This is a genomic window from Halopseudomonas oceani (genome assembly GCF_963677335.1).
In the GTDB taxonomy this organism is placed as follows: domain Bacteria; phylum Pseudomonadota; class Gammaproteobacteria; order Pseudomonadales; family Pseudomonadaceae; genus Halopseudomonas; species Halopseudomonas oceani.
Genome location: NZ_OY781932.1, coordinates 2,207,223 through 2,262,295, shown reverse-complemented (window position 1 = coordinate 2,262,295; position 55,073 = coordinate 2,207,223). Strand labels below are relative to the sequence as shown.

Below are 55,073 nucleotides of genomic sequence, written 5' to 3'. Positions count from 1 at the left end.
ACAGAGCGAGCCACTGGCCGCCGTTGCGGGCGTCTCCCAGCGTCTGGCCAACGCCGCCGATGGCATCCGCTTTGACAGCCGCCGCCCACTGTCTGCCCGCCCGGCCTACGCCGGCAACACCGGCAGCCAATACGAGATTCACATTCACACCACCCCAGGCATGAGCCCGCAAGCCATCGCCCACGCCGTCGCCGCCGAGCTGGACCGCCGCGAGCGCGCCGCCAGCGCCCGCCGCCGCAGCAGCCTGTATGACCAGGAGTAACCACCCATGATGATGGCCCTCGGACTCTACGTGTTCAGCCTCTCAACCACCGCCTACCAACAGCTGCAGCGGCAAACCGCCTGGCGCCACCCCAGTAACCCGCGCGTGGGCGCACTGCCAGCCCGCCAGTTCGTCGGCAAAGGCGACGACACCATCACCCTCAGCGGGCTCATCCTGCCGGAGATCAGCGGCCAACGGCTGTCACTCGATGCCCTGCGCCTGATGGCAGACAGCGGCAAAGCCTGGCCCCTGGTCGAAGGCACCGGCCGCATCTACGGCCTGTGGATCATCGAAAACCTGCAAGAAACCAACACCCTATTTTTCAAAGACGGCGCGCCCCGGCGCATCGAGTTCAGCATCACCCTGCAGCGCGTGGACGACAGCCAGATCGAGCTGCTCGGCAGCCTGCTCAGCACCATCGGGAACATCCTGCGATGATCCCCCTGACCCACCATGCGGCCCCCGCGTACCGCATCACCGTCAACGGGCAAAACATCACCAGCAAGGTCAGCCCCCGCCTGATCAGCATCACCCTCACCGATAACCGCGGCCTCGAGGCAGACCAGCTAGACATCACCCTGTCAGACCACGACGGCCAACTGGCCATCCCGCCCAAGGGCGCGCAGGTTGAGCTGTGGCTCGGCTGGTCAGACACCGGGCTGGTGTACAAAGGCAGCTACCGGGTAGACGAAACCGAGCACAGCGGCACGCCGGACACCCTCAGCATCCGCGCCCGCAGCGCGGATCTACGCAGCGCACTCAGCCGCAAGCGCGAACGCAGCTGGCACAGCGTCACCCTGGGCGACGTGCTGCACACCATCGCAGAGGCCTACAGCCTCAAACCGGTAATAGACGTAGTGCTCGCCGCCCTGCCGCTTGCCCACCAGGACCAAACCAACGAATCAGACGCCAACCTGCTCACCCGTCTCGCGCAAGAGCACGACGTCATCGCCACCATCAAAGCCGGCCACCTGCTGGTCACCCCTGTGGGCGCCGCCAAAACCGCCAGCGGCCTTGCCCTGCCCCACGTTCACCACACAAGGGCAAGCGGAGACAGTCACCGCTTTCTGCAAGCAGACCGCGACGCCTACACCGGCGTGCGCGCCCATTACTACCAGCCCAACAGCGCAGAGCGGCTGGAAGCGCTGATCGGCACAGACGACAACATCAAAACCCTGCGCCACGTCTACGCAGACCAGGCCAGCGCCCTGCAAGCCGTGCGCAGCGAATGGCGCAGGCTGCAGCGCGGCGTCGCCACGCTGAGCTACACCCTCGCCCTCGGCCGGGCCGACCTGATACCAGAAATGACCTTCAGTCTCAGCGGCATCAAGCCAGAGATCAGCGCCGTGGTATGGCTCTGCAGCCGCGTAGTGCACAACCTGACAGACAGCGGCTACACCGTCGCCCTGGAGCTGGAAAACCAGCTGGCCGAAGACGACGACCTCGCCGCCCTGGTCGAAACGGAATACACCGGGGTAATCGCCTGGTACCGCGACGAAAGCGGCACCCAGCAGAAGGTCACAGAGGGGGATCTAACCAGCCCGCTGCGCCTGACTCACTTGTATGCGAGCCAAGCCAGCGCAGAGCGGGCGGTGAAGCGGGAGTTTGAGAGGGTCGTGCAGAAAGGCTGACAATCTCAAGCTAGAATGCTGACGGGCGACCAATGAGTATCCAAGTAACAACATTCAAAAAACGCTACTATCGCTGCTTTTTCGGTCCGTCGTCATAGTCATAAGGTTGAGCACCGAGTAAGGATTTTTGCTCTTCGTTCCAGGGAAGACTCAGAGCATGACCTGTGGTGCCAGTTTTCCTCTCAGTGTCTTCCACTTTCCTGAGCAAATGCTCGAGCTCAGCGATGCGATCCTCGGCAGCCATGAGCGCGTGCAGATGGGTTTTTGCTTCTTCCGATGTCACACTCAACCGTTCAGTAAGTGACTCGACATTTGTTTGCAACGCCGCGGTCGTCCGTGTGCTCTCAGCGAGCCTTGAAGCCAATTCTTCGTGTTTCTGCTGAAACGCCAACGTGACGTCTTCATGCTCCTTGGAAAGCCTGGTCAACCGATCATTTTTTTGCATGTACTGATCAATTTCTTGGTCTTTGTCACTGAGCCAGCCCGCGTACTGGTTCCTCAAATCCTGGAATTCACCAGCAGATCGGGGAGTCTGCTCATCAAGTGAAATAGCCCACCCCTTGATCTTGTTCTTCTGCCATTTCCAGTACAAACCGACCGCTCCGCTAAACCAAGGAGACAGGATCACAAACACCAGCGCTAAAATGGCCGGCCAAATCAACCCTTGCATGTACCCGCTGTCAAAGAACGAATCATGAGCGTAGGTCTTATCTAGATAGCCAATTTTGGCGCTCAATGGCTCATTGGATAGGACGGTTAAGATTGTTTTGAAATTTAATATGCTCCAGGAGATCAGGAACGCGGGAGTGAAGGGGTTTGACAGCCGATAGCTGAGGTGCTCTTTAAATGACTCGATCCAGTCCATGGGTAACTCCTAGTAATGTGCCCACAAAATGCCCCTGATCGGCAGTTTGTGCAATACCGCACAGTTTCAGGTGTAACCCTTCCCCCTAGCGACTAACAAATACGCCACAGTCAGTCCGAATCGGAAACCGGAGATCAAGGTGCCAATAATCGACTGCTGCGGTGATGGCATGTACTACGCCGCAGGTGAATACCACGTGCTGGAATCGCTAGCAGCCGTTGCTGAACCGCCCGGGCCGAGCTACCGCGATTCCACCGCTGCCGGTGAACAAGTCCAAGTTCATCCGTTCCGTTTGGAAACCCCGCACGGAGTCATGCGCTGGGTGGTGGAGGTAGTCGAGTACGAAGAGCCAAAGTGCTCAGCCATCAAGGGCTTCAGCCTGATCAGCGCGCCGGCCGGTATTGCGCTCATCGCACCACTAGCGTTTACCCTGCTGGACGGTCATGCCTGAAGAAGCGCAAAAGAAAACCGGGGCCAAAGGCCCCGGTCTGACTGGTCACCGCTTGATGAAAATGAAAATCTGGATCAGCAAAATCGCTAGCTCAAGATATTTCACGCGCACCTCCTACAACCTGAGAGAGGTTAATCCAAACGGGGGTGCGATATTTGACATGCACTAGTGCAAATCACATACTGCGGTTGCTTGTCTACGAAAGTAGAAACCCCGTGCCTCGGCACTTTGAATAAGGGACGCTGTGGCGGCGTCCCTTTTTCTTTTCTTACGTAAATCGATGCCGTCCTTTTCTGGCATTACGTAATTCGGTGCGTTAATGAAAGGCTATAGCCAGATGCTGCAAACATCAACATCAAAAAGACACGGTTTTTTGTGTTTTTCGGGTTGACTTTCTGCACGTTCAACTTTTTTTAGAACATTTAGCATACTCAAGCTCAGCCGCTTACTTTCGGTAACTGCGCCCCTCTATCTAACCTTCCCGCCGCATAGCCAGCACCTCCATAAACCGCAGAATATCCGCCTGCGCCTGCTCATCAAGCGCCCTGAACAGTGACAGCAAAAGCTGTTCTCGTTGGCTCAGGGTAGGCTCGCTTCCTTTCGCGCCTGGCTCAGTGTTGTGGGTGTAGTCCTTCATGCTGCAACTCCTAACGTCACGAGCGCGCTAGCCACCCTGGCTGCGCGCACAGGAGTCACCTATTGTCTGCATGTTGAGCGGTCAGTAGGGCTGGCAAATTAGCGGTTTTCGATGCTTTGAGCCCAATTGCGTAAAAATTTCGGATTGCTCAGCAATTGCCAAGCCAGCGGGCACAGATATACTGTATGCATGAACAGTAAATCACGTGAGACGCACCCCATGGCCACCGCAATCATCCTTGGCCCCGCCGCCGAGTCTTACACCGAGCTCCCCTTCTACTCCTGCCGCGTGCCTGCGGGCTTTCCCAGCCCAGCGCAAGACCACATGGAACAAGCCCTCTCGCTGGATGCCCTGCTAGAGATAGACGCCCCCCACACCTACCTGGTGCGTGCCCAAGGGCACAGCATGGAAGGTGCGGGCATCTTTGATGGCGACGTGCTGGTCGTCAGCCGAGCGCGGGACGCACGTAAAGGCGACATCGTGATCGCCGCCATCAACGGCGACACCTTCGTCAAACGCTACACTCGGCAGGGCGACCAAGTGGTGCTGTGCTCAGAAAACCCCAAATACCCGCCCCGCTACATCCTGGAGGGCGACGAGCTGCTTATCTGGGGCGTGGTCACCGGCAGCATCCGTAGGCACAGCCATGCCTGATAAAGCCTTTGCCCTGATCGACTGCAACAGCTTTTACGCCAGCTGCGAGCGCGTCTTCCGGCCCGACTTGGCGCGAACGCCCATCGTCGTGCTGAGCAATAACGACGGCTGCGTCATCGCCCGCAGCGCGGATGCAAAGCCCTTTGTAAAAATGGGTGAGCCCTACTTCAAGATTCAGCACACGCTCAAAAAGCACGGCGTGCTGGCGTTCAGCAGCAACTACGCATTGTATGGCGATATGTCCCAACGGGTGATGACCACCATCGAAGGCATGGTGCCCGCGCTGGAGGTCTACAGCATCGACGAAGCCTTCGCAGACCTCACCGGCCTGCCCGAGCCACTGGAAAACATCGGCCGCGAGATCCGCGCCCGCGTACTCAAGCACACCGGCATACCCACCGGCGTGGGCATTGCCGCCACCAAAACCCTGGCCAAGCTGGCCAACCACGCAGCAAAGCGCTGGCAACGGCAAACCGGTGGCGTGGTCGATCTGCGTGACCCACAGCGGCGCGAGAAGCTGCTGCGCGTGCTACCGGTGAGTGAGGTATGGGGTATTGGCCGGCGCATGACCGAGCACCTTACCGCCAGCGGCATCAAAACAGCGTGGGATCTCGCCCAGGCAAACCCCGCAACCCTGCGCCGACAATACAGCGTAGTCATCGAGAAAACCGCCCGCGAGCTACGCGGCATAGCCTGCCTGGCGCTGGAAGAAGCAGCCCCACCCAAACAAGAGATCTGCAGCAGCCGCTCATTTGGCCAGCGCATTCACAACATCGAGCAGCTGCGGGAAGCCGTGGCCAGCTACACCACCCGCGCCTGCGAGAAGCTGCGCGCCCAGGGCTCTCACTGCAAAAAGGTGCGAGTAAGCATCCGCACCGGCATGTTCAACCCAGATGAACCCAAGTTCTCCAAGGGCATTGTGTGCGAGCTGCCCTACCCGACTGACGACACCCGCCTGGTGATTCACACCGCCCTGGCCGGGCTGGAGCAGATCTATCGCACAGGGTATGCGTATGCGAAAGCCGAGATCCTGCTGATGGATTTACGGCAGCCGGGGGAGTTCACGGAGGATCTGTTTGCAGAGGTGCAGCCAGCAGCGGCTGCGCGCGTGATGGGGGTGCTGGATCAAATCAATGGGCGTTGGGGGAAAGGGACGTTGCGACCGGCGAGTGTGCCGGAAGCTGCGGGCTGGGGCATGCGGCAGGAGCTCAGGAGCCCCTCTTATACAACCGCTTACCAGTCACTCAAACAGGCCAACTGTAACTAGTCTGATGCCCTGCCACGCAGGTGCTTTAGTGGCCTAAGAATCAACCCGCACTCATGCTGGATGACAGGAGGCGCAGGAAACGTATAATCTGCGTCCATTATTAGAAGGGAGGTTTCATGCCTACTGCTGTGTCGCTTTTTTCAGGCTGTGGGGGCTCGGACGCAGGAGTTACAGCGGCTGGCTTTGATGTCGTGATGGCCAACGATATCCTGCCGTATGCTCGTGATGTCTACTTAGCCAATTTCCCTGATACGGATTATCGCCTTGGAGACATTTGCGAAATAAACGACTTCCCACAAGCGGACCTCCTCGTGGGCTGCTATCCATGCCAAGGTTTCAGCCAGGGGGGCGCACGTGAAGCCAACCGCAAAATCAACACTCTATACCTTGAGTTCGCCAGAGCGCTCAATTCTATTCAGCCCAAGGCCTTTATCGCTGAGAATGTATCGGGTCTGAGAAGAAGCACTTATCGACACTTGCTGGAAGATCAGCTCAAACGGTTCTCCGAAGCGGGCGAAGAAGGCTACGCAGTATACTGGGCTCAGTTAAATGCCCACGAATATGGCGTCGCGCAAGAACGGAAGCGCGTAGTCATTGTGGGCATCCGCAAGGATCTAGATACGGGTTTTGAGTTCCCCGCCGCCACTCATGGCCCAAATGCAGACCGTGACTTTTTCAGCATCGGTGAGGCTTTGGACGGGCTACCAGACTGGCCTGTCGGCGAATTTTGTGAAGACCCCTTTCACTGGTACTACCTATCTCGCAACCGGCGGAGAGATTGGAGCGAGCTGAGCAAAACCATAGTGAGTCACATGAGGCACATGCCTCTGCATCCTATCAGCCCAAAACTACTTAGGATTCATACGGACAAGTGGGAGTTTGAAACCGATGCGCCTGCGAGACGCTTCTCATACAAAGAGGCGGCGAGACTCCAAGGGTTTATGCCGAAGTACACAACCCACGGTGGTGACCTTATTTTTCCTGACACCATAAATAGCGGGAAAAATATTAGTTACAACATGCTGCGTCACAAATTTAGAGTCATTGGCAACGCAGTACCGCCGCCAATGTTTGAAGCTGTAGGAAAAGCGATCGTAGAGAAGCTCCACCTAAACTAGATCCAACCTATAGCCCAGAAAATCATCCAAGAGTTCAGGAGGTGCAATATGCTCCCAATGCTCCTCTACTGAAACAGCTTTGATGACTCTTAAACGATCAAAAATAATTGTGCGAGAAAGCTGGCCTCTGACAGCCCACCTTCCACGATTATCCCTGAAACAGTGGGGAATAAATATTAACTGCATCCACGGATGTGAGGGATGAATACATTCATTCAACCGGTCTCCAGATATCTCGCTCTGTTTCGCAGACCAATTTTTCCGGGAGCAGGCACATTGGCCCAACGCTGAGGGCACGTTCTTACGTTCATAATCATCCAAACTCAGCCAAGCCGCCAAATCGATTCCGCCGTCGCCTGAGTCCCTACCGCGGAATGTGCCTTCATCACACATACCTTCACCGCCTATGTGTCCCGCAAGTTGATTCAGGCGCTCCCACTTGGCGCCGGTGTAATCAGTCTCATTCTTGCCGAACGCCACAACATGAGCAGACTCCGGAAAAATGGACTTCATTGCAAAATAAGAGGCGCGTTCAAAAGGATCAGTTAGCAAATTATAACTAGCATCAATGAAAGGTAAATTCGCACAGAGAAGAAAAAAAACGTAAGCCTTCTGATCTGCAGAAAGATCCTCGGCACCAGTAATAACCTTACCACCGCAATCTATGCTGAATGGGTATTTATCGCCAAAAGCTTCCTTCCTCCATTCAAGCTGCGCAAAACAGTCGTCTAAAACATCTCCTGTCCACAACTGATAATCAGAGTCTTTTTTACCCAAGTCTCTAACATGATCAACGATTGACTCGCGTGAGCAGGAGCGATCAACGGTTATTAAGCATAGTAACTCCACAAAGTCAGCGAGTGTGTGAATATCCAAGTCCCGAGGGGAATCTAGCTTCATCATCACTCTTCATCCGTGCGGAATCGATCTTTGATAGAGGCAGCAAGCGCAGAGGCAGCTTTTCTAACCCTATCTGCCTGGGTAAAGTCAGTCTCCTCCAAATCATCTACCGCACTCAGCATTGCCTGCGCATCTGACAAACCATCCTCAGCCTCTTTAAGAAGCTTTCTGAAAGCCTTGAGTGGACCCTCAGTATACAAGTCAGCACGTTCGAGGGTTTCACCTCGTCTAAGCTCTTCCAACGCCTTATCATTCGCAACAACGCGATTTAATTTATCGAAGTTACGCGACTCTCCTAATACTGTATGAGCTCCATGCCGCTTATCAAAAACCCACGTAAAAAATTCCTCAAATTTACCGAGATCTAAATTCGCCGCATCTACGTCAGACGAGTTTTGAATCCCGATAAACTCACAAATATTAGGATATCCGATACCTGTGGTAAGCAGAGAAAACGGGACGTCATCTTCATCAATTTTCAGCTTTGCGAGGACGCCAGTATCTCTAGCCACCTCCAAAAGATGCAGGCCTGTTAGAAGCTTTGCAACATGAGCCCCTTTGCTACCGATTTCTTTAGCTAGAGCTTTGTGTGCGTCGACATGATTTAGGTTTCCATGACGATCACGCAACTGCTTCAAATATCTAGCCTTTGCAAGAGAATCCCACTCTTTGATGCCGGTAATATGACGATAACCAAGATAGCTAAGAATGCTATCTCGCTGCTGAAACTCTAAGACAGGTATATCATCCACCGGCCTTATTTTTGCAGAAGCTCGCGCCTGGTTAACTTGGCCGGGCAGCACTGGCGGCTTATCGTCATTTGATAATAGTTTTAATGCTCCTAGCCGCCGATTACCTTCAACTACCGTATAACCACCTTCAGGCCTCGGAACGACAAGTAACGGCTCACCAAGAAAAAAACCATGCTCGCCGATAGAAAGCATAAGTTCGATGAGGTTACATTCGAGCAGTAGGTACTTCAACACGGCGTCTTCGCCAGAATGACGAAGTGCGAGCGGAAGTCTTGGATTATCCGGGTCAAAATGGAGGTCGCTCAAGCTTACCGATTCAAGCCGCGACATAAATACCCCTCATAAATTCTTCCATTATACGAATCGAGTACCGCAGAAAGGCATGTGTACTCTTGCTGTGAACAGAGCCATTCGCTGCTACTGGCTTGTTTAGATAAAACTTAATGGCCAGCGCTTAATATATTTATCGATTCCCTCTCCTGGGCGGCTTTGGTCGGTCAATTCAATTAATACTCAGTTGCCCTCAGTTTTTTTCTCCACCCTGACTGGTCGCAGCCAAGGCGTTGGTCAATCTGCTCACAGCGGCCTGATCGGCTTCGCTGAGGCACCTAAAGCTATCAATGACCGCTGACTCCTGGTCGCTGAGTCCCTCTGCCCCACTCGGCGTTCTTTGGCCGGTCAGGACGTATAGAACATCAACACCATGGGAAGCCCATACCGCCAAATACTCAGCATTGGGGCTGCGTTCATCGCGCTCATACAGCCCTAGAGTCTTCTTTGTGATGCCGGCCGCTGCCGCCATTGTCTCTTGGCTCCAGCCAAGAGCTTCACGTTCGTCCTTTAGCCGACCACCAATAGAAACCATACGGTTACTTTCCTGTTGACAAAGAAACCATTCGGTTCCAATCTATAAGCGTCTTACACAAACAAAGGCCGCGATAGAAACCGTTTGGTTCCTTCAGCTGGCATCAACGTAAAAGGAGTTCACACCATGCTTACCCCTGACGAATCGCCGGCTTACACCACCGTTATCGGCTGCCGCTGCGGCAAAACCTTCCTTCTGGATATTCCCGCTGGCGCAGTCAAAAGCCCGCGTGAAACCCTCGGTGCCTTTCACCGGCGCGTGGCCGTGGCAGTCACTGAGCTGGATAGTCGATCTCCATTGCCCTGCTGTCGTCGCGGTAAGACTCCAACGCAAACGGCTGCGCCAGCTTGTACAGGTCGAGCAGGGTGTAGTCCTCACCCGGCACCGCACCAGCAGTAAGCATCGACTGCTCAATGGTGTAGGCAATGCCTAAGAACTCATCCGTCAGACTCTTACGGTTAATCAAGTCCTTATCCAGGGTGTCTCTCGCGATTAGTCCTTTCGCCACTGCCACGCCTCCCGCTCTGTTTGTCTTACACATTGTAAGGAATCCTAAGATATGACCACCCAAAACGCCACTGCTTTGCGCTCCCCCTCCCCTCGTGGCTGCAGCAAACCATTGATGACGCACCTCACCGAGGACGAGCGCGCCCAGCTCGCCAAGATGGCAGATGCAGAAATGCGCTCCCTGGCTGCCATGGCGCGCCTGCTGATCGTCAAGGGCATGCAAGCCCACAACAAACAGTCCCGCCGTTAAACCCTACTGCTAGCCGCTAAACAGGGAAACGAGAACATGACCCGCGAGATTCTTGAAACCCGTCGCCAGGTGGTCAGCGCCATCATCCGCGCTTACCCCGGTGGGCGTGAGGGCGCAGCTGGCCGCCTTGGTCTGTCGCTCAAGCAGTTTGATAACCACGCCTACGAGAACAACGGCCACCGCCCGCTGGATGACTCACAAATCGCCGCGCTTGAGGCCGTGACCAACACCACCTTTCTGGCTGATTACATCTGCCAGCAGTTTGGCGGCTTCTTTGTGCACATGCCGGCCACCGAGCTGCTGGACAACATAGAGCTGCACCAGCGCAGCCTGCGCACCTCCAGCCGGCGCGGCAAGGTAGATCAGCACATTGCTAAGGCGCTGGAAGACGGCGAGATCTGCCCGCGTGAAAAGCGCGAGATCCTCGCACTGCATGCCAAGCATCTGGCAGAGCGCCACGGCCAGGTGCTGGCCACCATCACCCTGCACACCCGGGAGAAGCAGCCATGACAGCCCCCAACCATGGCGGCTACCGCTGCCTGTGCCCGGCCTGCGGTGAGCCCATGTTCATCCGCAAGAGCGAGAAGCAAACGCCCACCTTCCAGACCATGTATGCCCGCTGCAACAACATTGTGTGCGGTGCCAGCTACGTGGGCACGCTGACGTGGGATTACACCCTCTCGCCGTCTGGCTTGCCGCAGCCGCAGGTCACCCTGCCGCTCTCCCCCGCCAAAGAGCGCCTGCAGGCCCTGCGTGATCTCGCGCCCACCGGTAACAAAGACCAACTCACATTTCTTGAGCAGCTCGACCAAGAGGCCACAGCATGAAAGCCATACCGCAGGACTATCAGGACGACATGCAAGCCGCTGCCCTGGCCTACATGCGCCGGCATGAGGCAGAGCACCTGGGCGCCAGCCAGGCGTTGATCAACCGCGCGGCGGAGCACCTCGAATGCGCACTGGGCGTTGCCCGCCCATTGGCAGAAAAGCTGGTACTGCGCGCCTACGGTGAGCTGCACAGCACCGCCACCCCATACCGGGTAGACCTAGACGCCACCAGCCCCCATACCGTGGCCCTGGTGGATACCCGCACAGGGCTCACCCATGCGGTGCCTGCTGCGCTGATCGCGCAGCACCTGGTTGCCTCGCCCAAGCGAAAGCGGCTAACCACCGCCAACTGACCCCCAAACACCCCAGCCCTTGCCCGCCTTGCGTGGGTAGGGGGGAGCTGCACCCAGAGCACGGTGAACCACATGCAAAACCTGACGCACCAGCCCCCTCAACTGCCGCAGGCGCCCTGCTGTGCCGCCACCCTGCGCGAGCACCTAAGCAGCCTGCCGGCACTGCAACACACCGCCAGCAACCACCCCATGCTGCAGGACTGGCTACAGCACATGCTGACCGAGGCAGCAGCCCGCAACCAGGTCATGCTGAACTGGTACGCCTCCCGGGCAGACGGTTACCTGATGGGCCTGAGCTTTAACAGCAAACGCAGCGTCACCGGTGAGCTGCTGCAGCTGGGCCAGCTATGCCGCCGCTTGTCAGCGGAGGCCGCGCAGTGAGTGCAGTACGTGAAATGCCGCCCAAGCTGTATCAAACCGTGCTGGACCGTCTCAAAAAGCAATACAACCTGGTGCCCGCTGGCAATACCGGCTGGCTGCGCAAAGGCGTTTGCCCCACCTGTGGCGGCGGCAAAAGCAAAGAGCCCTCGCTCTACGCTCACCAGCAGGCGCCCTGGGTGCTCATGTGCGGCCGCGGCAAATGCCGCGCACAAATCCACATCAAAGACGTGTTCACCGACCTCTTCGAGGACGTCAGCCGCAACCACCCGGCCACGCCTGAAAACCCCGCTGCCAGCGCAGATGCCTACCTGAGCTTTAACCGCGGCTTTGACCTGCAGATGATCCGCAGCTGGTACACCCAAGAGAATTATTGGGACCAGCACCTCAACATCGGCAGCGCCACAGTGCGGTTCACCATGCCCGATGGCGGCTACTGGGAGCGGCTGATCGACAGGCCCGCGCGCTTCGGCAGCAAAAAAGCCCGCTTCAAACCCGGCTGGAGCTACCGCGGTAAATGCTGGGTGCCGCCCTGCGTGGATCTGCTGGAGGTCAAAGAGCTGTGGATTGTTGAGGGCATATTCGACGCCATCGCCCTGCTGCTCCACGGCATCGCCGCCGTCTCCATGATGAGCAGCGCGCCCTACCCCGAGGCCTTTCTGCAGGATCTGGCCACCCAGCGCCTGGCGCAGGAAGGCAAAGACGGCAAGGCCCCCAAACTGCCCGCCCTGGTATGGGCGCTGGACAACGAGCCCTCGGCGCATGCAGGCATCCGCAAGTACGTCCCCCGTGCCGCTGAGCTGGGCTATCGCAGCAGTGCCGCGCAGATCCCGCAGCGCGGCCGCAAGGTGGATTGGAACGACCTGCACCAGCTGCGCTGGGCCACCATCGATGACGAGGCCAAGCGTAAAGAGCGCATCGACAAAGACCTGCGAGAGGCACGCCACTACGGCGACCTGCTGCTGGCTGAGAGCGCCATGGATTACGGCATGCTCATGTACAGCTGGCGGGAGCGGCAAGAGTTCCCGTTCGTCTACGAGAACTGCCTTTGGTGGTTCAAGAACGATCTGAACAAGTACAACAGCGCCAAACAAGCCCTGGAAGACAGTGAGCGCCCAGAAGATCGCCAGCTTACCGAGAAGCAACGGCGCGACCGCGCCCTGCGCCTGGCCGGCGGCGTAGTCGAGTTGGCCAACTGCTCTTTCCAGGCTCTGTATTACCAGCGCAACCTGATTACAGACGAGGCCTGGTACTACCTGCGCATTGAATTCCCGCATGACGGCGGCACCGTCAAGGCCACCTTCACCAGCGGCCAGCTGGCGGCAGCGTCTGAATTCAAAAAACGCCTGCTGCACGTTGCCACCGGCGCCATGTATACCGGCAGCGGTGCGCAGCTTGATCACCTGATGCGCAAGCAGTTGTATGGCCTCAAGGTGGTCGAAACCATCGATTACATGGGCTACAGCAAAGAGCACCAGGCCTATGTGTTTGCAGACGTAGCGGTCAAGGGTGGGCAGGTTTACCACGCCAACGACGAAGACTACTTCGACATGGGCAAAACCCGCCTCAAGACGCTGCAGCGCTCTATCAAACTGCACATCGAGACGCGGCCCACCCATTACACCGAGGCCTGGCTACCCAAGCTGTGGCTGTGCTTTGGGGCAAAAGGGGCCATTGTGCTGGCGTTCTGGCTGGGCTCGACGCTGGCCGAGCAGATCAGGGGCGTGCACAAGAGCTTCCCGTTCCTGGAGTTCACCGGCGAGCCAGGCGCCGGCAAGTCCACGCTGATCAACTTCATCTGGAAAATGTTCGGCCGGGCTGATGACGAAGGCAAAGACCCGTCCAAGGGCACCCAGTCAGGCCGCCGGCGCTGGATGGGCCAAGTGTCCAACCAACCTGTTGTGCTGCTAGAGGCAGACCGTAACGACCCGGCAGCCGGCATCAACGGCCGCCCAAAAAAGGCTTACGACTGGGACGAACTCAAACCCCTATACAACGGCGGCAGCTTGGGCGTAACCGGTGTGAAGACCGCCGGCAACGAAACCTACGAGCCGCCCTTTCGCGGCAGCATCGTCATTAGCCAGAACGCCGCTGTAAGCGCGCACGAGGCGATTTTGACCCGCCTGGTCAAAGTGCTACTGCTGCGCCCAGAAACAACGCCAGAGAGCCGCGTTGCCATCGCTGAGCTGGAACAGATGCAGGTGGAGCAGCTGAGCCACTTCATGGTCAAGGTGATGACGCAAGAGGCGGCGCTGATGGAGCGCTTTGTTTCGGCTTTCAAGGGGCATGAGACCACCCTGCGCGGCGTTAAAGATATCCGCGTGGAACGCATCATCAAAAACCACGCGCAAATGATGGCCCTGATCGACTGCCTGGCCATGGTCTGCCCTCTCACTCAACAGCAGGTAAACGACTGCCGCGCCGAGCTGGTGAGCATGGCCATCGATCGTCAGTTGGCCATCAACGCCGATCACCCCGGCGTGGCCCAGTTCTGGGACGTGTACGAGTACCTGGAGTCCGAGCGCGAAGACGGCGTAGTCAACCACAGCCGCGACCCAAACCTGATCGCCATCAACATCAACGAGTTTGTGCGCCTGGCGGCAGAGCACCGTCAGGAGCTGCCCAGCGCGAGCGACCTGCGCACCTGGCTGCCCGACAGCAGCAGCCGCAAGTACCTGGGGCAGCGCGCCGTGAATAGTCGGATCCGCGAGCGGCAGAACCAGCACCGCAACAACGCCTTCGACAGCAACCTCAAGCCCGCCACCGTCCGGTGCTGGGTGTTTGAGAACCCCAATCGGCGCGGCAACGCCGATACCAACTGAAAGGAGAGCACCATGCAAGGCAAACCGTTCCTCGGCCAGATGAAAGACTTCACCATCGCAGACCTGAACAAGCCCCATTGGGCATCAGGCCCGGCCAACGGCAAATACGTGCTGGGGGCCGTGCTGCCCACCCGCGACGGCCGCCGCACCGGTAACGCCAAGATCATGGCCATTAGAAGCGTCGACTACGCCGACGGTACACCGAGCCAAACGCACTACCAGGCCAAGACCGACGCCGGCAATACCACCTGGTACAACGCCGCTGAACTTGAGCAGCTGTTTTACCCGCCAGAGTGGGTGGCACGCATTCCCCCGCCGAGCCGCCACAACGACCTGGTAATGGCACTTATGTGCGTCGCCATGGGGGCAAGGCCATGAGTCATCACGCCCAGAACATCGCCAGCCTGGCGGGCAGCGCGGCGTTGATCGCCCTGCTGATCATCCTGGCCTACCAATTCCCGGATGCGCTCAGCGCTCTGGCTCACAAGTAACGCAACGCCCCGGTGCGGCAACACCGGGGCCAAGCAAGGAGAGCACCATGCAAGCAAGCGCAAACCACACTAACGAGCTGGACCAACTGCGCGTAGCAGAGCACCTGTATAGGAAAATGCAGGCCATGCAGCACCAACGCGCAGCAGTGAAGGCCTCAGGCATGCCCGCGCTGCGTCGGCTGGTCACCGTCGCCCAGGGCGGCAGCGGCCAAAGCGCCGTGGTGAGCCACTTTCTGCTGAGCCTGTACAACGGCCCCGGCTACCCCTTCCCCCTCACCGACCTGCGCGCCCTGGACGAAGAGCTGCACAGCGACTGCATGGCCGTGCTGATGATGGACTGGGCACCCGAAAAGGAAGTGCATGAGCTGATCGAGGGCGGGCACCACATTTTTCAAAGTCTGGCAGCCCGCTGGGGCTAACCCAGCCACAAAAAAGCCCCGCCGAGCGGCAACTCAGCGGGGCCAACCACCGAAAGGAGAGCACCATGCAAACAGAGCAATCCAGTAGCAGTGAAATCAAGGCTACCACTCACAACAACATCAAGCGATACAAGGTCACCGAAGCAACTGAGCTAGTAACAGTCAAAACCCGTGAACTTAGGGGCCCCGCGTTCAATTGGGCAGTAGCCCGCGCGATCTGGGCACGGGATATCAAGATTCACACCGACTTGAAGATATCGGCGGAGTTCGCTGGCACTCTGCATTGTGCTTGCTTCCGACCTATGGATAACTGGGATCTGTGCGGAGAGATACTGCAAAAGTTTCGCCTGACCATCGAGCCACATGATTCGCAGCCGGCTGGGTTATGGCGCGCGTCCATGACTCGCTCTGAGCCTGTGATTGTTGGGGTCTCTGCTACTCCCTGCATGGCAATCTGCAAAGTCCTTCTTGCTCATTACTTTGGCGATACGGCTGATGTTCCGGCTGTTTTGATGAGGACGACCGCACGTGGCTGATCTGCCATTGAAGCAACTACTACTAGAGGCCGAAGCCCGCGACTGGCTTCGGCGCGGCTACACCAACGCCCAGCGCGTGGCCGAGCTGCAGGAGCTAATCACCAGCAAGCGCGGCAAAGCTGCGGCAGAACGCCTGCTGGAAGAAATGCGCCGGCAGTGGAGCCGCCGAGCCGAGTGGATGCAATAAGAATTCAGCAACGTAGTTTCTCGGCCCCTGCAGGGGCCGTTTTTTTGCCAGCCGCATAGACTGGCAACGATTCAAAGCGTGGGGACGCTCAATGGCAGACGGTGTAGAGGTGCGCGGCAACCGCGTGCGTGTGTATTTCAGATACCAGGGGGAGCTGTGCCGCGAACCGGTCAAAGGTGAGGCAACACCAGCCAATATCGCCAACGCCCACCGCCTGGTGGGCACCATCAACTACGAAATTCAGCAGGGCACATTCAACTATGCCCGGCACTTCCCATACTCACCCAAGGTTAAAACCAGCACGCTGGGCTACTACCTCGACCTGCTGCTCGACATAAAGCGCAATGAAATGTCCGCATCAGGGTACCGAGGCCATGCCAGCAAGGTCAGAAACCACATCCGGCCCAAGTGGGGCGACCGGCAGGCCGAGAGCATCGAGCACATTGAGGTCACCGCCTGGGTCCAGCAGGAGCTGATGGCAAAGCTGCATAACAAGACCATCCGCGACATCGTCAACATCATGCACCAGACCTACACGCTCTACCGCTCGCGCAACCGGTCAGCACACGACCCCACCACCGGCATCACCATCAAGCTGCCCGATACCGAAGAGGTGGACCCGTTCAACCGGGAAGAGATTGAAAAAATCATCACCCCAGACCCTGACCTGCAGCAGGAGATTAACCTTGCGCAGTTCATGCTGTGGAGCGGCCCCCGCGTGTCTGAGGCCATTTCATTGGCATGGGAAGATGTCATCGATCTGGAGGCCGGGATCATCCGCTTTCGGCGGGCCCAGGTGCGCGGGCACTACAAGGTAACCAAAACACGGCGGTCAAACCGCGAGCTCAAGCTGCTCAAGCCCGCCCACGACGCCCTGCTCGCCCAGTTCAAACTGACAGGGCACTTGCCGCCCGTGGAGGTGGCCGTCACCGACAGGGACAACCGCACAGTGCGCAAAAGCCGGCTGCGGTTCGTATTCCACAAAACAAGCACGCAAGCGGCCTGGACCAGCTCAGACGTGCTGCTGAAAAATTGGTGGGTGGGTCATCTGGAGAAACACGGCGTGCGGTACCGCAGCCCGAAAAACTGCCGGCACACCTTCGCCAGCCAGGTACTTAGCACCGGTGTTGCGCCGGTGGAGTGGATCGCCGAATACATGGGCCACACCACCACCGCGATGATCCACCGCCACTACGGCACCTGGATACCCCGGCGTGCGCACGACCAGCTCGACATAATCGCCGCAGCCCTGAAATTCTGACCCTAGAAACGGCAAAAGCCGCCCTCGTGAGGCGGCTTTTTTGTGCCCGTTGTTCCCAAAGTGTTCCCAAAACGCTCCCAATCAGAGGGGATTCATTTGCAACCACTAATAAAAACAACAGCTTAGATGGTGCGGACGGGGAGACTCGAACTCCCACACCTCGCGGCGCCAGAACCTAAATCTGGTGTGTCTACCAATTTCACCACGTCCGCTTTGTAGCACTTCAAACGAAAACGCCAGGCAGTGCCTGGCATTTTCTAAAATAAGTGGGGTGGACGATGGGGATCGAACCCACGACAACAGGAGTCACAATCCTGTGCTCTACCAACTGAGCTACGCCCACCACTACATACTTCTCACTCACACAGCCTTGCCTGAATGGCACGCCCGGCAGGACTCGAACCTGCGACCATCCGCTTAGAAGGCGGATGCTCTATCCAGCTGAGCTACGGGCGCCCTGTGCATTCTTTCGCCCGTTAGAGCTAAGACGTCCAGATCAACTTGTGACGCTAATCCGGTGCTGCCTGGTCGCCTTCCAAACCGGTGTCGCTGTGTTTGTGAAGCGGGGCGAATAATACTGAGCGACGCCCACCACGTCAACGCTCAGAACAAAAAAATTTAATCACATGAGGAAGTTATCCTGATTCCCTGCACTGACCATCAATAGCCACATGACAATTCAGCACAGTCTTCGGGGTTTTCCGACAACCTGCCCCACTCGCCCTTTTTCCGCAGGGTCCGGCATGCCACAATAGCGCCACTTTTTTCTGCGTCAGGAACCCCATGAACGCCCAACTCATCGATGGCAAGCAGATTGCCGCCAACCTCCGCAAGGAAATCGCCAGCAAAGTCACCGAACGCAAGAATAATGGCCTGCGCCTCCCTGGTCTTGCTGTCATTCTGGTCGGCAGCGATCCTGCCTCCCAAGTGTACGTGTCGCACAAACGCAAGGACTGCGAAGAAGTCGGGTTCCTGTCCCGTTCGCACGACCTGCCGGCTACCACCAGCCAGCAGGAGCTGCTCGACCTGATCGACAACCTCAACGATGATCCGGAAATCGACGGCATTTTGGTTCAACTGCCCCTGCCGGCACACCTGGAAGCCTCCCAGCTGTTGGAGCGCATCCGCCCTGACAAGGACGTTGACGGCTTTCACCCCTACAACATTGGCCGCCTGGCCCAGCGTATGCCGCTGCTGCGCCCATGCACACCGATGGGGATTATCCGCCTGCTGAAGAGCACCGGCGTTGATCTCTACGGCCTGGACGCCACCGTGGTCGGCGCCTCCAACATCGTTGGCCGGCCGATGGCACTGGAGCTGCTACTGGCAGGCTGCACCACGACAGTCACTCACCGCTTTACCAAAAACCTGGAAGACCATGTCCGCCGGTCTGATCTGGTCGTAGTTGCCGCCGGCAAGCCCGGACTGGTAAAGGGTGAGTGGATCAAACCGGGCGCGATTGTGATCGACGTAGGCATCAACCGCATGGACGATGGTCGACTGGTTGGTGATGTTGAGTTTGGCCCAGCCGCCGAGCGCGCCAGCTGGATCACGCCGGTGCCGGGTGGCGTTGGCCCGATGACCCGCGCCTGCCTGTTGGAAAACACCCTGCACGCCTGCGAGCATCTGCACAGCTGAGCCGGCTGCCGCTGCAGACATAAAAACGCCCGGCCAGTGCCGGGCGTTTTTGTTTTCACGCATACGGTCAGAGCGAACCGGTCATGCCGCCATCCACCGGCAGATTGATGCCGTTGATATAGGAGGCCGCTGGCGAGGCGAGAAAGCCGACTGCATTGGCGAACTCAGCCGGTTCAGCAAAGCGCCCTACCGGTACGCGGGCCGCCATACCTGTCGCCACCTGCTCGACTGAGCGCCCGCTGCTGGTGGCTGTGCTGGCAATCAGACTGTTCAGCCTGGGGGTCTGGGTTAACCCCGGCAGCACGTTGTTGACCGTAATGCCATCAGCCGCCAGCTCACTGGACAGGGTCTTGGCCCAGTTCGCGACCGCCGCCCGCACCGTGTTGGAAACGCCAAGACTGGCAAGCGGCTGCTTAACCGAGGTGGACAGCACATTAAGGATGCGGCCGTACCCGGCGCTGCGCATACCAGGCAGCAACTGTTTGAGGATGGCCTGCGCATTGACCATATGCTGCATCAAGGCGTCGGCATAGGCCTCCGGCAGTGCATCACTGGCCCGACCAGGCGCTGGCCCACCCGTATTGTTTAGCCAGATGTGAAACGGACCACCGCGCTCCAGCTCACCGGCAAGCGCCAAGGCCAGGGCAGCGCGATCGGTTGCATCGACAGCAAGGACATCGTGGCGCTGCCCGTGCTCTGCCGGCAGGCTGTCACGGACCCGCTGTAGCTTGTCGAGCGAGCGCGCAAGCACCACAACCTCTGCGCCCTGCGCTGCCAATTGACGGGCGCAAGCCTCGCCCAACCCCTGACTACCACCACAGACCAGCGCACGCCGACCCGACAGATCCAGATTCATGTCATTCCCCCATCGCGTTACCAGACTCGACCGAGCCTAGCACGCGATGAGAGTCAACACATCAGAACGCGTCGCCGGGCACCCGGACGCTGCCTTCCATCAGGATACGCGCACTGCGGCTCATAATCGCTTTGGTGACAACCCACTGGCCATCAACCTGCTTGGCCTCGGCACCGACCCGCAGCGAGCCTGAGGGATGACCAAAGCGCACAGCCTCGCGCTCACCACCGCCAGCCGCGATATTGACGAGCGTACCGGGAATTGCCGCCGCCGTGCCGATGGCAACCGCGCAGGTCCCCATCATGGCGTGGTGCAACTTACCCATAGACAGCGCACGGACCAGCAAGTCGACGTCAGACGCCTCGATCTGCTTGCCGCTGGAGGCCTGATAGCTCTTCGGCGGCGAGACAAAGGCGATCTTCGGTGTGTGCTGACGCTTGACTGCTTCTTCCGCAGTTTTGATCAATCCCATACGCAGCGCGCCGGCGATACGAATCTGCTCAAAGCGGGCCAGCTGGGCTGGATCACTGTTGATGTCTTCGCGCAGCTCAGTGCCCTTGTAGCCAATATCTTCAGCATTGACGAACACAGTCGGGATGCCCGCAGTGATCATCGTCGCCTTGAAGGTACCAACACCAGGCACCTCTAGATCATCGACCAGATTGCCGGTGGGAAACATAGAGCCGCCCTCTTCACCGTCGTCGGACGGATCAAGGAACTCCAGCACGATTTCAGCCGCCGGGAAGGTCACGCCATCCAGTTCGAAATCACCGGTTTCCTGAACTTCACCGTTGGTGATCGGCACATGGGCGATGATGGTTTTCTGAATGTTGGCCTGCCAGATGCGGACAACACAGGTGCCGTTCTGCGGAATTCGCGCCGGATCAACCAAACCGGCGTGAATGGCAAAGGCACCCGCAGCGGTCGACAGGTTGCCGCAGTTGCCGCTCCAGTCAACGAAGGCACTGTCGATCGAGACCTGACCGTACAGGTAATCGACGTCGTGCTCGGGCTGGCTGCTTTTTGAAAGAATCACGCACTTGGAGGTCGACGAGGTGGCGCCGCCCATGCCGTCGATGTGCGCACTGTACGGATCGGGGCTGCCGATCACGCGCATGAACAGCTTGTCACGCGCCTCGCCCGGCACCTGACAGCGCTCGGGCAGATCCTGAAGGCGAAAGAACACGCCTTTACTGGTACCGCCACGAATGTAGGTAGCGGGAATTTTGACTTGGGCTGCATGAGCCATGAAAACGTCTCCTGAAAAGAACACCGGGGCGCAAGCGCCCCGGTTCTGGATCAACCTTGTTCTGACTCAAGGAAGTCCTTGGCGAAGCGCTGCAGCACCCCGCCCGCCTTGTACACACTGACATCGGCAGCGGTATCCAGACGGCAGGTCACTGGCACTTCTACCACCTCACCATTGCGGCGATTGATCACCAGCGTCAGATCGCAGCGTGGCGACACATCACCCTTGATGTCATAGGTCTCGGTGCCGTCCAGCGCCAGCGTCAGGCGCGTGGTGCCCGGCTTGAACTCGACCGGCAGCACGCCCATGCCCACCAGGTTGGTACGGTGAATGCGCTCGAAGCCTTCTGCCACGATCACTTCAACACCCGCCAGACGCACGCCCTTGGCCGCCCAGTCACGGGACGAACCCTGACCATAATCGGCACCGGCAACGATGATCAGCGGCTGCTTGCGCTCCATGTAGGCCTCAATCGCCTCCCACATGCGCATGACCTTGCCTTCCGGCTCGACCCGGGCCAGGGAGCCCTGACGCACGCTGCCGTCTTCGTTCAGCACCATCTCGTTGAACAGCTTGGGATTGGCCAAGGTGGCGCGCTGCGCGGTCAGGTGATCACCACGGTGGGTGGCGTAGGAGTTGAAGTCCTCCTCCGGCAGGCCCATTTTGTGCAGATATTCACCCGCCGCGCTATCCAGCAGGATCGCATTGGACGGCGACAGGTGGTCGGTGGTGATGTTGTCCGGCAGGATCGCCAGCGGACGCATACCCTTGAGCGCCGGCTTGCGAGCCAGTGCGCCTTCCCAGTACGGCGGGCGACGGATGTAGGTGGACATCGGACGCCAGTCATACAGCGGGCTTTCAGCCTCCTGCACGTTACCCAGATCGAACATCGGAATGTAGACCTGGCGGAACTGCTCCGGCTTGACGCTGGCGGCCACGATGGCGTCGATTTCCTCGTCGCTCGGCCACAGGTCCTTCAGGGTGACCGGGTTGCCCTCTTTGTCGGTGCCCAGTGCATCGCGCTCGATATCGAAGCGCACAGTACCGGCAATAGCGTAGGCCACCACCAGCGGCGGCGAGGCCAGGAACGCCTGCTTGGCATACGGATGGATACGACCATCGAAGTTGCGGTTACCGGACAGCACCGCAGTGGCGTACAGGTCGCGGTCGATGATTTCCTGCTGGATTTTCGGGTCCAGCGCACCGGACATGCCATTACAGGTGGTGCAGGCGTAGGCCACAATACCGAAGCCGAGCTTCTCCAGCTCCGGCAGCAGACCAGCCTCTTCCAGATACAGCCGAGCCACCTTGGAACCGGGCGCAAACGAGGATTTTACCCATGGCTTGCGTACCAGCCCCAGGTCGTTGGCTTTCTTGGCCAACAGACCGGCCGCCACCACGTTGCGCGGGTTGGAGGTGTTGGTGCAGCTGGTAATGGCGGCGATGATTACAGCGCCATCGGGCATCAGGCCGTGAGCCTCTTCCTCTTTACCCGCCTCCCACTTGGCCTCGTCGGAGATACCGCGCTCGGCCAGCGCCGAGGTCGGCAGACGACGGTGCGGATTGGACGGGCCCGCCATGTTACGGACGACGCTGCCCAGATCGAAACGCAGCACGCGCTCGTACTCGGCGGTTTTCAGCGCATCGCTCCACAGCCCCAGCTCCTTGGCGTAGGTCTCGACCAGCGCCACCTGCTCGGGCTCGCGCCCAGTCAGCTTGAGGTAGTCGATGGTCTGGCCGTCGATGTAGAACATCGAGGCAGTGGCGCCGTACTCGGGGCACATGTTGGAGATCGTGGCGCGGTCACCGATGGTCAGGCTGTCTGCACCTTCGCCAAAGAACTCGACATAGGCACCAACCACCCGCTCCTGACGCAGGAACTCGGTGATGGCCAGGACGATGTCGGTCGCGGTGATGCCGGGCTGACGCTTGCCGGTCAGCTCGACACCAACGATGTCGGGCAGGCGCATCATCGACGGATGACCCAGCATCACGGTTTCGGCCTCCAGACCGCCGACACCAATGGCGATGACGCCCAACGCATCAACGTGCGGGGTGTGCGAGTCGGTACCGACGCAGGTATCAGGGAAGGCAACACCACCCCGCGCCTGAATCACCGGGCTCATCTTCTCCAGATTGATCTGGTGCATGATGCCGTTGCCGGCCGGGATCACGTCGACGTTCTTGAACGCAGTCTTGGTCCACTCGATAAAGTGGAAGCGGTCCTCGTTGCGGCGATCTTCGATGGCACGGTTCTTCTCGAACGCGTCCGGGTCGAAACCGGCCGCCTCTACCGCCAGCGAGTGGTCAACGATCAGCTGGGTCGGCACCACCGGGTTGACCTTGGACGGGTCACCACCCTTCTCGGCGATGGCGTCACGCAGGCCAGCCAGGTCGACCAGTGCGGTCTGACCGAGAATGTCGTGACAGACCACACGGGCCGGATACCAGGGGAAGTCCAGATCGCGCTTGCGGTAAACCAGCTGCTCCAGCGATGCGGTCAGATCTTCCGGATCGCAGCGGCGCACCAGCTGCTCGGCCAGCACGCGGGAAGTATAGGGCAGCTTGGCCCAGGCACCGGCCTGGATCGCTTCAACCGCCTCTTTGGCGTCGAAGTAATCCAGCTGGGTACCCGGCAGGGCTTTGCGGAATTGGGTATTCATCTTACTTGCGATCCTTGAGTGCCACGAACGGCACATCTTCTGGGCCAACATAGTTGGCGCTCGGACGGATAATCTTGCCGTCGATACGCTGCTCGATCACGTGGCTGGACCAGCCGGCGGTACGGGCAATCACGAACAGCGGCGTAAACATCGCGGTGGGCACGCCCATCATGTGGTAGCTCACAGCGCTGAACCAATCGAGGTTGGGGAACATCTTCTTGATTTCCCACATCACGCTTTCCAGGCGCTCGGCGATGTCGTACATCTTGGTGTTGTTCTGCTCGACAGACAGCTCGCGAGCTACGTCCTTGATCACCTTGTTGCGCGGGTCAGACACGGTGTAAACCGGGTGACCAAAACCAATGACCACTTCCTTCTTCTCGACACGGGCGCGGATGTCGGCCTCAGCCTCTTCCGGGTTGTCGTAGCGCTTCTGGATCTCGAAGGCGACTTCGTTGGCGCCGCCGTGCTTGGGACCACGCAGGGCACCAATCGCACCAGCGATGCACGAATGCATGTCGGAACCGGTACCGGCGATCACGCGGCTGGTGAAGGTAGAGGCATTGAATTCGTGCTCGGCGTACAGGTTGAGGCTGGTGTGCATGGCACGCACCCAGGACTCGCGCGGCTTCTCGCCATGCAGCAGGTGCAGGAAGTGACCACCGATAGAGTCGTCGTCGGTCTCAACGTCGATACGCTTGCCGTTGTGGCTGAAGTGGTACCAGTACAGCAGCATGGAGCCGAACGACGCCATCAGCTTGTCGGCGATGTCACGGGCGCCCGGGTGATTGTGATCATCCTTCTCGGGGGACACACAACCCAAAACCGATACACCGGTACGCATCACATCCATCGGGTGGGCAGACGGCGGCAGCTGCTCAAGGGCGGCCATGACCGCAGCCGGCAGGCCGCGCAGCGCCTTCAGCTTGGCCTTGTAACCCGTCAGCTCGGCGATGGTCGGCAACTTGCCGTGGACCAGCAGGTGAGCGATTTCTTCGAATTCGCAGGTGGTGGCCAGATCCAGGATGTCGTAGCCACGGTAGTGCAGATCGTTACCACTGCGACCGACGGTGCACAGCGCGGTGTTGCCGGCAGCCGTGCCGCTCAGGGCGACGGACTTCTTCGGCTTGAAAGTTGGGGTCTCGGTGTTGGACGTCATGGCGTTGGTCTCCTCACGGATCGTTCTTATAAATGAATGTTGGCCTCGTCTGGCGGGGCCAGTGCCAAGGTTTACTTTTTGCCGGCGGCAAACAGGTCGTCCAGCTTCTGCTCAAACGCGTGATAACCGATGCGATCATAGAGCTCCGCACGGGTCTGCATGGTGTCAACCACGTTCTGCTGGTGACCTTCGGTGCGGATCGCGTTGTATACGTTCTCAGCGGCCTTGTTGGAGGCGCGGAAGGCAGACAACGGGTAGAGCTGGATGGCGACGCCAACCGACGCCAACTCGTCGCGGGTGAACAGCGGTGTGGCACCGAACTCGGTGATGTTGGCCAGGACCGGCACGTTCAGTTCCTTGACGAAACGCTCGTACGTCGGCAGGTCGTAGGCGGCCTCGGCGAAGATGCCGTCGGCGCCTGCCTCAACGTACGCCTTGCAACGCTCGATCGCTGCATCCACACCTTCAGCCTGAATGGCATCGGTACGGGCAATCAGGAAGAAGTCCGGATCGGTCTTGGCATCAACTGCCGCCTTGATGCGGTTGACCATCTCCTCGGTGGAGACGATTTCCTTGCCCGGACGGTGACCACAGCGCTTGGCACCCACCTGATCTTCAATGTGAGCTGCAGCAGCGCCGGCCTTGATCAGGCTCTTGACGGTACGCTCGATATTGAACGCGCTCGGACCGAAGCCGGTGTCGATGTCGACCAGCAGCGGCAAGTCGCAGACATCCGTGATGCGGCGCACATCGATCAGTACGTCTTCCAGAGTATTGATACCCAGATCCGGCAGACCCAGCGAACCGGCGGCGACACCACCGCCAGACAGGTAGAGAGCCTGGAAGCCGGCGCGCTTGGCCAGCAAGGCGTGGTTGGCGTTAATGGCACCAATGACCTGCAACGGACTTTCGGCAGCAAGTGCTTCGCGGAAACGTTTACCCGGGGTTTTCGACATCAGACTGTTCCTCCTGAGGAAGTGACAGCATCGCCCTGCTCCTGCAGTCGACGCTCGATGTTGCGGCGTGAGGCGCTGATATGACGACGCATCAGCATTTCCGCCAGCTCGCCATCGCGATCGGCAATGGCCTGAATAATGTTGTGGTGTTCGGCAAAGGCTTGCTTCGGCCGTTTGGGGGTAGTCGAGAAACGGTAGCGGTACATGCGCACCAGCTGATAGAGCTCATCGCAGAGCATGTGACTCAGGGTTCGGTTCTTGCTCCCCTGCACGATCAGATAGTGGATATCCAGATCGCCTTCCTGCTGATAGTAGGACTTGTTGGCCTTCAGACCACTGTGCTGCTCATGCATGGCGAGCACGTCGCGCAGTGCGGCGATCTCATCCTCAGTCATATTCTGCGCAGCCAGCCTACAGGCCATCCCCTCCAGCGCTTCACGCACGTGATACAGCTCGATTAGCTCAGCGTAGTCCAGCGACACCACCCGTACGCCAGCATGGGGAATGCGTACGACCAGACGTCGCCCTTCAAGCCGGCGGATAGCTTCACGCAACGGGCCGCGACCAATACCGAAGGTGGTCGACAGGTATTGCTCGCTAATACGGGTGCCGGGTGCGATCTCGCCTTTGACGATCGCCGCCTGGATACGTTCGAAGGCACCATCGGACAGTGTCTGAGTGGGCCCGTCAAGAGTAGCTTCAGCCAATTGTCTACAATCCTGTTTGCGGAGTTGGAAACAAGGAGGATTTTGCGCCCCATCAATCAGGATTGTCAACAATCTACCGGCAGCCGGGCTTTGTTCTATGCTGAAACAGCCGTTTTGCACCAACATTGTCGGCAACACCGAGGGAACCCCTCGACATCAGGCAGGTCTGCCGGAGGGCCAAAAAAAAGGCTCTGCGGGGTATCTACGAGGCGCCGTGCGCACATGCTAAGATGCCGCCAGCCTGCCGCGCCTGCCGGAGTGCTCTACAGTCAGGCCGACCTAAAACAGTTGTTGAGATAACTATGCAATCAATAAATCTGCACCTGAAGATCCTGATCGCCACACTGGTGGCACTCGGCGTACTTATTACCGGTTACCAGATCTACGTCCTCGACATCCCGGTTACCGAGGATGAAACCGACGATATCTGGAGCCTGGATGCAAAAGTCGAGTTTCGCGCAACACCCGGCACCCCGATCAAGGCGCAGTTCTTTATTCCACCGCTCAATCAGGATTACGTGAGCCTGAATGAGAGTTTTATCTCCAACAACTATGGCGTTAGCGTCAACAATCAGAAAGGCAACCGTCGGGTTACCTGGTCATCGCGTCGTGCCAGCGGTACCCAGACGCTGTATTACCGTCTGGTGCTGACCCAACGCTACAGCGAAGAGCAAGCCAAGGCAGCGCCGCCGCCAACACCGCAACCGATTCAGCTGGAAGGCCCGGAGCAGGTTGCGGCTGACGCGCTGATCAATCCGATTCGCCAGCACTCGGCCGACATCGAGACCTTCATCAGTGAAACCATTCGCCGGGTAAACGACATTACCGACGATAACGTCAAGCTGCTGCTGGCCGGCGGCACCACTGCCATGGACAAGGCCCGAGTCATTGATCTGCTGCTATCTAACGCGCGCATCCCGCTGGAACTGGTTCACACCATTCGCCTGGAAAACGCCGACACCCAGACCCCGGAACTCTGGCTGCGCAGCTATAACGGCGAACGCTGGCTGTATTTCCATCCCGAAACTGGCCAACAGGGCATCCCTGACAACCGCCTGGTCTGGTGGACCGGCAACGACCCACTGCTGGCGCTGGAAGGCGGCCGTCAGGCCAACGTCACCCTGACCGTCAGCAACAGCGAGATGAACGCCCTTCGGCTGGCCAAGCTGACCACTCAGAACAGCGCTTCCGCCCTGCTGGAGTACTCGCTGTACGGCCTTCCGTTGCAGGCCCAGCGCGTGTATCAGGTGATGATCATGATCCCGGTTGGCGTACTGGTCATTCTGATTTTGCGCAACCTGATCGGCATGCAGACCCTGGGGACCTTCACCCCGGTACTGATCGCCCTCGCCTTCCGCGAGACCGAACTCGGCTGGGGTATTGCGCTGTTTACCCTGATCACCGCGCTGGGTCTGTCGTTACGTTCCTATCTTGAACACCTCAAGTTGCAGATGCTGCCGCGCCTGTCAGTGGTATTGACCTTTGTGGTACTGGTCATCGCCGCCATCAGCCTGTTCAGCCACAAACTGGGGATGGAAAAGGCACTGGCCGTTTCGCTGTTCCCGATGGTGATCCTGACCATGACCATCGAGCGCCTATCCATCACCTGGGAAGAACGGGGCGGCGCGCAGTCACTCAAGGCCGCCATCGGCACCCTGATTGCCGCAACGCTGGCACACCTGCTGATGACCATTCCGGAACTGACCTACTTCGTCTTCACCTTCCCGGCTGTGCTGCTGATTCTGGTGGCCTTCATGCTGGCGATGGGTCGCTACCGCGGCTACCGCCTCACCGAGTTGATGCGCTTCAAGGCGCTGACCAAGAGCTGAGGAAACGACATGTTCTTCTGGAAAACCTGGAAAGCGCTGTCCGACGCGGGCGTCATGGGGATTAACCGTCGCAACGCTGACTACGTACTCAAGTACAACAAGCGTCACCTGTACCCGGTGGTGGACGACAAGATCCTGACCAAGGAGCGCGCCATCACCGCCGGCATTCATGTGCCCGAACTGTACGGCATCATCGAAACCGAGAAGGATTTCGACACTTTCGACAGCATCGTCGCCGAACACCGCGACTTCGTCATCAAGCCGGCGCAAGGCGCTGGCGGCGACGGCATCATTGTCATCGCCGACCGCTTCGAAGGGATGTACAAAACCGTCGGCGGCAAGATCATCAGCCGCGACGAGATCGGTCACCACATCTCCAGCATCCTGTCGGGGCTGTACTCGCTGGGTGGCCACCGTGACCGGGTCCTGATCGAATATCGCGTCACCCCGGACCAGATTTTCAAAAGCATCAGCTACGAGGGCGTGCCGGATATCCGCATCATCTGCCTGATGGGCTACCCGGTGATGGCCATGCTGCGTCTGCCGACCCGTCAGTCCGGCGGCAAGGCCAACCTGCACCAGGGCGCAATCGGCGTTGGTGTCGATCTGGCCACTGGCATCACCCTCAAGGGCACCTGGCTGAACAAGATCATCAGCAAGCACCCGGACACCACCAACGAGGTGGACGGCGTGCAACTGCCAGACTGGAACGGCTTCATGCACCTGGCCGCCTCCTGTTACGAACTGTCCGGCCTGGGCTACATCGGCGTGGATCTGGTGCTGGATCAGGACAAGGGGCCGCTGATTCTTGAGCTGAACGCACGCCCCGGTCTCAACATCCAGATCGCCAACGACGCGGGCCTGACCACCCGCGCCCACATCGTCGAACGGCACGTCGCACAGCTCAAGAAGGAGGGTCGCGAGGAGTCCGCCGAGGAACGCGTTGCCTTCTCCCAGCAGCATTTTGGCAAACTGCCGGGGGCTCCAATGTCCAGCGATGAGGCAAACGCCAGCACCGCATGACCGGAGACACTCCCGAGTACCGCCTGCACGAGCTGCCCTATCAGGCCAGTCCAATCCCTCGGCTGGAGGCTGTCCGGGCGCTTGGCGCGCCGGTGCTGCTCGACTCGGCAGACAGGCGCAACCAACTGGGCCGCTACAGTCTGCTGTGCGCGGGACCACTGCTGCAGATTGTCGACGACCAGCCACCCGCACAGGTGCAACAGCACCTGCGTGCGGCTCTGCAACAGCTAGGGCCTGCCCGCTGGCCTACTGACCTGCATCTGCCGTTTGGCGCAGGACTGGTCGGTTATCTCGCCTACGACTACGGCCGCCAGCTGGAAACCCTGCCTAGCCATGCCCGTCACGACCTTGCTCTGCCGGATCTGAACTTTGGCCTCTATGACTGGTGTCTGGTCAGCGACCATCAGCGTCAGCGCTGCTGGCTGGTCTGCCACCCACAGGTTGACCTCGTGCGGCAACAAGCACTGCTGGCACGACTGCAGAGCAGCCCGCCGGCTCGTGGCCCTTTCAAACTCAAAAGCCCGTTTTCGGCCGAGCAAGACAAGGCCCAATATGCCCACGCGTTTGCCCGCATTCAGAACTACATCCAGGCCGGCGACTGTTATCAGATCAACCTGGCGCAGCGCTTCAGCAGTCGCTATACCGGAGATCCGCTGACAGCTTACAACGCCCTGCGCGAACGCAGCCCAACCCCCTTCTCCGCCTACCTGGAAACGACCGAAGGTGCGCTGCTCTGCCTGTCACCCGAGCGTTTCATCGAGATGCGCGACGGCCGCGTCGAAACGCGACCAATCAAGGGCACGCGCAGGCGCAGCGGTGAACCGGAAGAAGACCGAGCCCTCGCCAACGAACTGCAGCAGTGCGAGAAGGACCGGGCAGAAAACCTTATGATCGTGGACCTCCTGCGCAATGACCTCGGCCGCAGCTGCGAGCCGGGCAGCATCCGGGTGCCGGAACTGTTCAGTCTGGAAAGCTACCCGAACGTGCACCACCTGGTAAGCAGCATCACCGGACGGCTGCGCAGTGACTGTGATGCCATCGACCTGCTGATGCACGCCTTCCCCGGCGGCTCGATTACCGGTGCGCCAAAGATACGGGCCATGCAGATCATCGAGGAACTGGAGCCGGTGCGCCGCAGTCTGTATTGCGGCAGCGTCGGCTACCTCGGCTGCGAAGGCCAGATGGACTTCAATATCGCCATTCGCAGCCTTGTGTGTCATGCCAGCCACATTTACTGCTGGGGCGGTGGCGGCATCGTCGCCGACTCCGAACTGGATGCCGAATACCAGGAAACCCTGACCAAGGTTGGCAACCTGCTGGATGCCCTGCACCAAGCCCAGTAAAGCGCCCCCCTTGTTAAAGGACAAAAAGAAGCCCGGTCTGAACCGGGCTTCTTTGTCTGCCAATGCTCACATCACGCCGGAGCAACTGCCTCATCTTCGGCATCAGCCAGTTGGGCATCGGACGCCATCGCCGCCTCCATTCGCCGCGAGTCCGCCACAAAGTGACGCGCACCCATCAGCAGGGCCAGCATCGCCGCGAGCAGCGCAACCGGGATAGAGATCATCGCGTCGTGCAGCCCCTGCGCCTTGAAGACCTCACTCATTTCTGCAGCACCCGCCGCAACCCGTGCTGCCTCGGCAAACTGATCCGACAGCAGACCAACCACAACGGGGCCCATACCGCCACCCAGCAGATACAGACAGGCGAAGAACAGGGCCACCGCGGTACCGCGCAGACGTGGCTCAATTACGTCCTGAATCGCGGTGTAAACGCTGGTGAAGTAGTTGTAGGAGAACAGCCAGCCGATCGCGAATACGGTGATGAACAGACTGATCGCAATCTCGTCCTGCAGCAGCGCATAACCGGTTGCCAGCGCCGAAACCAGCATGCTGATCGCGCCAAACATCAGTCGGCCAGTGGCCCAGCGCTGATGCACCTTGTCGGCAATCCAGCCACCGGTGGTCAGGCCGATCAGGCCGGTAACACCGACAATTACCCCGGTAGAAACAGCCGCTTGCTGCAGCGACAGATGGAAGTAACGTTGCAGCATCGGCACCATGAACGAGTTACAGGCATAAGACGCGAAGTTGTAAGCCAGACCGGCCAGCGTCAGCCACCAGAAGGTGCGTACGGCAAAAATCTTGCGCATCGGCTTGTCGACCGGCTGGGTGCTGGTCCGCACCACTTCGGCGGCGCCGCGTGCCGGCTCCTTGATCATGAAGACAAACACGGCCAGCAACAGCCCCGGCACAGCAGCAATGTAGAATGGCGCGCGCCAGCTATCGAACGCCTCCACCATTGCGCCCACAGTAAAGAATGCCAACAGCAGGCCAAGCGGCAGGCCAAGCATAAATATCCCCATCGCCCGGGCCCGCTTGTGCGCTGGGAACAGATCACCAATCAGGGAATTTGCAGCAGGCGCATAGCTCGCCTCGCCCACGCCGACCCCCATGCGAATGATCAGGAAACTCCAGAAGTTCCAGGCAGCGCCGGTCAACGCCGTAAAACCGCTCCAGACTGCCAGCCCCCAGCCCATGATCTTGCGGCGCGAACCAATATCAGCCATACGCCCCAACTGAATGCCGGCCAGCGCATAGATCACCGTGAAGGCGGTCCCCCCCAGCCCAAGCTGAAAGTCGCTCAGATCCCACTCCATTCGCAGCGGCTCGATAATGATGGCCGGGATGGTGCGATCGAAAAAATTGAACATGTTCGCCAGGAACAGCAGGAAGAGTACCCGCCAGGCGTTTTTCGCCTGTTGTGGCTGTTGCATGAGCTGACCTCTCTTGTTATTCAACCTTGCCAGAGCAAGGGAAGAGCCTCTGGATTGGGCATTTCGACCAGTCTCACCGATCCCGACAGGGACCGAAACCAATAAGCGTCATATGATCACAGCGCTATCAATTAGCTGAATGGCCGTTTCTGTCGCCCCCTTGCCCGTATCGCCCCTGTGACGACGCGCAGGTTAAGTAGCACCGATAGCCGTCGCTAAGATGTTCAATACCCTCGCAGGAAGACGAGCTGACGGTTGGGCTGCACTCCCCAACGACGAAGCCCTGCGCCAGCGCGGCGCTCGGACTGTCGACTGGCTGTTCGACCCGTTGCTCAATACGATAGGCGCCAGCAGCCGGGTCGAGCGCTCTCAGTACAAGAAAGCACAGCCTGACAGGTCATACCTCAAAGGCGTAACGTCAACAGCGCAGCCACAATCAACGCCCCCGCTGCGGCCAGCAACGCACTGTTAAAGCTGAGAAAAAGGGTGTGCAGCCGGTCGGCCATCAAGGGGCCAGCAATCTGGCCAACCCCGTAGGCCAGGGTCATGACGGCCATCAGGTTGATCTTCGCGTGACGGGCAGCCTGCTGCGCGGCCGGCATGGCGATGGTAACCGTGCCCATGAAGGTGCCCCCGACCAGCAAGGCGCTCAGCAAAAAGCCAGTCGTCGTCGGCAACATGGCTGGCAGCGCGACGCCACCGGCCTGAATCAGCAGATTTACCCGTAGTGCAGCGCGCGATCCCAGTCGCTGATGGACCCGGTGCCACACAAAGCAGGACGGTGCCGCACCCAACCCGAAAACCGCCCAGACATGGGCTGCATTCAGGTCCGGAAAGCTGTCGCGCACCAGCACCGGCAGATAGGTTGCCGTCACGATGTAGCCCAACCCCGCCAAACCGTAGAGCACCACCAGGGGCCAGGCTGCGACCGGCGCGGCGCTCTGCCCTGACGCCGTACCCGGGGCGGCAGCGACCACAGCCCGATCGAGCAGCAGACCAGGCAACGCCAGCAGGCTCAAAGCGAAGCAAACTACGCCCAGCAGCAACCATAAACCTGCGCTGTGCAAGCCAAACGCGCCCCCCAACACCAGCAGCTCGGCAGACACAGCAATACCCAGACCGACCCCGGCATACAGTAACGGCGCACCGGCAAACTGCCGGCGATGCTCAAACAACCAAAGCGAGCCAGCCACCATCGCCACCGCACTCAGCACACCCGCCAGCAGTCGCACAACCACGATGCCCCAGGTCGCGGTGACCACGGCCAGCGCCGCCAGGCAAGCCGATGTCCCCAGCATGGCCACGACGCACAGCAGGTGCGCCCGATGACTGCGCGTCCACATCAGCAGCAGCGCACCGAGCAGGTAGCCAGCGTAGTTGGCCGAGGCTGCCAGACTGCCGCCCTGCAACGTCAGCACGCCCTCCTCGACCATCAGTGGGTATAGCGCGGTAAAGGCAAAGCGACCGAAGCCCATACCGATCACCAAAATCAGCGCCGCCTCAGCCGCGCTGCGCAAGTCAGACTGCCGGTGCATCAGGGGCCTCCGGCAACAGCGCCTGCAGTCGCTCGAATGCGGGCGTGGCGTAGTGCTGTCGCCAGACCAGCAGGGTATCGGCCTGCACCACTGGCAGCGTCTGCAGCTGACTATGGGCCGGGCTGAGCATTAACACACTCTCAGGCAACAACGAGACACAGGTGCCTGCCGCCACGCAGGCAATCATCGCGTGATAGGAATTCATCTCCTGCACGCGCCACTCGAGCGAGCCCGACACGCCCAGCAATTGCTCGGCGATGCCGCGATACGTACACCCCTGAGGAAACGCCGCCAGCGAACGCAGCGCGATGGCACCCACGCCCTCCGCTGGCAGGGCATCGGCCGGCAGCGCCAGCAACAGCTGTTCACGCCATACTGCACACCCTTGCAGCCCCAGCTCAGACAGACCGTCCAGGCCACCGAAGTCCGCCGGCAGAGCAACGAAGGCGCAGTCCAACTGACCGTTGCGCACCTTTTCCAATAATGGCCGCGACGGCCCCGTCTGCAGCTGCAGGTGCGTCTGCGGATATTGCCGATGATAGTCCGCCAACACCGCCGGCAAACGCGCAGCCGCAGTGCTTTCCATGCTGCCGATGCGCAAGCCGCCGGCGTGTCCGCCAGCACTGACGACATGTCGCGCCTCCTCCTCCAGCGCCAGTAATCGGGCGGTATATTCAACCAAGCGCTCGCCAGCGGCCGACAGCGACATGCGCTTACCAACACGGCTGAACAGCTCGATGCCCAACTCACCCTCTAGCTGCTGAATCCGCGTGCTGACGTTGGAGGGCGCACGCCCCAGACGCGCCGCTGCGCGAGTAATGCTCAGTTCGGCGGCAACGGCAGAAAAAATACGCAGGGTTTCGCTGTCCATATAATTCTCATTGAAAGAATATTTATTAAATAATATTCTCCAAAAAAGAACACATCAACAGCCCGGGAGATAATATGCACCCTACCTCACCTCTGCTGGAGCACATCGGTATCGAGCTGCCTCTGATTCAAGCCCCTATGGCGGGCGTATCCACCCCGGAGCTGGCCGCAGCGGTATCCAATGCCGGCGGTCTGGGCTCCATCGCCATCGGTGCCGGCAACGCTCAGCAAGCCCGCAGCGCACTGGCGCAAACCCGCGCCCTGACCTCTCGGCCCTTCAACGTAAACCTGTTCTGCCACGCACCTGCCGTGCACGACGCGGCGCGTGAGGCTGCCTGGCTGAAGTATCTTGCGCCCCTGTTTCACAGCGTCGGGGCGCAGCCCCCTGAAGCGCTAAGCGAGATCTACCGCAGTTTTGTAGAGGACGACGAGACGCTGGAGTTGTTGCTGGAACAGCGGCCGGCGGTCGTCAGCTTCCACTTCGGTCTGCCTGCTGCCGAGCGCATCAAGGCACTGAAAGACGCCGGTATCTGCCTGCTGGCGACCGCGACCAACCTGCACGAAGCGCAGCTGGTCGAGCAAGCCGGCATCGACGCCATCGTCGCTCAGGGGATCGAGGCTGGCGGTCATAGGGGCATGTTTGATCCCTCCGCAGACGATGAGCAGCTGGGCACCTCGGCACTGCTTGCGCAGCTAGGCCAACACATAACGCTGCCCATTATCGCCGCCGGCGGCATCATGAACGGCCAGCAGGTCGCTAGCGCCCTAGCCCAGGGCGCTGTTGCAGCCCAGCTCGGCACCGCCTTTGTGTTGTGCCCGGAGTCCTGCGCGCCAGCGGCCTACCGCGCCAACTTGTCGAGCGAACATGCCCGGAACACCCGCTTGACCAGCGCGTTCTCCGGCCGCCCGGCACGCGGTATCGTCAACGAGCTGATACGGTTCTGTGATGGCGCCGACACGCCCGTGCCGCCGGGCTACCCCATCGCCTACGACGCCGCCAAACAGCTGCACGCCGCCGCCAGCCAACAGGGTAATCACGCCTTTGCCGCGCATTGGGCCGGCCAGGGCGCCGCGCTGGCCCGTCAGCTACCGGCGGCGGAGCTGGTTGCCGTGCTGGCACGCGAATGGCGCGAGAGCGTCTGATCCGTTGATCAGCGCCCTGGCGCGCCGATCATTCGGGTTGATTGAACCAGATACGATTGGAGAACGGATCAACCACCTGGAAGCCATAGTCGCCCCACGCTGCCAACTCCAGCGAGGGACGACAGTATGCGTAATTCCTGGCCTGCAGCTCTGCCAGCAACGCACGCGCATCACTGACATTGACAAACAATTTGCTACCCGGCGAGCAATCGCCCGAATGCTCACTCAAGTGCAGCACCAGTGCCCCCTTCGATACCTGCATGTACAGCGGGTAACCCGGCTCGAAACGGTGCTCCCAATCCAAGGTCATACCGAGAAAACCGAGGTAGAAGTCCCTCGCTTTCTGTTCATCGAAAATCCGCATTATCGGGATAGTCTGAAAGTCCAAGCCAATGTCCTCAGGTCACGGTGATGACCAATAATGAGGAATACTAACCGAAGTCTGGCGGCAGCCGCGTCGCTACCGCCTGCCAGCAGCGCCGGATCTCCCGCGCCACCCCGCCCCGGCCGCCAACTCGCGCCAGCTGGGTCACCGGCTTGATATGGGTCAGTAACCAGTCATCCGACCAGCCTGACCACTCCCCCGCCACCGAGCGCAGATTGCCGGCAAGCACTGGAAACAGCTCGGCCCAAAGCACCTGTTTAACCTGCATGGGCAAGTAGCCGCTTTCCAACACCACTCGGGCGATATAGTCGAAGGCTGTGCCATCTGGCTCTGTATCCAGAAAAAGCTCGGACAGCGCTCGCCACAGGGCCAGGCGACGCTCATCCACCGGCGGCATGGACACCGGCGCGGCACGTGCGGGCATCAGCCTTTGTCGCAAAAAACTGAACATCGAACGCTCTCCCTCGTGAGTCGCAGCCCCAACCCGGGCAGCGCGGTGGCTATAACGCTTGCAAGCCCGGATGCGCGAGGTCCAGAGGACCGACGCCCCAGCCCAGCGCCGTGGCGAAACGCGACACGTCCGCCTGCAGCGCTGCATCAAACATCACCGGGGGCTCGCACAAGTCCTGCTCCAGCAACAGAGTGCCATAGGCTCCCTCGTGGTAGATCAGATCCCCGGTCAACCCGGCAAACAACTGCGCTGCACTGGTCATCAGCGAGCTCTCACCTACGTTAGCGCCCAACTGGCATTGCAGGCCGGCCGCAGACGCCATCTGGTGAAACTGCAGTGCATTCAGCAGCCCGCCCACCTTGGATATCTTGATGTTCAGGCAATCGAGCACCTGGGCCTGGATCAGCTGCTGCAAAACCGGTCGCAAACGCACCTGCTCATCCAGCACGATACGAACATCGCAGCGGCTCTTGATCCGTCCATGCACCGTGACCAGGGCCTGGGTATCCGTCACGATAGCCGGCTGCTCCAGACAAGAGATGGCATAACGCTCGATGATCTGGGCAGCGTCAGCGGCGGGCACGTCTTCCCAGGCGCCATTGGCGTCGAGACGAATATCGTTGTCCGGGTAGGCCGTGCGCAGCAGCTCCAGTTGCTGGTGGATTCGTTTCAGATCACGCCCCACCTTGAGCTTCAGCGGGCCCACGGCAAACCCGCGCATCTGCTCCACCAACTTGGCGAGCGCCGTCGGCGCTTCATCAGATACCACTGCCGAATACTGAATACGGCCAGCCTGCAACCCGCCAAACCAGTCCGCAAGCGGCGTTTTGCGTACCTTGCTGAGCAGGTCCAGCAGCGCCAACTCCAGCAGTGCACGTGCGCACTGCTGCTGCTCGAAGCGCGACTCGAAAGCCTCGCAGAAGCGTGCGATATCGCCCACTGACTGAAACGCCACCTGGCTCAGCGCCGGCAGAAACTGGCGGATTGCTGCCTCAGTCTGCTCCAGCGTCTCGCCGGATACATAGGCCCGCGGCAAGGCCTCACCAAACCCCGAAACGACCTCACCGTCAACGCTGGCCGTCAGGTGTAGCAGCAGGGACTCGGACGATTGACGCTCGGCCAAGGCATGCTTGAACGACTGGCGAAACGGCAGCCGCATGCGATACAGCTGTGCGCTATCAACCTGCATGATGAGCACTCCTGCGCGGCTTTCCGGCAATCAGTCGACGCACGAAGTACGTTACATTTCTGATGTTCATCGGACACACCAGCAACAAGCCGTCGCCGTTGGCGTGCCCTGGATTGCATTGCGCATAGAAGCGAATAAAACGGTTATGTAAATCCTGCTCGGCAATCATGACGCTCTTGTCGCTCAAGAGATTGGACGGCTTTCTAACCGTTCTGGTGGACGCCTGAAAGGTGTCGGGATAGTAGCGCTCCCCTATCGCTGCCTTGAGACTCAGTATCTCCGGTGGCGTTTCGCGGTCAGGGTGCGGGAAGTAGTCGGCTAGGTTGTTGGCCATGACCAGGTAAGGCTTGTAGCTCAGAGCATCGGTCCAGAAATAGCAGGTGCGCAGCGGGTGACGACACTTCGCCTGCAGCATGAACCGAAGCACCGTACGCTGAACCAGCATCCGTCCGCGATATGCGGGATCGATATAGACCTGACCAAAGTACAGTGTCGGCATTGGCTTGCTGCCGCCGATCAAGAAGTCATGGAAACGCACGCCAATACACCCGACCAGCCGGCCGGAAGCGCGGTGGCGAAACAGCACCACCTTGTCCAGCCGTTGCCAGCGCTCGCTGAATTGCTCAAATGCGATAGTGTGCGCCTGGCCATACAGCGCCCAGATTTCCTCGTTCAGCGAGGGAGCAATCTCCGCGCAGTCCAAACAGCGAGCCTGAATTGAAAACATGATCCCTCAACCACCTTGCGCCGGCGCAGCTCATTTTTGCGTACTGTCTATCACGGCAGCGTGCTGCCCTTCCCCATTGGTCAGCCATTGCAGTCGAAGGCAACGGCAATATGCCGCGAGTGTACCCAGTCAGCTGCGCTGCGCCCAGCGACCAGATAAAGCTGACCGCCACGTCAATCGCTGCAGTTACCCGCTTTCCTGAACCCGGCCGCCAGCGCGGCGGTCTCGGATTCAAAATGTACCTGATTGCGTGCTGCGACCTGGTCATAGCTCGGACAGCCTGAGGGCAGATGATAAACCTTGCTGTTTCGATTACCGATGATGCCGCCAGTGCTGCCAGCGGCTGGCTCGTGCCTGACCGCGGGCACTGAAGATACAACACCATCGCGTGTAGGCCTGTGCCCAAGCGTCCAGGACCGCTCGCCCGTGACAAAGGGATTATTGTGGCCCATCACCCGCGCAGTGCGGTCACTCCACTCCCGTTCCCACTCGCTAACCGGATACTGACGATTCCACGCCATCAGCAGTTGTTGCTGCTGACGAGACATCGATAACCCGTAGCGGTCGTACATGTAAAAGTGAATCCGCGCGACCAGCCCCTTCACTTCATCCCGAGGCTCGGCCACCCGTTGCTGGAAGTTGACCTTTGAAGTACAGGCACCGTACTGCGCAGGCGCTCGGCCGACCATTGCGTACTGGAAGTTGCTACGATCGCCATTGACCTCCCCCACGGACGGGTAGAGGTTAAACAGATCAGCCTCCATCGCCCGGAACACCGGATCGTTCATCACGCAATTGCGCCGCCCGCCGTTCTGCCAGCACTGGCGCTGATGGCCAAACACCCAGGCAGGCACAATATGCTCCCATTCGATCCGCTCTGCCCGCGTCTGCTGGGCGCGCGTCTGATAACCACAGGAGCGCGCATCGACCCGACCTCCGGACCGCCCAACCCAATCCCAGCGGCACCCACAATACAGATCGCCCTGCCTGACGGCCCGCTCATCAAAAAAGACTTCTCGCTTGGCAATCGCCTTGGCAGCAGAGAAGCTCGACGGCGCGTCAGCAAAGGAGGTGGAAACAAACAGGCACAGCAGTACAACGACAGACAGATCAGCCAGCGACTTCATAACGCGGAGCTTTCTCGGCAAAAGCGCGCATTGTAGGGATGTTCGCCGGTTACCGATAGCGCCTAAGGCTCAAGCACGGGCCTTAGAGAGGCAAACAAGATACACCAGGGCGACCGACTGACGAGCTTTCACGCAAAGAAAGACACTGCGAAAGGCAACCCTAGTCGCCGCGGGCAAAGCTGGCAGCTGGTGCCTTTTTTAGCTTTACCGCTCCCCCGTTCGAAAGCCCGTGTTTCCTGATAAAATACCCAACCCAGCCAGGTGCCCCAGCCCCTGCTGCGCGCAGCTCGGCTTTCCATCCTGTCCGAGCGTCAGTGCTGTTATCTGCTCATCTGCCCTGGCCGCGCGATACAACCGCTACTCTGTGGCGGACCAATAGCCCTAGCACCACGCAGACAGTCAGCCATGAACCCGCAAGCCTCCCGCCCAACAACACCTCGCGCCCAGAGCCCAATCGCCGCTTCAGCGTTGCGCCGATGATGGATTGGAAGCACATTAAAAATTAATCAATAAAAATCATAAATTTACAAAGAAAAAGAAAAACCCTGTAGCACTATTTAAGCACCGCCATACGAAAAGGCACTATCGAACCTTGACGGTCATGCCCGTCTATCGCTCATCATTGAGGCCCATCTGACCGCAACGAGCGCCCAAACCAATGCTGAAAAAAGCCTACAAATCCAGCATAGAGCTTCTCAAGGCACTGAAAAAGCAAGCGCGCTGGCTAGTTTTTGATGTGGTCCCTTGGCTGCGCCCACTCTACCCTCTCTTACTTGGACTGCTTTTCTCCGGTATCGCGATCAAACTTTTTCCCCATAGCAGCCTCGGAAACATCCTAATTTCCCTACAGATCACTGGCGCATTCCTGAGTGCTGGGGCGCTACTGCTCTCAGCGCTCGACTCTCAAGTACCATCACCATTAGCCGTACTCACGAACTGGCTGAAAACGTTCCCTCGCAACCCCCTACAAAAGCGGACCGTTCATTCTGGCTCAGCACACGGGAAAATGTCTGGACCTGTCGGGGCAGGCTATATGACAGGCGGGCTAGGCCCGAATGCCTCTCAGACAGACATCAATGCCTGGCTGATCAACGAGCTACACGCGCTAATCGAAGTAACAACCAGATCTAACCTGGAAAACAAACTGAAATTTCATGCGCTAGAACAAAGGCTTGATCACCAACAGAACCAGTCAGAAGCTACTGAGAAAAAGCTGCAGGAAGACATTAGAAAAGCCAGCACCACTAATTTCTATCAAATCATTGTAGGGCTGCTCATGGTTTCCATCGGCTCGATCCTTTCCGCCCTGCTTCTTTGACCTCGGCTGCGAGCCCAAAGCACAGGACTGCATTCAACCTATGAGCGCGCTACCACAACCCAACGCCGGCAGCGTGACCAACTGATACACATACGGCCGTGCGCCACCGGGGCCAGTGGGTGACAGGCGCACCCGCTTGTAACCGAGCAAGCGCAGGCAGCTGCCGACGGACGTTTGGGTGCCGCGGTCATTGACCAGCTGCAGCGCTTCTATCACTTGCTGCACGCTGAAGCCTTGCGGCCAGTCGTTAGCCACCAGGTGCGCACGGATGCGTTGCTGCAGCTCATAGGCTTTGCGTTGCGGCGCTGGCAGGTCTGGGCCATCCAGCCAGGGGCTGGCGTCCAGTTCTGCTGCCAGATCCACGCCGGTGGTGCGCTCGGCTGCTTGATTGGCGCGGGTGGCGGCCAGCCGGCGCGGCATACCCATACTGCGGCCGACGGTGTAGAGCGAGCGGAAAACCCGCCCCGCCGCAACCACCTCTTCCGCTTCTACCCGTGGCGCTCTGGGTGCCGGCTCCGGATCGGGCTGCGTGTTGGGCATCACGTACGCGCCGTATTTGCGGATGCTGGGCAGCACCTCCGCGGTGACCCACTTCTTGAAGCGCTTGGCCGAGGCTTTGCGGCTACGCAGGATAGCGGAGTACAGGCCGGACTCATTGATGATTAGCATGTCCTGCTCACCGCCAAGGGTCGGCACATTCTGCCGACCCTTTTCATCATCATCCAAATTACGCGTCATGTCCTTCGCTTCGGCGTACGCCAGTGCCGCTGCAACATCACCAGCTACCCACCACGGCTCACCACCCACCAGTATCACTCGCACCGGTTTGTCATCAAACGCGAACTCGATAGGCTGGCTCATGTCTTGCCCTCCTCGCCGCACTCCTCAGAACGTAGGCCGGCATTGACCAAGGCCAGCAGTGCCTTATCGCTTTGAGCATCCAAGCCGCCCTCCAGATCGCAGACAGCCACCTCTAACCAGGCGTCCAGCTCAGAGAAGAAGCCAACCACCTGCCCACGCAGAGCTGACTGCTCCGGCGTTAACGCGCTCGCAGCGGCCGGGCCGATCATATCCAGAACAATCCACTGGAGCGCGCCCAAGCCCTCCGGCCGGCCGTGCTGCTTGAGGTACTTCAGGTAAATGCGAGCCAGCCCGCGGCCTACTTCGTTGCCGCCGGCGTAGCCGCCCGTTCTGGGCACAGCCCAAAAGCTGAACTGGGTGCGGCCCCGCACTGGGCCAATGAAGGGTAAGCGATGCAGCGGGAGATCCCGCCGGTTGTTGAAGTGCAGCGGAGCCGCTGCCGGCGCCTGCGCTTGGACGCTCATTGGGCACCTCCACGGGCTTCCAGGTCACGGGCTTTGGCCATGGCTGCGTTGTAACGCTTGAGCCGGACAGACAGGGAGGAGTCCGCATGCAGCGCCGTAAGTGCCTGAGCACGGTAGCGGGCAGCACGATTTTTGAACGGATTGAGGGTAAGAACGGGAAGTTTCGGCATGTTAGTAGCCTCTTGTGTAGCGGTCTGTTTCCGCTCGCCCCGTCGCCAAACAGGGTGAGCGAACCGTGCAGGTTGGCGAACCGGCCACAAGTAACCGGCAGACCCGAAGGTCTCCCACACGGCCCGCCCATAAAGGCCTTGCCGTGTTGCGGACACAAAAAAACCGCGCAATGGCGGTGTCCGCCTTGTGTTTCGGGTCGCCAAACCCGTGTCGCTGAATTTGCAGCGACCTAGTGAAAGTATCCGAACCAGTGCCAAAAATCAACAGACTCACAGATAACAAAAAAAGTCCATGATCAAATTATCTGGAAATTCTGATCATGGTCACAGGCCACCTGAAACCGTAACTTGGTCACCAAGGAGGCGTAAGCCTCCCTTTCCCCACTAAGGAGCAAGCGATGATCGTATCTATTTTGGTTGGCGTGACCCGGGCAATGGCACCTATTGTCATTGGCACATTAACAGCTCAGCTAACGGCGGACGCCTACGACGCATTCAAGGCAAAAAGAAGAAGCCAGAAGCCTGAAAGCGATACAGGGAAAGACTAAAAATGCTAAAAACACTAATTGGTCGCAGCTCCAGCCGAGGCTGGATCCATAGCAAAACGGAAACCGTCAACCTTCTACCGTATGGAAAGCAAAAGCTTGATGGCTCACATGATCACCGCACCAACAAGGGGAAAGACAGAACGCCAGCGCAACGGCGCTCTGACGCAGAAAGAAGAAAATAGTGTTTTAAATCGTAGCCCGCAGCCACAGGACATTACATGACAAGACAAGAGGAAATGGAAAAAAAAAGTGCCGAGGCGGCGGGCTTAGTTCTCATAGACAATCTATATCAAAGCCAAATCCTCGTATCTTTAGTGTTTAACGAGAATGAGATCGCTTGGCTCAAAAAAATATCAGCTCACATCAAGATTCTAACATCGCTTTTAGACCCACCGCAAAAGCAAGCGAGCGAGCTCGAACAGTGGGCGCTAACCTTATTGGAAGTCGAACTTTTCGACGGAAATCCAGTAAACCATAAAATATGCCAAGAAATAGCCCCACCCTCCCTCGACCACATTAAGAATCTAATAAGGACCACTTATAAATCAAAGGAAGACCTTCGCAAAAAAATAAAAGAAGCTATGAAACAGTCGAATTTCCCAGAAAAAACAGTCGACCAATTGCTAAGCCAAACAAAGCTACTTGCAAATATGCTGGGGGACGCACCTGCAACAGTTCGTCAGCGCTTATCGGAGCGGATATTTTGCCTGGAATATCCAAACGCCCTCATTGAAGTATCTCGACTCCTAATCGACGGCGAGGTTTTGAAGTCAACAAAATCCCACACCTCAACACATGCTTTTGAGAGCGACAACATTGCGGCAGCCGCTTTAGTTATCGCTCAGGTCCACGCAATGAGAGTCAACCTGACACTGCATGCAGAGCTCGAAAGCTTCTACTTGCGCGAAATACTTACAGACCTAGCGCCATTGACAATTGGTCAAGACGACGATGCACGCAAGAATTACCTGCAGCTAGAAACTGCATTAAAAACCATCAATTCAGAAAATAAACACACACCCCACCTCCTCTCCATAAACTTTCCTCGAACCAGCTCGCCACAACCAGCCCCCCTCAATCCAATCCCATCAAAAAGCGACAAAGGAGAAAATCTGGCGCAGTACTTCCTCTCAACAAAGGAGCTCACCATAACGACAGCAACATTAATCAAGAAGCCTCTGCAGGCCCTACCACTCTCGCTTGCGCTTTTGGCACAAGTAAAAAAAAACAAGAACCCCTCAAGGCCCTTATACTCGGAAGAAAAACAAGAAGACTCTATAGCTCATGAAGTATTCAGAGAAGCACGAGAGCTAGCGTTAGAATTTAGCGCAAGAGGTATTGAAAAATACCGCAGCAAAAAACTTCAGAAGCACATAAAAAAACTCACCATATACCACCAGCTAATAAAAAAAACAGACTCGACCGGACCAACGCTTTTCCTCGACTACTACCGACTTCTCTGCATAAACCACTTCTAAACCAAACTTAGAGCAAGAGAAATATATATCACTTGACGCGGGATACAAAATCATTAGCAGAAAAATCCAGTTCGTAGTTAACGACTGTTTCCCTAAAGCAAGTCGTCTTGCAACGAAGCCTCCTGCAGCTCGACGCACCCAAGCACCTGCGCAGCACAGCTAAGCAGCGCCGCCTCCGCCTCATCCAACGCCCTGCGCCAATCGTCATTCACTACTAGCGGTTTGCGCGCCGGCAGCTGGCACGGCACCAGGCTGCACTGCGCTTTTTGAACGGTAGGCTGCGGGATCGGTTGTGGCTGGCCGGGCGTAGAGCAGCCCGAGTTCAGCAGGCACATGCTCAGACAAATACTCCCGAATCGTTTGGTCATTCTGTTCCAGCTCCTCTATCGCTTGTGATTGATCATTGGCGTTGCGATCCACCTGTTGGCGCAGCAGCTCCAGCCCTCGGCCAATCTCCGCGATGCGCCCCATCTCCTGTTGCTGCCCTTCCAGCACCCGCGCTTGCACCTGTATAAGCTCATCAGCCTTAGCCAGATCCCGCTCGGCTGTATCAGCCCGCAGCCGCTGCAGCTCAATGCGCGGCGACACCGCCCACCACCCCGCCCCCAGCACAATCACCAACAGCCCAGCCGCGGCCGCGAGCTGACCCACCCATTTCCAGTTCCCAAACATGATTCCTCCAGGCACAAAAAAGCCCGCAGCTGCGGGCTGGTGGATGACAGCAAGGCAGCTGCCGACAGATACGCGTGCGTGATAATCTCGCTGTTTTTTCAGGGACGATCAGGGCATGACAAAAAAGCGTTGGGATATACCGAAGCGGACTCAAAACACCCCGCAAGCTTCAGCCCAACAGGAAGCGCCGTTAGGTATGGGCAAACTGATAGAGCAGTTCAAGTGGTTCCCCGCCCTGGCCCTTCTGATCAACGGGCTGCTTGCAGGAACGGGATACCTTTTCATCGCTGGGTTTCTAGCCAAGGTAGGTATAGACGTTGCCGAGCTAGAAATTAGCCTGCCCTCACTGCTCCTATATGGCTACATTTTCACACTGGACACTACCTCTGCAATTGAGAGCGCAGGACCAGCCTTATTCACTGTGGCCTTGGTGCTTACAGGCCTCTTCGTTTGGCTTTTTTACACAGCTCTCAATGGCGCTTACCCCAACCAAAACGACTGGTTTCGAATAATCCTAAGCCTCTCCCTTGGAACTGTGTCTGCTGTACTACTTCTTCTCGGCCCCGCATGGATATTTAACTCCGGCGGCGCCAACGCGATGCGCAGCGAGCTGATCAAAATGCACATCAGCTCTACTGATGCCCAGCTGACGCGCACTCATTCGATAAACACGCCCGACGGCCCGATTCAGGGCAGTCTCGTGATCGCAGACCAGCGATACACCTACCTAAGATCTGGCAATGTGGTCTATAAGATCGCCAACGACTCGCAAACAGTGGTTAGAGCGATTACGTTCACTCCCGCCAGTACCGATGAGGAGAATGAAGGTGAAGGCTAATCGTCATCTTGCTTACCGGCCAAACCCGCGTGAGTACGCCGCCCGCAACGCGGCCCGCAGGTACGTTGCAACTCTGCTGCTGGATGCCGGTGAGCACGCTGACGCATTTAACGACGAAGACCTGACCGAAGCAGAACGTGCCATTGCCAGAGACGAAGTGAAACGCCTCGGCATCGAGCTGGCCCAGCGGTACAAATGCGAGCTGTAGCGCTACCGACGCCCCTGGTGCTGCAGGGAGTAATGGTTACCATCGTTAAAACGCCCGCCCCAACTACCGCCAAGTGACTCCCAGTATTCACCCAGCGGCCGGTGGTCTTCGGTGCTGGTCAGGTACTGGCCGTTACGGAACAGATTGAAGTCCACTGCCAGCCGCTGCTTGTGCAGACTGCTGGCGGCGCTGTAGCTCTTCTTCTCCCCTACCTTGCCGTGCACCCGCGGATCTCGATAGGCATCACCAAAGGTCAGCTCATACCCTTGCTGATATGCGTACTCAATCAGCAGGCCGATCATGCGCGTGAAGCGCCGCTGTTTACTTCCCAGGGTCATGTTTTCTCCAGGCATAAAAAAGCCCGCCGAAGCGGGCTAAGAAAGAGAGAAGTTCTAGATAAAACTTTCTGAAAAATATCGGGCGTTAATTTCCTACACGCCCTCCCCTATCGTAAATAATCCTTACTGGCCCATTTGACAGGGCAACGACGATCTCATCGCCCGAGCGCCCATCCATATCCTGGACAGCATCAATAGTGTAATTACTCTGAAAATCATAAGTCCTTACAGCACCCGACCTATGCGAAACAATCTTAATAGAATTTGGCAGAACAATTATCACTTCCTCGCCCGACCGTCCATCTGTATCAGCAGTTCGCTGATAAATAGCCCAACTCTGCTCGGTAGTAATCGGGTATTTTTTTACTCTGCCGTTACGCCCGCCAGTGATAACATAAAGTTCAGTCGACGTGCGCCCGATAACCTGCAAACCCGACTTACCAAGATCAGCGACACCGTAATATTCGCTGAAACCTGAAAAATTAAATTCCTTATAACTGGGAAGCCTCGGATCAACAATACGTATTCCACCAGGCTTGCTGATAATTAGGTCAAGGCCGTTCCCTGAAAGATCCGCGAGATCAACCAAAGTCCAGCTATCATTTCCAGGGAAGTGAATATCCCGCTGACTGGAGCTCTCGTCAGAAATTATTCGAAGGCTATTACCGAACCTGACTATCAGCTCGTCAGCCCCATCGCTGGTTAAATCAGCTGCACGTACAATTGACCAAGCCATACGACCGACAGGATAGCGTCTAATCGATTGATAGGCGTGGTCAATTATCACCACATCTTCGCCAGCCTTCAGCACCAGCTCCGCGCCATCATTTCCATCTGTATCGTAAGCACCAAAAAGAGACCAAGCGGTGTTGCCGAGAGAGTAGTCACGTCGATTCCCATTCGGCTGAAGGACTCTAATACCGAAGCTCTCTCTATATACCAGATCCCTCTGGCCATCACCCCTCAGGTCCCAACTACCTAAATACGTCCCTGCATAAGAGGGAGAACTAAAAGCAGCCAAAGCAAGAACCGAAAGGACAAAGAACAATATCTGATTACGCATAACCCCATCCCTATATCAAAATTCCATTCATAATTCGCAATCATCGTCCTGCACTAACCAAGCCAAAGAACCGCATAACCGGCATTTTTTAACAGACCATTCATTTACCAAGTATCGCGGACTGGCCAGTCCCGATAAACATATCACGTTTCGCTTACCCATAAGTCAATGCCTTTTAAGTGCTTAATTTTCATAAGCGTGACCCTTATCACCTTCGATGAACGAAAACATGCAACAAACAGAAACAGTGATCCTCAGAAAAAAGGGATGGGCGCTTTGTTACTCAGGCTCCCACAACTCACGACGTTACTACACCTCAATGTCGTACTGCGGCAGGCTCGGCGCTTGGCCGGTGATGCTGCCGTCTGTAATAAACACCTTCTGCCCTACCCCTACGCTGGTGCCCTGCACTACCACGTTCACGCCGTTGCGCAGAGTCACGGTGCTGGTTCCGGTTGTGCTGTTGACGCTGACCACCGTGCCGACTGTGCGGCTGCCGCCCGGCAGCAGGCCGATGAAGCGTTTCCACGGGTTGACTGTTGCCACTACGCGACCTCCGCGTGATGCCGTTCAAGACGGACGCTTTGCTTGACTCGGCTTGCGCCGATGCCCTCTGCGGTGATCTCTGTGCTCAGGCACAGGCCGCGCCAGGTTTCGTCAACGTCGCGCACCTCACACAGCTGCGCGGGTGTGACCAGGCCGGGGGCGGTTTCTGCCGGGAAGAGCGGCAGGTTCAGGGTGACAATCTCCTGATTGCCGCCCTTACTGATCTCGGCAATGCCTCGGCTGCGGGCCACTTCGGTGCCGGTGATCCAGTCCGCGAACACGTCCGGCGCGGGGTTATCGCCTGCGGTACCGGCTCGGCGCACATCGACTGCGACGCCGTAGTTGGTGCCGCTGACATAGCAGCCATTCCACTCCGGTTGCGGCTGCCACTCACTGCCCCAGTCGCTGATGATTGCAGCGGGAATGATGCGGTCCATCACTGCGCTGGACCACTGCCAGACCGGCGCGCGGTAGCGCGGCAAGATGGTCAGCTCGTCACTGGCCATTGCAGGACTGACAACGCCGCCTGCCGTCTCGGCCAGTGAGGCGATCACCTGCATTGGCGTCTGGCTCTGGTAGCTGAACGCCCCTGCAGGCATGGTCCAGTCAGGCGGGCCGAGGGTGTAGCTTTCCCAATTCAGGGTGAAGCCGGTGTTGATCAGCTCATTGCTGGCGGCCAGCTCGGCGTTGATATCTGCCGAGTTCACCTGGCTGCGTGCTGGTGCGTAAGGCGCGGCCAGCAGCTGGGTGCGGCTGACGCCGGTGATGCCGTAGACTTCTTTGCCGAGCTGGCCAGTGCCGCTGTAGCGGTCGATCAGGAACACCCAGACGTGGCCATTGATGGCCACTTCCACTTCCTTCGGGCCGTTGGCATCTGGCCGCACCTGACTGAGCGACGTGTGCCCGAACAGGTTGGCCGAGAGCGTCCAGGCGAAGCTGTCGATATCACGCCCGATGCGCAGGTTTGTCGCCTCCAGCGGCACACGGTCGGGCAGCACCAGGAAGCTGACGCTGTTGGCGATCATGTAAGTCTCCAGAATATCCGGCTCGGCCGGCGGGGTGATAATGGTGATGGGGCCTTCGTAGTCCGGGTACTCGATGCCTGTCGGCACTGGGTCCAGCGGGGTTGCCCTGCCCCACAGCAAGCGGCTGAACAGGTTGACCCGGCGAGCGGGCCGCACCGGCATGCGGGTTGACGCATCCACTGGGCCGATCTGGCCGGCCACCGTCGCGGGCAGCTCAAAGGTGAAGAACACCGCACCGTTCACAGCTGGCGTGTACAGCCCTCCGTCGAACGCGAACGCCAACGGTTTCGGCGGCACATACAACTGGCTGCTCTGCTGCTGCAGCTTCCGGGCGCGATACTCAGCGCTGCGCTGATAGCGGCCACGGGTGGTCGCATCCTTGGCCGGCACGCGCGGGTTGTAGACCAGCCGCACCCGCCATTCGACCGGCTGGATGCTCTGATCCCACCCCGGCGCAACGCCCAAATCCTTGGCCGGCAGGTCACCCCATTGCGCGCGGCTTGCTGCACCATCCATAGCGCTGGCAGCGCCCCACTCCAGATCGTTGCTGCTGTCCTTCGCTGGCACCCCAGACCATGGCGCGCCGCGCTGCAGGTCGACAACTTGGCCGATGCCCCAGCCGGAAACACCAGCCGCATCGCGGTGGCCGACTGCGCTCCAGCTCGCATCGGCTCCCGCGTCTGCGGTTGCCGATGGGCGCGACCAGGTGCTGGTCAGGGACGTGACGAGGCTGGGGGGCAGTGCGTAGCCAGCATAGTTGCCGCCGAAATCAAACACCAACGGCAGCACAGGGACATACTGACCGCCCTCAAACTCAAAGACAGCCGTTGACGGCACATAGCTCATATCGTTACCAGCTGGAATTAGAGATATGGGCGAGCGCCCTTGTAAGGATGCCCTTCGCCGAGAGCTGACTGGAGCCCGAGCTCCCAAGCTACCCAGCCGTCAATTCGCTCAAGATCAGCGTCACTGATATCCGACGAGCCCGCCAAGATAGCGACGACATCAACATCAGCGCAGTCGCTTGTACTTCCGATAGTGTTTGAGCCAATGAGTATCGCGCCTGACGGAGTGTTGGAAGTGTTACCCGTCGTCAACCAGCCCGCATCTTCGGTATCCAACTCACCATCAACAAATAGTCGCAAGCGAGTCGCTGAATAGTCCGCGACAGTCGCAGCAAAGCTCCAAACGCCGTGCCGCTGAACACTACCGTTTACCCCATCATAGGAATCCGAGTCTCGCCGACGCCCCCCTGTTGAAGGACGGTTCTGGCCACCGGACTGAACACCACCCGCTGCCAATCCAAGGCGATAGGCTGACGCGTTATTCCGTGCGACGAAGATGGCTCGGTTGGCGGGGTCCGCATCTTCTCCGCGCTTCTTATAGACGGCGTAAACCCAGGCCTTGTTGACGTTACGAAACAAGTCGAGAACGTCACCGCTGTCGGCGTACAGCGTGTCGTTCAGTCCGTCGAACGCAATAACGCGCTTACCGCCAACAGACGCATCCGAGGCGACAATTACAGGCCTTGCACTGGAATCGGGTTGCCCGAAAGATCCGCCAAGAGAGCCTTTGTTATTTGCCCAAACGGCGGCACGACCAGCCACGTCTGTGATTTCGCTTTCCCAATCAAGCCAAACCTCTGGTGGCACAGCAAGATTCATCGGGGTCCACGGCACATCAGCGTATTGTACCGCCAAAGGCCCATGCGCAAGAGGCCGATAGTACCTAACAGCTTCCAGCATCGCAGTACCAACTGGCTGCGGGCCAATAGCTGCACTGTTCCACCAATCTGGCTCTGATGCCGGCAAGGTTCCCGCCTGCGTTACCCGGTATAGCCAGCCAACGAAACTCGTCGGGCGCACCAGTTCGCCTACAGCGACCACCATATTGGCTTCCCACTTGCTACCCCACTCGTCGATGGCCAGCGCGTAGATATCCGACTGGTACTGTGCCTGGATCAGCAGCTCCGCGAGCCCAGACTCATCACTGGTACCACTACCGGCAATGCGCCAAGTTCCATCTATTTGACGTTCAACGGCAACGATATGCCGTGGCGCAGGCAGGCTATCCACCCGCACCTGCGCCTGAAGCACACCGGCCAACAGATTCTCTTCACTCATCAGTCTGCATCCCCGCGAATCTGGATCTTGAACTGGTCGTCTTCAACCGTGCCTTGCCCGCTTACTACCGTTCGCACGATCCACATCGGCCCGAGGCAGGCATCGGTGTTGAAGCGCACCGCGTTGCTGGCAGCCCAACCACTACCCCAGCCGGCAGCCCGAATCACGAAGTACGGCGAGCCGGTAGCAGGGTTGATGGGTGCACAATCGCTGCCGGTGGTGCCGGTGGCGATCACACCCAGTTGCTCTTCAACCACATTGAACGTGGTGGAGCCGGTGAAAATGATTGCCCACTTGCCGCTGATGGCGCCGATATTGGTGATCTCGACCGGGTAGTTCAGCAGGTTGAACTGGGCGGTGGTGCTATTGCCCTGCTGGGTGTCGGTCCAGTTGGGTGCGCCGGTGTTCCACGTTTGCTGGGTGAACCAGTTGAATACCCGCGCCTGCAGGTCGCCCCAGGTCACGGCGCTACTGACCGCCGTTTCACCCGCTGGCATATCCCACGGCACAGGCGAGCCGATGCCGAGCGCGCCGGTAATCTGCACCTCGGTGCACACGGTCATGTGTTCTACGCGGTCGCGGATCACCAGCGGGCCGGTCAGCGGGTTGCCTTCGGCATCCACGGCGGTGAACGGGTCTGCCCAGGTCAACGTGCCCAGCTCGCGGTCAGTGGTGTACTGATCGGGGCGCAGGGCCACGCCGTTGGCGTCGAACACCTCAATGGCGGCCTGATAGATGCGCGGCAGCTGCACCGTGTCACCGGCCACCGGGGTGGCCTCTGCCTCAGCGGTGTGCTGGATCACCAGAACGTCGCCGTCACGGTACACCGGCACGCGGCCATCCGCTGGCAAACGCACCGGGGCCAGACCCAGCAGCTCTGCCGACATTGGCAAGCTGGTCTGCACAACGGCGTTGTACGTCAGCAGGGTTGCGATCACCGGCACATCGCTGGAGCCGGTTTCATCATCCGGGTTGGTGGTGAAGCGCATGCGGACGATGCCGGTCTGGCTGTCTACAGTGCCGCGCATGATGCCGTTGTTAATGGTGCCATTCAGGTCAGACGTTGCCGTAATGATCTGGGCCGTATCTGCCCGCACCGCCGTTACCTGCACGCTGGCAGGCCGTAGCGGCGCGCCCGGTGTGCGCCAGGTGGCATCGGTGGTGCCGAAGCCAGAGCGCGCAGTCAGGCAGGCCAGCACGGTGACGGAACCACTCAGGCCCGCCGGGTAGCTGGCCAGCGTGGCGATGCCGCTGGCGTAATCCACGGTGCCCACGGCGGTACCGGCGTTGGTGGTGGTGCTCAGCCCCTTGAACAGGATGCCGGCGCGATCCACATACGTCTCGCCGCCCCACTGCAGCAGCAGGCTGCCGGGCACGATGGCGTCGCTCACACCGGGCAGCAGATCCCACTGCAGGCCGGGCGCTGCCACGCTGTCGGTCTGGGCTGCGTAACTGGCACCGGATGCCTGCGCGCGCACCATGAGCGTGCCGCCGAATACTTCCTGCCGAGGCACAACGGTGGATGCCTGATACGGCACCCGAACCGGGCGCACGTTCGATTCAGTGCGGTACGCGGTGTAGTACTCGGTGTAGTCGTACTGCTGCTCCACCTTGAGGCTGAATGCGCCGGTGGTGTAGTTGATGCTGCCGGTGAAGCCCGTCCAGTTGCCGCTGCCATCGTCGTTGGCTTCGTAGTCCACCAGCACCGAGCCGGTGAAGCTGCCGCCGTTGGCGGGCAGTTTCTCGGTCTGGCTGGACTGCCAGCGGACCTGCACCGAGCCTGGCTGCAGCGGCGCGCCGGGAATGGTACCGGTGATGATGCCGCCTGCATCCGGGGTGCCGGTGAGCGGGGTGTCTACATCCACGCCAGCGCGGTCGTAATCAAACACAATGCTGCTGCCCTGATCCGGCGTGCTGGCCAGCGTGAGACTGACCGCCCCAGACAGATAAGCAATGGTGCCGGTACCGGCCGCACCACTCAGGGTGCCATCGCCCGCATCGAGCAGGGTCTTGCTGACGCCGCCCTGCAGCACGGTGACCACAACGCTGCCCGGCTCCACGCCCTCATACGGCAACTGGTGCTCAATGCGGATCTCGGGCGCAGTACCGCCACCAGTGTGGGTCTGCAGGTTATCGTCATTCTGGGCGACGTAGCTGTAGATCAAGCTGGTGTTCACGTCTGGCAGGGCGTTGAGGCTGATGCTCACCGCGCCAGTGGCAAAGTCCACAGTGCCGCTCCCCTCGCCCGACAGCTCGCCGTTGCCAAGGTCTTGCAGCTCATACCACTTGCCCAGCGCCATGAAGCTGACCGACAGCGTGCCGGGGCGCGGCTTTGCGTCTGCGAGGTTGAGCGTATAGGCAAAGCCTCGGGTGGCCAGCACAATCTCAATCTCGCCGGTGACGCTCTCGCCGGTCACGGCGGCGGCTGGCTGGTAGGTCAGGCTGGCCGCGCCAGTGTAGGTGCTGGCTCGATAGGCGTTGATCTCGCCGGTTTCGTAATCGACGGTGATGCGGGTAAAGCTGTTGGTGCCACTGCGCCAGGTCAGCTCGCCCTGCCCTTCGTCTGCGTACACGCCGCCGTTGATGCTGAGCGACAGGCTGCCCAAGGCCGCGCCGTGGGTGATGAAACTGCGGCTCTGGCCTGCAGCGACCTGCGTGAACGTAAGGCTGATGGTGCGGCTGTCTGGGCTGGCCGGGACAACGAAGCGCTTGCGCGCACCGCCCAGCTGGTTGGTGAGCGCGCTTTCTTTCACGGCGCTGGGTACCAGCTGCGAGTAAACGGAATCCACGTTGACGGTCATATCGCCAGCGGTGATCGCGGCAGCGAGGGGGCTGATGCCGTAATAGCGGGCCGAGTCTGCAACCTGCGTGGCCAGCACCACGCTCTTCGGTTCGTTGGCCAGGTTGCTGGGCGTGGTGCCGCCGGGCACGGCCTGGCCGCCAGGGAACTTGACCAGCAGCGGCGCAGTGATGGTGATCGAGAGACGGCGGCGGGTGAAGTTCACAAAGTTGCCGTTGCCGTAGTCGTAAACAAACTCCTCAAGCGAGGCTTCCAACGCCTGCACACGGATGTATTGCGTGCTGGAGCCGTTGGACAGCTGGAACACGTCGCCCACTTCTGGCACGCGGGCCTCTTGCCGCTGAATGCCGGTGATTGCGCGCTGGCCGGCGTACTGGTCGCCCAGCAGCTCAAACTGCGCGACGGTCGACGGCACTACATAGCCCTCGATCACAGAACGGGCGTCAGAGCGTTCATCGGTCTGGCTGTTGGAATTGAACAGCAGCACCGCGACACGCGGGTCAGCCGGGGCTTTGGTGACGATAGAGTGCGCGCCCAGATAGGCATCGGCATTCTCGGTCAGCACACCGGCAAACACCTTGCGCAGCGCGATGCGGCCGAGGGTGCGATCCAGCCGGCTGATATCGGGGAACAGGTTGTTCACCTCACCATCCACCACAGCATCGCCAGTGGCGCGTCGGTCAGGCGTTGGGACTTCAGGATTTTCACGTCATCGACGGTGATGGTCATGCTTTTCTCCGGGCATAAAAAAACCCTGCCGGGGCAGGGTTAAAAAATTCTTGATTTACTTGCTTAACAGCTACTTGTTCCGAGTTGACGGTGACAGTTTATGATTTTCGAATGCCGCGTGGGTGGGCTCACTCCCTTTACGCCATTCCGACGACAGGTAGACGCCCTTACACTTT

59 protein-coding genes, 3 tRNA genes and 1 pseudogene (2 of these 63 cut by a window edge) are annotated in these 55,073 nt (G+C 59.0%); 28 read left to right on the top strand and 35 right to left on the bottom strand.

Annotated features, from left to right (window positions below):
• The 3 genes in view from ACKPCU_RS10760 to ACKPCU_RS10750 are tightly spaced (at most 6 nt apart) and all read left to right on the top strand, a layout consistent with a single transcriptional unit that may run on beyond the window.
• A protein-coding gene (locus ACKPCU_RS10760) for a phage tail tape measure protein (protein ID WP_321346575.1) crosses the window boundary here: on the top strand, positions 1–262 show its 3' end. 2,441 nt of this gene lie to the left of the window's left edge; only the last 262 of its 2,703 coding nucleotides appear in the window; the start codon falls outside the window, past its left edge; its stop codon occupies positions 260–262.
• Positions 263–268: 6 nt separating this feature from the next.
• Positions 269–700 (top strand): phage tail protein, encoded by a 432-nt coding sequence (locus ACKPCU_RS10755; RefSeq protein WP_321346573.1) that lies wholly within the window; start codon positions 269–271, stop codon positions 698–700.
• On the top strand, positions 697–1,893 hold the full coding sequence (locus ACKPCU_RS10750) for a phage late control D family protein (RefSeq protein WP_321346571.1): 1,197 nt from the start codon (positions 697–699) through the stop codon (positions 1,891–1,893). Before ACKPCU_RS10755 ends, ACKPCU_RS10750 begins: the two co-directional genes overlap by 4 nt.
• A 67-nt stretch (positions 1,894–1,960) precedes the next feature.
• Here the strand turns inward: ACKPCU_RS10750 and ACKPCU_RS10745 are convergent, their stop codons facing one another.
• Positions 1,961–2,758 (bottom strand): hypothetical protein, encoded by a 798-nt coding sequence (locus ACKPCU_RS10745; RefSeq protein WP_321346569.1) that lies wholly within the window; start codon positions 2,756–2,758, stop codon positions 1,961–1,963.
• A gap of 139 nt (positions 2,759–2,897) precedes the next feature.
• Here ACKPCU_RS10745 and ACKPCU_RS10740 point away from each other — a divergent pair, with 139 nt between their 5' ends.
• Positions 2,898–3,209 (top strand): hypothetical protein, encoded by a 312-nt coding sequence (locus ACKPCU_RS10740; protein ID WP_321346567.1) that lies wholly within the window; start codon positions 2,898–2,900, stop codon positions 3,207–3,209.
• 472 nt (positions 3,210–3,681) lie between these two features.
• Here ACKPCU_RS10740 and ACKPCU_RS10735 read toward each other — a convergent pair whose 3' ends face one another.
• On the bottom strand, positions 3,682–3,846 hold the full coding sequence (locus ACKPCU_RS10735; RefSeq protein WP_321346565.1) for a hypothetical protein: 165 nt from the start codon (positions 3,844–3,846) through the stop codon (positions 3,682–3,684).
• 189 nt (positions 3,847–4,035) lie between these two features.
• Between ACKPCU_RS10735 and ACKPCU_RS10730 the strand changes: the two genes are divergently transcribed.
• The 3 genes from ACKPCU_RS10730 to ACKPCU_RS10720 all read left to right on the top strand — a co-directional run bounded on the left by ACKPCU_RS10730 (position 4,036) and on the right by ACKPCU_RS10720 (position 6,885).
• Positions 4,036–4,500, top strand: a complete 465-nt coding sequence (locus ACKPCU_RS10730) for a LexA family protein (protein WP_407651745.1) — start codon at positions 4,036–4,038, stop codon at positions 4,498–4,500.
• Positions 4,493–5,767, top strand: a complete 1,275-nt coding sequence (umuC, locus tag ACKPCU_RS10725) for a translesion error-prone DNA polymerase V subunit UmuC (RefSeq protein ID WP_321346564.1) — start codon at positions 4,493–4,495, stop codon at positions 5,765–5,767. The genes ACKPCU_RS10730 and umuC overlap by 8 nt, the downstream gene beginning before the upstream one ends.
• A gap of 116 nt (positions 5,768–5,883) precedes the next feature.
• A complete protein-coding gene (locus ACKPCU_RS10720) occupies positions 5,884–6,885 on the top strand; it encodes a DNA cytosine methyltransferase (RefSeq protein WP_321346562.1) in 1,002 nt (333 codons plus the stop codon).
• On the opposite strand, the gene ACKPCU_RS10715 is transcribed toward ACKPCU_RS10720, so the two are convergent.
• The 4 genes from ACKPCU_RS10715 to ACKPCU_RS10700 form a co-directional block, all read right to left on the bottom strand.
• Positions 6,877–7,788 (bottom strand): hypothetical protein, encoded by a 912-nt coding sequence (locus ACKPCU_RS10715; RefSeq protein WP_321346560.1) that lies wholly within the window; start codon positions 7,786–7,788, stop codon positions 6,877–6,879. The two genes, ACKPCU_RS10720 and ACKPCU_RS10715, sit on opposite strands and share 9 nt — an antisense overlap.
• Positions 7,788–8,867, bottom strand: coding sequence for a ParB N-terminal domain-containing protein (locus tag ACKPCU_RS10710; protein WP_321346558.1), 1,080 nt, complete (start codon positions 8,865–8,867; stop codon positions 7,788–7,790). The genes ACKPCU_RS10715 and ACKPCU_RS10710 overlap by 1 nt, the downstream gene beginning before the upstream one ends.
• A gap of 193 nt (positions 8,868–9,060) precedes the next feature.
• Positions 9,061–9,402, bottom strand: a complete 342-nt coding sequence (locus ACKPCU_RS10705) for a helix-turn-helix domain-containing protein (protein WP_321346556.1) — start codon at positions 9,400–9,402, stop codon at positions 9,061–9,063.
• A gap of 271 nt (positions 9,403–9,673) precedes the next feature.
• Positions 9,674–9,868, bottom strand: coding sequence for a hypothetical protein (locus ACKPCU_RS10700; RefSeq protein ID WP_321346555.1), 195 nt, complete (start codon positions 9,866–9,868; stop codon positions 9,674–9,676).
• Between the two features lie 93 nt (positions 9,869–9,961).
• Here ACKPCU_RS10700 and ACKPCU_RS10695 point away from each other — a divergent pair, with 93 nt between their 5' ends.
• From ACKPCU_RS10695 to ACKPCU_RS10645, 11 genes are all read left to right on the top strand, one after another.
• Positions 9,962–10,159: a hypothetical protein gene (locus ACKPCU_RS10695; RefSeq protein WP_321346553.1), complete on the top strand. Its 198-nt coding sequence runs from the start codon at positions 9,962–9,964 to the stop codon at positions 10,157–10,159.
• 36 nt (positions 10,160–10,195) lie between these two features.
• Entirely contained in the window at positions 10,196–10,669 is a 474-nt protein-coding gene (locus ACKPCU_RS10690) for a YmfL family putative regulatory protein (protein ID WP_321346551.1), read from the top strand.
• The gene (locus ACKPCU_RS10685; RefSeq protein WP_321346549.1) at positions 10,666–10,986 is read left to right on the top strand and encodes an ogr/Delta-like zinc finger family protein; all 321 of its coding nucleotides are present in this window, start codon (positions 10,666–10,668) and stop codon (positions 10,984–10,986) included. Before ACKPCU_RS10690 ends, ACKPCU_RS10685 begins: the two co-directional genes overlap by 4 nt.
• Complete coding sequence (locus ACKPCU_RS10680; protein WP_321346547.1) at positions 10,983–11,339, top strand: hypothetical protein; 357 nt, start codon at positions 10,983–10,985, stop codon at positions 11,337–11,339. The genes ACKPCU_RS10685 and ACKPCU_RS10680 overlap by 4 nt, the downstream gene beginning before the upstream one ends.
• A 72-nt stretch (positions 11,340–11,411) precedes the next feature.
• Positions 11,412–11,720, top strand: a complete 309-nt coding sequence (locus ACKPCU_RS10675; RefSeq protein ID WP_321346545.1) for a hypothetical protein — start codon at positions 11,412–11,414, stop codon at positions 11,718–11,720.
• A 14-nt stretch (positions 11,721–11,734) separates the two neighbouring features.
• Positions 11,735–14,539, top strand: coding sequence for a toprim domain-containing protein (locus ACKPCU_RS10670; protein ID WP_407651853.1), 2,805 nt, complete (start codon positions 11,735–11,737; stop codon positions 14,537–14,539).
• A gap of 12 nt (positions 14,540–14,551) precedes the next feature.
• Positions 14,552–14,917, top strand: a complete 366-nt coding sequence (locus tag ACKPCU_RS10665; protein WP_321346542.1) for a hypothetical protein — start codon at positions 14,552–14,554, stop codon at positions 14,915–14,917.
• A gap of 160 nt (positions 14,918–15,077) precedes the next feature.
• A complete protein-coding gene (locus tag ACKPCU_RS10660; RefSeq protein ID WP_321346540.1) occupies positions 15,078–15,449 on the top strand; it encodes a DUF7673 family protein in 372 nt (123 codons plus the stop codon).
• 65 nt (positions 15,450–15,514) lie between these two features.
• Positions 15,515–15,985: a phage protein NinX family protein gene (locus ACKPCU_RS10655; protein ID WP_321346538.1), complete on the top strand. Its 471-nt coding sequence runs from the start codon at positions 15,515–15,517 to the stop codon at positions 15,983–15,985.
• Positions 15,978–16,172 carry a DUF7696 family protein gene (locus ACKPCU_RS10650; RefSeq protein WP_321346536.1) on the top strand — a complete coding sequence of 65 codons (195 nt, stop codon included), beginning with the start codon at positions 15,978–15,980 and terminating at the stop codon, positions 16,170–16,172. Before ACKPCU_RS10655 ends, ACKPCU_RS10650 begins: the two co-directional genes overlap by 8 nt.
• Before the next feature lie 91 nt (positions 16,173–16,263).
• On the top strand, positions 16,264–17,433 hold the full coding sequence (locus ACKPCU_RS10645) for an Arm DNA-binding domain-containing protein (RefSeq protein WP_321346534.1): 1,170 nt from the start codon (positions 16,264–16,266) through the stop codon (positions 17,431–17,433).
• Positions 17,434–17,560: 127 nt separating this feature from the next.
• Here ACKPCU_RS10645 and ACKPCU_RS10640 read toward each other — a convergent pair.
• The 3 genes from ACKPCU_RS10640 to ACKPCU_RS10630 form a co-directional block, all read right to left on the bottom strand.
• Positions 17,561–17,645: transfer RNA gene (locus ACKPCU_RS10640), tRNA-Leu, on the bottom strand.
• A 55-nt stretch (positions 17,646–17,700) separates the two neighbouring features.
• Positions 17,701–17,776, bottom strand: a tRNA-His gene (locus ACKPCU_RS10635).
• 36 nt (positions 17,777–17,812) lie between these two features.
• Positions 17,813–17,889, bottom strand: a tRNA-Arg gene (locus ACKPCU_RS10630).
• A 327-nt stretch (positions 17,890–18,216) separates the two neighbouring features.
• On the opposite strand from ACKPCU_RS10630, the gene folD reads away from it, so the two are divergent.
• The gene (gene folD / locus ACKPCU_RS10625) at positions 18,217–19,071 is read left to right on the top strand and encodes a bifunctional methylenetetrahydrofolate dehydrogenase/methenyltetrahydrofolate cyclohydrolase FolD (RefSeq protein WP_321346532.1); all 855 of its coding nucleotides are present in this window, start codon (positions 18,217–18,219) and stop codon (positions 19,069–19,071) included.
• Between the two features lie 67 nt (positions 19,072–19,138).
• Here folD and ACKPCU_RS10620 read toward each other — a convergent pair whose 3' ends face one another.
• The 6 genes from ACKPCU_RS10620 to ACKPCU_RS10595 all read right to left on the bottom strand — a co-directional run bounded on the left by ACKPCU_RS10620 (position 19,139) and on the right by ACKPCU_RS10595 (position 26,661).
• Positions 19,139–19,927, bottom strand: a complete 789-nt coding sequence (locus ACKPCU_RS10620; protein WP_321346529.1) for an SDR family oxidoreductase — start codon at positions 19,925–19,927, stop codon at positions 19,139–19,141.
• Between the two features lie 61 nt (positions 19,928–19,988).
• The gene (gene prpF / locus ACKPCU_RS10615) at positions 19,989–21,176 is read right to left on the bottom strand and encodes a 2-methylaconitate cis-trans isomerase PrpF (RefSeq protein ID WP_321346528.1); all 1,188 of its coding nucleotides are present in this window, start codon (positions 21,174–21,176) and stop codon (positions 19,989–19,991) included.
• 50 nt (positions 21,177–21,226) lie between these two features.
• Positions 21,227–23,839, bottom strand: coding sequence for a Fe/S-dependent 2-methylisocitrate dehydratase AcnD (acnD, locus tag ACKPCU_RS10610; RefSeq protein WP_321346526.1), 2,613 nt, complete (start codon positions 23,837–23,839; stop codon positions 21,227–21,229).
• A gap of 1 nt (position 23,840) precedes the next feature.
• The gene (gene prpC / locus ACKPCU_RS10605) at positions 23,841–24,998 is read right to left on the bottom strand and encodes a bifunctional 2-methylcitrate synthase/citrate synthase (RefSeq protein WP_321346524.1); all 1,158 of its coding nucleotides are present in this window, start codon (positions 24,996–24,998) and stop codon (positions 23,841–23,843) included.
• A 71-nt stretch (positions 24,999–25,069) separates the two neighbouring features.
• Positions 25,070–25,954, bottom strand: coding sequence for a methylisocitrate lyase (gene prpB, locus ACKPCU_RS10600; protein ID WP_321346522.1), 885 nt, complete (start codon positions 25,952–25,954; stop codon positions 25,070–25,072).
• Complete coding sequence (locus ACKPCU_RS10595) at positions 25,954–26,661, bottom strand: GntR family transcriptional regulator (RefSeq protein ID WP_229744435.1); 708 nt, start codon at positions 26,659–26,661, stop codon at positions 25,954–25,956. The genes prpB and ACKPCU_RS10595 overlap by 1 nt, the downstream gene beginning before the upstream one ends.
• A gap of 302 nt (positions 26,662–26,963) precedes the next feature.
• Here ACKPCU_RS10595 and rloB point away from each other — a divergent pair, with 302 nt between their 5' ends.
• From rloB to pabB, 3 genes are read left to right on the top strand one after another with little or no spacing between them, the layout of a single operon-like run.
• Positions 26,964–28,490 (top strand): osmotic stress tolerance membrane protein RloB, encoded by a 1,527-nt coding sequence (gene rloB / locus ACKPCU_RS10590; RefSeq protein WP_104738608.1) that lies wholly within the window; start codon positions 26,964–26,966, stop codon positions 28,488–28,490.
• Positions 28,491–28,499: 9 nt separating this feature from the next.
• Positions 28,500–29,513, top strand: coding sequence for an alpha-L-glutamate ligase-like protein (locus tag ACKPCU_RS10585; protein WP_321346520.1), 1,014 nt, complete (start codon positions 28,500–28,502; stop codon positions 29,511–29,513).
• Positions 29,510–30,856, top strand: a complete 1,347-nt coding sequence (gene pabB, locus ACKPCU_RS10580) for an aminodeoxychorismate synthase component I (protein WP_321346518.1) — start codon at positions 29,510–29,512, stop codon at positions 30,854–30,856. Before ACKPCU_RS10585 ends, pabB begins: the two co-directional genes overlap by 4 nt.
• 71 nt (positions 30,857–30,927) lie before the next feature.
• Here pabB and ACKPCU_RS10575 read toward each other — a convergent pair whose 3' ends face one another.
• The 3 genes from ACKPCU_RS10575 to ACKPCU_RS10565 form a co-directional block, all read right to left on the bottom strand.
• A complete protein-coding gene (locus ACKPCU_RS10575; RefSeq protein WP_321346516.1) occupies positions 30,928–32,289 on the bottom strand; it encodes a spinster family MFS transporter in 1,362 nt (453 codons plus the stop codon).
• 404 nt (positions 32,290–32,693) lie between these two features.
• Positions 32,694–33,824, bottom strand: a complete 1,131-nt coding sequence (locus ACKPCU_RS10570) for a YbfB/YjiJ family MFS transporter (RefSeq protein ID WP_321346514.1) — start codon at positions 33,822–33,824, stop codon at positions 32,694–32,696.
• A complete protein-coding gene (locus tag ACKPCU_RS10565; protein WP_321346512.1) occupies positions 33,808–34,695 on the bottom strand; it encodes a LysR substrate-binding domain-containing protein in 888 nt (295 codons plus the stop codon). The genes ACKPCU_RS10570 and ACKPCU_RS10565 overlap by 17 nt, the downstream gene beginning before the upstream one ends.
• A 74-nt stretch (positions 34,696–34,769) precedes the next feature.
• Between ACKPCU_RS10565 and ACKPCU_RS10560 the strand changes: the two genes are divergently transcribed.
• Positions 34,770–35,837 (top strand): NAD(P)H-dependent flavin oxidoreductase, encoded by a 1,068-nt coding sequence (locus ACKPCU_RS10560; RefSeq protein ID WP_321346510.1) that lies wholly within the window; start codon positions 34,770–34,772, stop codon positions 35,835–35,837.
• A gap of 28 nt (positions 35,838–35,865) precedes the next feature.
• On the opposite strand, the gene ACKPCU_RS10555 is transcribed toward ACKPCU_RS10560, so the two are convergent.
• From ACKPCU_RS10555 to ACKPCU_RS10535, 5 genes are all read right to left on the bottom strand, one after another.
• Positions 35,866–36,201 (bottom strand): glyoxalase superfamily protein, encoded by a 336-nt coding sequence (locus ACKPCU_RS10555; RefSeq protein ID WP_407651852.1) that lies wholly within the window; start codon positions 36,199–36,201, stop codon positions 35,866–35,868.
• A 67-nt stretch (positions 36,202–36,268) separates the two neighbouring features.
• Positions 36,269–36,646, bottom strand: coding sequence for a DUF7079 family protein (locus ACKPCU_RS10550; protein ID WP_321346507.1), 378 nt, complete (start codon positions 36,644–36,646; stop codon positions 36,269–36,271).
• Positions 36,647–36,722: 76 nt separating this feature from the next.
• Positions 36,723–37,862, bottom strand: a complete 1,140-nt coding sequence (locus tag ACKPCU_RS10545; RefSeq protein ID WP_321346505.1) for a mandelate racemase/muconate lactonizing enzyme family protein — start codon at positions 37,860–37,862, stop codon at positions 36,723–36,725.
• Complete coding sequence (locus ACKPCU_RS10540) at positions 37,852–38,589, bottom strand: GNAT family protein (protein WP_321346502.1); 738 nt, start codon at positions 38,587–38,589, stop codon at positions 37,852–37,854. The genes ACKPCU_RS10545 and ACKPCU_RS10540 overlap by 11 nt, the downstream gene beginning before the upstream one ends.
• Positions 38,590–38,762: 173 nt before the next feature.
• Positions 38,763–39,716 (bottom strand): endonuclease, encoded by a 954-nt coding sequence (locus tag ACKPCU_RS10535; RefSeq protein ID WP_321346501.1) that lies wholly within the window; start codon positions 39,714–39,716, stop codon positions 38,763–38,765.
• 658 nt (positions 39,717–40,374) lie between these two features.
• On the opposite strand from ACKPCU_RS10535, the gene ACKPCU_RS10530 reads away from it, so the two are divergent.
• A complete protein-coding gene (locus ACKPCU_RS10530) occupies positions 40,375–41,034 on the top strand; it encodes a hypothetical protein (protein WP_321346499.1) in 660 nt (219 codons plus the stop codon).
• Positions 41,035–41,067: 33 nt separating this feature from the next.
• On the opposite strand, the gene ACKPCU_RS10525 is transcribed toward ACKPCU_RS10530, so the two are convergent.
• Genes ACKPCU_RS10525 through ACKPCU_RS10515 form a run of 3 tightly spaced genes read right to left on the bottom strand, consistent with a single transcriptional unit; the run spans position 41,068 to position 42,529 of the window.
• The gene (locus ACKPCU_RS10525; RefSeq protein WP_321346498.1) at positions 41,068–41,895 is read right to left on the bottom strand and encodes a BRO-N domain-containing protein; all 828 of its coding nucleotides are present in this window, start codon (positions 41,893–41,895) and stop codon (positions 41,068–41,070) included.
• Entirely contained in the window at positions 41,892–42,359 is a 468-nt protein-coding gene (locus ACKPCU_RS10520) for a hypothetical protein (protein ID WP_321346496.1), read from the bottom strand. The genes ACKPCU_RS10525 and ACKPCU_RS10520 overlap by 4 nt, the downstream gene beginning before the upstream one ends.
• Complete coding sequence (locus tag ACKPCU_RS10515) at positions 42,356–42,529, bottom strand: hypothetical protein (protein ID WP_228246903.1); 174 nt, start codon at positions 42,527–42,529, stop codon at positions 42,356–42,358. Before ACKPCU_RS10515 ends, ACKPCU_RS10520 begins: the two co-directional genes overlap by 4 nt.
• 398 nt (positions 42,530–42,927) lie before the next feature.
• On the opposite strand from ACKPCU_RS10515, the gene ACKPCU_RS10510 reads away from it, so the two are divergent.
• Positions 42,928–43,077, top strand: coding sequence for a hypothetical protein (locus ACKPCU_RS10510; RefSeq protein ID WP_321346492.1), 150 nt, complete (start codon positions 42,928–42,930; stop codon positions 43,075–43,077).
• A gap of 218 nt (positions 43,078–43,295) precedes the next feature.
• Positions 43,296–44,555, top strand: coding sequence for a hypothetical protein (locus ACKPCU_RS10505; protein ID WP_321346491.1), 1,260 nt, complete (start codon positions 43,296–43,298; stop codon positions 44,553–44,555).
• 92 nt (positions 44,556–44,647) lie between these two features.
• Here ACKPCU_RS10505 and lysC read toward each other — a convergent pair.
• Positions 44,648–44,845, bottom strand: a pseudogene (gene lysC / locus ACKPCU_RS10500) (Rz1-like lysis system protein LysC); the annotation flags it as partial.
• Positions 44,760–45,227 (bottom strand): hypothetical protein, encoded by a 468-nt coding sequence (locus ACKPCU_RS10495; RefSeq protein ID WP_321346490.1) that lies wholly within the window; start codon positions 45,225–45,227, stop codon positions 44,760–44,762. The gene ACKPCU_RS10495 and the pseudogene lysC, both read right to left, overlap by 86 nt.
• Before the next feature lie 115 nt (positions 45,228–45,342).
• Between ACKPCU_RS10495 and ACKPCU_RS10490 the strand changes: the two genes are divergently transcribed.
• Positions 45,343–46,065, top strand: a complete 723-nt coding sequence (locus ACKPCU_RS10490; RefSeq protein WP_321346487.1) for a hypothetical protein — start codon at positions 45,343–45,345, stop codon at positions 46,063–46,065.
• A complete protein-coding gene (locus ACKPCU_RS10485; protein WP_321346486.1) occupies positions 46,055–46,273 on the top strand; it encodes a hypothetical protein in 219 nt (72 codons plus the stop codon). The genes ACKPCU_RS10490 and ACKPCU_RS10485 overlap by 11 nt, the downstream gene beginning before the upstream one ends.
• Positions 46,274–46,275: 2 nt before the next feature.
• Here the strand turns inward: ACKPCU_RS10485 and ACKPCU_RS10480 are convergent, their stop codons facing one another.
• The 7 genes from ACKPCU_RS10480 to ACKPCU_RS10450 all read right to left on the bottom strand — a co-directional run.
• A complete protein-coding gene (locus tag ACKPCU_RS10480; RefSeq protein WP_321346485.1) occupies positions 46,276–46,611 on the bottom strand; it encodes a M15 family metallopeptidase in 336 nt (111 codons plus the stop codon).
• An 85-nt stretch (positions 46,612–46,696) separates the two neighbouring features.
• Positions 46,697–47,674 (bottom strand): PA5033 family protein, encoded by a 978-nt coding sequence (locus ACKPCU_RS10475; RefSeq protein WP_321346482.1) that lies wholly within the window; start codon positions 47,672–47,674, stop codon positions 46,697–46,699.
• A gap of 309 nt (positions 47,675–47,983) precedes the next feature.
• Positions 47,984–48,220 carry a hypothetical protein gene (locus ACKPCU_RS10470; protein WP_321346481.1) on the bottom strand — a complete coding sequence of 79 codons (237 nt, stop codon included), beginning with the start codon at positions 48,218–48,220 and terminating at the stop codon, positions 47,984–47,986.
• Positions 48,220–50,091, bottom strand: a complete 1,872-nt coding sequence (locus tag ACKPCU_RS10465) for a hypothetical protein (RefSeq protein WP_321346479.1) — start codon at positions 50,089–50,091, stop codon at positions 48,220–48,222. Before ACKPCU_RS10465 ends, ACKPCU_RS10470 begins: the two co-directional genes overlap by 1 nt.
• Positions 50,092–50,108: 17 nt before the next feature.
• Complete coding sequence (locus ACKPCU_RS10460) at positions 50,109–51,368, bottom strand: hypothetical protein (RefSeq protein WP_321346478.1); 1,260 nt, start codon at positions 51,366–51,368, stop codon at positions 50,109–50,111.
• A complete protein-coding gene (locus tag ACKPCU_RS10455) occupies positions 51,368–54,811 on the bottom strand; it encodes a hypothetical protein (protein WP_321346476.1) in 3,444 nt (1,147 codons plus the stop codon). The genes ACKPCU_RS10460 and ACKPCU_RS10455 overlap by 1 nt, the downstream gene beginning before the upstream one ends.
• A 156-nt stretch (positions 54,812–54,967) precedes the next feature.
• Positions 54,968–55,073 carry the 3' end of a toll/interleukin-1 receptor domain-containing protein gene (locus tag ACKPCU_RS10450; RefSeq protein ID WP_321346475.1) on the bottom strand. The gene runs 776 nt beyond the window's last position, so only the last 106 of its 882 coding nucleotides appear in the window; the start codon falls outside the window, past its right edge — the gene reads right to left on this strand; it ends in the stop codon at positions 54,968–54,970.

Bases quoted from the DNA above. Each gene is read 5' to 3' on its own strand.
- ACKPCU_RS10525 (WP_321346498.1), bottom strand. From the start codon at position 41,895: ATGAGCCAGCCTATCGAGTTCGCGTTTGATGACAAACCGGTGCGAGTG.
- ACKPCU_RS10505 (WP_321346491.1), top strand. From the start codon at position 43,296: ATGACAAGACAAGAGGAAATGGAAAAAAAAAGTGCCGAGGCGGCGGGC.
- ACKPCU_RS10750 (WP_321346571.1), top strand. From the start codon at position 697: ATGATCCCCCTGACCCACCATGCGGCCCCCGCGTACCGCATCACCGTC.
- ACKPCU_RS10535 (WP_321346501.1), bottom strand. From the start codon at position 39,716: ATGAAGTCGCTGGCTGATCTGTCTGTCGTTGTACTGCTGTGCCTGTTT.
- ACKPCU_RS10715 (WP_321346560.1), bottom strand. From the start codon at position 7,788: ATGATGAAGCTAGATTCCCCTCGGGACTTGGATATTCACACACTCGCT.
- ACKPCU_RS10495 (WP_321346490.1), bottom strand. From the start codon at position 45,227: ATGTTTGGGAACTGGAAATGGGTGGGTCAGCTCGCGGCCGCGGCTGGG.
- ACKPCU_RS10665 (WP_321346542.1), top strand. From the start codon at position 14,552: ATGCAAGGCAAACCGTTCCTCGGCCAGATGAAAGACTTCACCATCGCA.
- pabB (WP_321346518.1), top strand. From the start codon at position 29,510: ATGACCGGAGACACTCCCGAGTACCGCCTGCACGAGCTGCCCTATCAG.
- ACKPCU_RS10735 (WP_321346565.1), bottom strand. From the start codon at position 3,846: ATGAAGGACTACACCCACAACACTGAGCCAGGCGCGAAAGGAAGCGAG.
- ACKPCU_RS10645 (WP_321346534.1), top strand. From the start codon at position 16,264: ATGGCAGACGGTGTAGAGGTGCGCGGCAACCGCGTGCGTGTGTATTTC.
- folD (WP_321346532.1), top strand. From the start codon at position 18,217: ATGAACGCCCAACTCATCGATGGCAAGCAGATTGCCGCCAACCTCCGC.
- ACKPCU_RS10575 (WP_321346516.1), bottom strand. From the start codon at position 32,289: ATGCAACAGCCACAACAGGCGAAAAACGCCTGGCGGGTACTCTTCCTG.
- ACKPCU_RS10460 (WP_321346478.1), bottom strand. From the start codon at position 51,368: ATGAGTGAAGAGAATCTGTTGGCCGGTGTGCTTCAGGCGCAGGTGCGG.
- umuC (WP_321346564.1), top strand. From the start codon at position 4,493: ATGCCTGATAAAGCCTTTGCCCTGATCGACTGCAACAGCTTTTACGCC.
- ACKPCU_RS10675 (WP_321346545.1), top strand. From the start codon at position 11,412: ATGCAAAACCTGACGCACCAGCCCCCTCAACTGCCGCAGGCGCCCTGC.
- ACKPCU_RS10660 (WP_321346540.1), top strand. From the start codon at position 15,078: ATGCAAGCAAGCGCAAACCACACTAACGAGCTGGACCAACTGCGCGTA.
- ACKPCU_RS10695 (WP_321346553.1), top strand. From the start codon at position 9,962: ATGACCACCCAAAACGCCACTGCTTTGCGCTCCCCCTCCCCTCGTGGC.
- ACKPCU_RS10705 (WP_321346556.1), bottom strand. From the start codon at position 9,402: ATGGTTTCTATTGGTGGTCGGCTAAAGGACGAACGTGAAGCTCTTGGC.
- prpC (WP_321346524.1), bottom strand. From the start codon at position 24,998: ATGACGTCCAACACCGAGACCCCAACTTTCAAGCCGAAGAAGTCCGTC.
- ACKPCU_RS10515 (WP_228246903.1), bottom strand. From the start codon at position 42,529: ATGCCGAAACTTCCCGTTCTTACCCTCAATCCGTTCAAAAATCGTGCT.
- ACKPCU_RS10490 (WP_321346487.1), top strand. From the start codon at position 45,343: ATGACAAAAAAGCGTTGGGATATACCGAAGCGGACTCAAAACACCCCG.
- ACKPCU_RS10710 (WP_321346558.1), bottom strand. From the start codon at position 8,867: ATGTCGCGGCTTGAATCGGTAAGCTTGAGCGACCTCCATTTTGACCCG.
- ACKPCU_RS10465 (WP_321346479.1), bottom strand. From the start codon at position 50,091: ATGAGCTATGTGCCGTCAACGGCTGTCTTTGAGTTTGAGGGCGGTCAG.
- ACKPCU_RS10530 (WP_321346499.1), top strand. From the start codon at position 40,375: ATGCTGAAAAAAGCCTACAAATCCAGCATAGAGCTTCTCAAGGCACTG.
- ACKPCU_RS10585 (WP_321346520.1), top strand. From the start codon at position 28,500: ATGTTCTTCTGGAAAACCTGGAAAGCGCTGTCCGACGCGGGCGTCATG.
- ACKPCU_RS10510 (WP_321346492.1), top strand. From the start codon at position 42,928: ATGATCGTATCTATTTTGGTTGGCGTGACCCGGGCAATGGCACCTATT.
- ACKPCU_RS10745 (WP_321346569.1), bottom strand. From the start codon at position 2,758: ATGGACTGGATCGAGTCATTTAAAGAGCACCTCAGCTATCGGCTGTCA.
- acnD (WP_321346526.1), bottom strand. From the start codon at position 23,839: ATGAATACCCAATTCCGCAAAGCCCTGCCGGGTACCCAGCTGGATTAC.
- ACKPCU_RS10690 (WP_321346551.1), top strand. From the start codon at position 10,196: ATGACCCGCGAGATTCTTGAAACCCGTCGCCAGGTGGTCAGCGCCATC.
- rloB (WP_104738608.1), top strand. From the start codon at position 26,964: ATGCAATCAATAAATCTGCACCTGAAGATCCTGATCGCCACACTGGTG.
- ACKPCU_RS10540 (WP_321346502.1), bottom strand. From the start codon at position 38,589: ATGTTTTCAATTCAGGCTCGCTGTTTGGACTGCGCGGAGATTGCTCCC.
- prpF (WP_321346528.1), bottom strand. From the start codon at position 21,176: ATGGCTCATGCAGCCCAAGTCAAAATTCCCGCTACCTACATTCGTGGC.
- ACKPCU_RS10550 (WP_321346507.1), bottom strand. From the start codon at position 36,646: ATGCCCGCACGTGCCGCGCCGGTGTCCATGCCGCCGGTGGATGAGCGT.
- ACKPCU_RS10720 (WP_321346562.1), top strand. From the start codon at position 5,884: ATGCCTACTGCTGTGTCGCTTTTTTCAGGCTGTGGGGGCTCGGACGCA.
- ACKPCU_RS10475 (WP_321346482.1), bottom strand. From the start codon at position 47,674: ATGCGTAATCAGATATTGTTCTTTGTCCTTTCGGTTCTTGCTTTGGCT.
- ACKPCU_RS10560 (WP_321346510.1), top strand. From the start codon at position 34,770: ATGCACCCTACCTCACCTCTGCTGGAGCACATCGGTATCGAGCTGCCT.
- ACKPCU_RS10565 (WP_321346512.1), bottom strand. From the start codon at position 34,695: ATGGACAGCGAAACCCTGCGTATTTTTTCTGCCGTTGCCGCCGAACTG.
- ACKPCU_RS10520 (WP_321346496.1), bottom strand. From the start codon at position 42,359: ATGAGCGTCCAAGCGCAGGCGCCGGCAGCGGCTCCGCTGCACTTCAAC.
- ACKPCU_RS10555 (WP_407651852.1), bottom strand. From the start codon at position 36,201: ATGCGGATTTTCGATGAACAGAAAGCGAGGGACTTCTACCTCGGTTTT.
- ACKPCU_RS10570 (WP_321346514.1), bottom strand. From the start codon at position 33,824: ATGCACCGGCAGTCTGACTTGCGCAGCGCGGCTGAGGCGGCGCTGATT.
- ACKPCU_RS10620 (WP_321346529.1), bottom strand. From the start codon at position 19,927: ATGAATCTGGATCTGTCGGGTCGGCGTGCGCTGGTCTGTGGTGGTAGT.
- ACKPCU_RS10680 (WP_321346547.1), top strand. From the start codon at position 10,983: ATGAAAGCCATACCGCAGGACTATCAGGACGACATGCAAGCCGCTGCC.
- ACKPCU_RS10755 (WP_321346573.1), top strand. From the start codon at position 269: ATGATGATGGCCCTCGGACTCTACGTGTTCAGCCTCTCAACCACCGCC.
- ACKPCU_RS10670 (WP_407651853.1), top strand. From the start codon at position 11,735: ATGCCGCCCAAGCTGTATCAAACCGTGCTGGACCGTCTCAAAAAGCAA.
- ACKPCU_RS10655 (WP_321346538.1), top strand. From the start codon at position 15,515: ATGCAAACAGAGCAATCCAGTAGCAGTGAAATCAAGGCTACCACTCAC.
- ACKPCU_RS10685 (WP_321346549.1), top strand. From the start codon at position 10,666: ATGACAGCCCCCAACCATGGCGGCTACCGCTGCCTGTGCCCGGCCTGC.
- ACKPCU_RS10545 (WP_321346505.1), bottom strand. From the start codon at position 37,862: ATGCAGGTTGATAGCGCACAGCTGTATCGCATGCGGCTGCCGTTTCGC.
- ACKPCU_RS10480 (WP_321346485.1), bottom strand. From the start codon at position 46,611: ATGACCCTGGGAAGTAAACAGCGGCGCTTCACGCGCATGATCGGCCTG.
- ACKPCU_RS10730 (WP_407651745.1), top strand. From the start codon at position 4,036: ATGAACAGTAAATCACGTGAGACGCACCCCATGGCCACCGCAATCATC.
- prpB (WP_321346522.1), bottom strand. From the start codon at position 25,954: ATGTCGAAAACCCCGGGTAAACGTTTCCGCGAAGCACTTGCTGCCGAA.